This window comes from Micromonospora violae (assembly GCF_004217135.1).
Taxonomy (GTDB): domain Bacteria; phylum Actinomycetota; class Actinomycetes; order Mycobacteriales; family Micromonosporaceae; genus Micromonospora; species Micromonospora violae.
In genome coordinates this window covers 2,283,106-2,340,776 of record NZ_SHKK01000001.1, presented here as the reverse complement: position 1 = coordinate 2,340,776, position 57,671 = coordinate 2,283,106, and the positions used below count along the sequence as shown (strand labels likewise).

At 71.3% G+C, this 57,671-nt stretch carries 48 protein-coding genes (2 of these 48 only partly in view); 26 read left to right on the top strand and 22 right to left on the bottom strand.

Annotated elements, in window-relative coordinates:
* A protein-coding gene (locus tag EV382_RS10665; RefSeq protein WP_130401404.1) for a catalase crosses the window boundary here: on the bottom strand, positions 1–1,869 show its 5' portion. It extends 393 nt beyond the left edge of the window; the window shows 1,869 of its 2,262 coding nt (coding positions 1–1,869); the start codon lies at positions 1,867–1,869; the stop codon falls past the left edge of the window.
* 183 nt (positions 1,870–2,052) lie between these two features.
* Here EV382_RS10665 and EV382_RS10660 point away from each other — a divergent pair, with 183 nt between their 5' ends.
* The 11 genes from EV382_RS10660 (at position 2,053) to EV382_RS10615 (ending at position 13,546) form a co-directional block, all read left to right on the top strand.
* Entirely contained in the window at positions 2,053–2,952 is a 900-nt protein-coding gene (locus EV382_RS10660) for an alpha/beta hydrolase family protein (RefSeq protein WP_130401403.1), read from the top strand.
* A gap of 137 nt (positions 2,953–3,089) precedes the next feature.
* Complete coding sequence (locus EV382_RS10655) at positions 3,090–3,878, top strand: ABC transporter ATP-binding protein (RefSeq protein ID WP_130401402.1); 789 nt, start codon at positions 3,090–3,092, stop codon at positions 3,876–3,878.
* Positions 3,875–4,597 (top strand): ABC transporter ATP-binding protein, encoded by a 723-nt coding sequence (locus EV382_RS10650; protein WP_130401401.1) that lies wholly within the window; start codon positions 3,875–3,877, stop codon positions 4,595–4,597. Before EV382_RS10655 ends, EV382_RS10650 begins: the two co-directional genes overlap by 4 nt.
* 30 nt (positions 4,598–4,627) lie before the next feature.
* A complete protein-coding gene (locus EV382_RS10645; protein ID WP_130401400.1) occupies positions 4,628–5,506 on the top strand; it encodes a branched-chain amino acid ABC transporter permease in 879 nt (292 codons plus the stop codon).
* Positions 5,503–6,615 (top strand): branched-chain amino acid ABC transporter permease, encoded by a 1,113-nt coding sequence (locus EV382_RS10640; protein WP_130401399.1) that lies wholly within the window; start codon positions 5,503–5,505, stop codon positions 6,613–6,615. Before EV382_RS10645 ends, EV382_RS10640 begins: the two co-directional genes overlap by 4 nt.
* 83 nt (positions 6,616–6,698) lie before the next feature.
* Positions 6,699–7,985, top strand: coding sequence for an ABC transporter substrate-binding protein (locus EV382_RS10635; RefSeq protein WP_130401398.1), 1,287 nt, complete (start codon positions 6,699–6,701; stop codon positions 7,983–7,985).
* 145 nt (positions 7,986–8,130) lie between these two features.
* Positions 8,131–8,277 carry a hypothetical protein gene (locus EV382_RS32685; RefSeq protein ID WP_165435757.1) on the top strand — a complete coding sequence of 49 codons (147 nt, stop codon included), beginning with the start codon at positions 8,131–8,133 and terminating at the stop codon, positions 8,275–8,277.
* Positions 8,278–8,371: 94 nt separating this feature from the next.
* Positions 8,372–8,983, top strand: a complete 612-nt coding sequence (locus EV382_RS10630; protein WP_130401397.1) for a TetR/AcrR family transcriptional regulator — start codon at positions 8,372–8,374, stop codon at positions 8,981–8,983.
* A gap of 64 nt (positions 8,984–9,047) precedes the next feature.
* Positions 9,048–11,870: an AAA family ATPase gene (locus EV382_RS10625; RefSeq protein WP_130401396.1), complete on the top strand. Its 2,823-nt coding sequence runs from the start codon at positions 9,048–9,050 to the stop codon at positions 11,868–11,870.
* A 46-nt stretch (positions 11,871–11,916) separates the two neighbouring features.
* Positions 11,917–13,065, top strand: coding sequence for an acyl-CoA dehydrogenase family protein (locus EV382_RS10620; protein ID WP_130401395.1), 1,149 nt, complete (start codon positions 11,917–11,919; stop codon positions 13,063–13,065).
* Between the two features lie 16 nt (positions 13,066–13,081).
* Entirely contained in the window at positions 13,082–13,546 is a 465-nt protein-coding gene (locus EV382_RS10615; RefSeq protein ID WP_130401394.1) for a MaoC family dehydratase, read from the top strand.
* A 12-nt stretch (positions 13,547–13,558) separates the two neighbouring features.
* Here EV382_RS10615 and EV382_RS10610 read toward each other — a convergent pair whose 3' ends face one another.
* The 3 genes from EV382_RS10610 to EV382_RS10600 all read right to left on the bottom strand — a co-directional run bounded on the left by EV382_RS10610 (position 13,559) and on the right by EV382_RS10600 (position 17,054).
* Entirely contained in the window at positions 13,559–14,857 is a 1,299-nt protein-coding gene (locus EV382_RS10610) for a vanadium-dependent haloperoxidase (protein ID WP_208758364.1), read from the bottom strand.
* A gap of 131 nt (positions 14,858–14,988) precedes the next feature.
* The gene (locus EV382_RS10605) at positions 14,989–15,996 is read right to left on the bottom strand and encodes an acetylxylan esterase (RefSeq protein WP_130401393.1); all 1,008 of its coding nucleotides are present in this window, start codon (positions 15,994–15,996) and stop codon (positions 14,989–14,991) included.
* A gap of 20 nt (positions 15,997–16,016) precedes the next feature.
* Complete coding sequence (locus EV382_RS10600; RefSeq protein WP_130401392.1) at positions 16,017–17,054, bottom strand: LacI family DNA-binding transcriptional regulator; 1,038 nt, start codon at positions 17,052–17,054, stop codon at positions 16,017–16,019.
* A gap of 317 nt (positions 17,055–17,371) precedes the next feature.
* Between EV382_RS10600 and EV382_RS10595 the strand changes: the two genes are divergently transcribed.
* The 9 genes from EV382_RS10595 (at position 17,372) to EV382_RS10555 (ending at position 31,264) form a co-directional block, all read left to right on the top strand.
* Positions 17,372–19,747 (top strand): beta-xylosidase/alpha-l-arabinosidase, encoded by a 2,376-nt coding sequence (locus EV382_RS10595; protein ID WP_130401391.1) that lies wholly within the window; start codon positions 17,372–17,374, stop codon positions 19,745–19,747.
* A gap of 10 nt (positions 19,748–19,757) precedes the next feature.
* The gene (locus tag EV382_RS10590) at positions 19,758–20,747 is read left to right on the top strand and encodes an ABC transporter permease (protein ID WP_130401390.1); all 990 of its coding nucleotides are present in this window, start codon (positions 19,758–19,760) and stop codon (positions 20,745–20,747) included.
* Positions 20,744–21,655, top strand: a complete 912-nt coding sequence (locus EV382_RS10585) for a carbohydrate ABC transporter permease (protein ID WP_244236622.1) — start codon at positions 20,744–20,746, stop codon at positions 21,653–21,655. The genes EV382_RS10590 and EV382_RS10585 overlap by 4 nt, the downstream gene beginning before the upstream one ends.
* A 39-nt stretch (positions 21,656–21,694) precedes the next feature.
* A complete protein-coding gene (locus EV382_RS10580) occupies positions 21,695–23,332 on the top strand; it encodes an ABC transporter substrate-binding protein (RefSeq protein WP_130401388.1) in 1,638 nt (545 codons plus the stop codon).
* 67 nt (positions 23,333–23,399) lie between these two features.
* The gene (locus EV382_RS10575) at positions 23,400–24,089 is read left to right on the top strand and encodes a DUF624 domain-containing protein (RefSeq protein ID WP_130401387.1); all 690 of its coding nucleotides are present in this window, start codon (positions 23,400–23,402) and stop codon (positions 24,087–24,089) included.
* A complete protein-coding gene (locus tag EV382_RS10570) occupies positions 24,086–26,119 on the top strand; it encodes a beta-galactosidase (protein WP_130401386.1) in 2,034 nt (677 codons plus the stop codon). The genes EV382_RS10575 and EV382_RS10570 overlap by 4 nt, the downstream gene beginning before the upstream one ends.
* Positions 26,116–28,254, top strand: a complete 2,139-nt coding sequence (locus EV382_RS10565) for an alpha-glucuronidase (RefSeq protein ID WP_244236621.1) — start codon at positions 26,116–26,118, stop codon at positions 28,252–28,254. Before EV382_RS10570 ends, EV382_RS10565 begins: the two co-directional genes overlap by 4 nt.
* 249 nt (positions 28,255–28,503) lie before the next feature.
* Positions 28,504–29,844 (top strand): extracellular catalytic domain type 1 short-chain-length polyhydroxyalkanoate depolymerase, encoded by a 1,341-nt coding sequence (locus EV382_RS10560; RefSeq protein ID WP_130401385.1) that lies wholly within the window; start codon positions 28,504–28,506, stop codon positions 29,842–29,844.
* 40 nt (positions 29,845–29,884) lie between these two features.
* A complete protein-coding gene (locus tag EV382_RS10555) occupies positions 29,885–31,264 on the top strand; it encodes a glycoside hydrolase family 10 protein (protein ID WP_130401384.1) in 1,380 nt (459 codons plus the stop codon).
* 72 nt (positions 31,265–31,336) lie between these two features.
* On the opposite strand, the gene EV382_RS10550 is transcribed toward EV382_RS10555, so the two are convergent.
* The 5 genes from EV382_RS10550 to EV382_RS10530 are packed head-to-tail and all read right to left on the bottom strand — an operon-like array spanning position 31,337 to position 36,974.
* Entirely contained in the window at positions 31,337–32,707 is a 1,371-nt protein-coding gene (locus EV382_RS10550) for a hypothetical protein (RefSeq protein ID WP_130401383.1), read from the bottom strand.
* Positions 32,708–32,724: 17 nt separating this feature from the next.
* Positions 32,725–33,312: a DUF3558 family protein gene (locus EV382_RS10545; RefSeq protein WP_165435756.1), complete on the bottom strand. Its 588-nt coding sequence runs from the start codon at positions 33,310–33,312 to the stop codon at positions 32,725–32,727.
* Between the two features lie 47 nt (positions 33,313–33,359).
* The gene (locus EV382_RS10540) at positions 33,360–33,899 is read right to left on the bottom strand and encodes a P-loop NTPase family protein (protein WP_130401381.1); all 540 of its coding nucleotides are present in this window, start codon (positions 33,897–33,899) and stop codon (positions 33,360–33,362) included.
* Positions 33,896–34,180: a hypothetical protein gene (locus tag EV382_RS10535; RefSeq protein ID WP_130401380.1), complete on the bottom strand. Its 285-nt coding sequence runs from the start codon at positions 34,178–34,180 to the stop codon at positions 33,896–33,898. Before EV382_RS10535 ends, EV382_RS10540 begins: the two co-directional genes overlap by 4 nt.
* Before the next feature lie 46 nt (positions 34,181–34,226).
* On the bottom strand, positions 34,227–36,974 hold the full coding sequence (locus tag EV382_RS10530; protein ID WP_130401379.1) for an AAA family ATPase: 2,748 nt from the start codon (positions 36,972–36,974) through the stop codon (positions 34,227–34,229).
* A gap of 58 nt (positions 36,975–37,032) precedes the next feature.
* On the opposite strand from EV382_RS10530, the gene EV382_RS10525 reads away from it, so the two are divergent.
* The gene (locus tag EV382_RS10525; protein WP_130401378.1) at positions 37,033–37,332 is read left to right on the top strand and encodes a helix-turn-helix domain-containing protein; all 300 of its coding nucleotides are present in this window, start codon (positions 37,033–37,035) and stop codon (positions 37,330–37,332) included.
* Here EV382_RS10525 and sthA read toward each other — a convergent pair.
* The 3 genes from sthA to EV382_RS10510 form a co-directional block, all read right to left on the bottom strand.
* The gene (gene sthA / locus EV382_RS10520) at positions 37,329–38,732 is read right to left on the bottom strand and encodes a Si-specific NAD(P)(+) transhydrogenase (RefSeq protein ID WP_130401377.1); all 1,404 of its coding nucleotides are present in this window, start codon (positions 38,730–38,732) and stop codon (positions 37,329–37,331) included. The two genes, EV382_RS10525 and sthA, sit on opposite strands and share 4 nt — an antisense overlap.
* A 102-nt stretch (positions 38,733–38,834) precedes the next feature.
* The gene (locus EV382_RS10515) at positions 38,835–39,473 is read right to left on the bottom strand and encodes a response regulator (protein WP_130401376.1); all 639 of its coding nucleotides are present in this window, start codon (positions 39,471–39,473) and stop codon (positions 38,835–38,837) included.
* A complete protein-coding gene (locus EV382_RS10510; protein ID WP_130401375.1) occupies positions 39,470–40,660 on the bottom strand; it encodes a sensor histidine kinase in 1,191 nt (396 codons plus the stop codon). Before EV382_RS10510 ends, EV382_RS10515 begins: the two co-directional genes overlap by 4 nt.
* Before the next feature lie 145 nt (positions 40,661–40,805).
* Here EV382_RS10510 and EV382_RS10505 point away from each other — a divergent pair, with 145 nt between their 5' ends.
* Both EV382_RS10505 and EV382_RS10500 read left to right on the top strand, forming a co-directional pair.
* On the top strand, positions 40,806–41,564 hold the full coding sequence (locus EV382_RS10505; RefSeq protein ID WP_130401374.1) for an ABC transporter ATP-binding protein: 759 nt from the start codon (positions 40,806–40,808) through the stop codon (positions 41,562–41,564).
* Entirely contained in the window at positions 41,561–44,092 is a 2,532-nt protein-coding gene (locus EV382_RS10500; RefSeq protein WP_130401373.1) for an FtsX-like permease family protein, read from the top strand. The genes EV382_RS10505 and EV382_RS10500 overlap by 4 nt, the downstream gene beginning before the upstream one ends.
* A 51-nt stretch (positions 44,093–44,143) precedes the next feature.
* Here the strand turns inward: EV382_RS10500 and EV382_RS10495 are convergent, their stop codons facing one another.
* The 3 genes from EV382_RS10495 to EV382_RS10485 all read right to left on the bottom strand — a co-directional run bounded on the left by EV382_RS10495 (position 44,144) and on the right by EV382_RS10485 (position 48,602).
* Positions 44,144–45,631 (bottom strand): RICIN domain-containing protein, encoded by a 1,488-nt coding sequence (locus EV382_RS10495; RefSeq protein ID WP_130401372.1) that lies wholly within the window; start codon positions 45,629–45,631, stop codon positions 44,144–44,146.
* 153 nt (positions 45,632–45,784) lie between these two features.
* Entirely contained in the window at positions 45,785–48,043 is a 2,259-nt protein-coding gene (locus EV382_RS10490; RefSeq protein WP_130401371.1) for an esterase-like activity of phytase family protein, read from the bottom strand.
* Between the two features lie 136 nt (positions 48,044–48,179).
* Positions 48,180–48,602: a DUF2000 domain-containing protein gene (locus EV382_RS10485; RefSeq protein ID WP_130401370.1), complete on the bottom strand. Its 423-nt coding sequence runs from the start codon at positions 48,600–48,602 to the stop codon at positions 48,180–48,182.
* Between the two features lie 50 nt (positions 48,603–48,652).
* Here EV382_RS10485 and EV382_RS10480 point away from each other — a divergent pair, with 50 nt between their 5' ends.
* Positions 48,653–49,456 carry an AraC family transcriptional regulator gene (locus tag EV382_RS10480; RefSeq protein WP_208758363.1) on the top strand — a complete coding sequence of 268 codons (804 nt, stop codon included), beginning with the start codon at positions 48,653–48,655 and terminating at the stop codon, positions 49,454–49,456.
* A 6-nt stretch (positions 49,457–49,462) separates the two neighbouring features.
* Here the strand turns inward: EV382_RS10480 and EV382_RS10475 are convergent, their stop codons facing one another.
* From EV382_RS10475 to EV382_RS10445, 7 genes are all read right to left on the bottom strand, one after another.
* Positions 49,463–50,296, bottom strand: a complete 834-nt coding sequence (locus EV382_RS10475) for a helix-turn-helix transcriptional regulator (protein ID WP_130401368.1) — start codon at positions 50,294–50,296, stop codon at positions 49,463–49,465.
* A 114-nt stretch (positions 50,297–50,410) separates the two neighbouring features.
* Entirely contained in the window at positions 50,411–51,835 is a 1,425-nt protein-coding gene (locus EV382_RS10470; RefSeq protein ID WP_130401367.1) for an aldehyde dehydrogenase family protein, read from the bottom strand.
* A gap of 84 nt (positions 51,836–51,919) precedes the next feature.
* Entirely contained in the window at positions 51,920–52,885 is a 966-nt protein-coding gene (locus tag EV382_RS10465; RefSeq protein ID WP_130401366.1) for a quinone oxidoreductase family protein, read from the bottom strand.
* Positions 52,882–53,244 carry a hypothetical protein gene (locus EV382_RS10460; protein WP_130401365.1) on the bottom strand — a complete coding sequence of 121 codons (363 nt, stop codon included), beginning with the start codon at positions 53,242–53,244 and terminating at the stop codon, positions 52,882–52,884. The genes EV382_RS10465 and EV382_RS10460 overlap by 4 nt, the downstream gene beginning before the upstream one ends.
* The gene (locus tag EV382_RS10455; RefSeq protein WP_130401364.1) at positions 53,241–54,107 is read right to left on the bottom strand and encodes a DODA-type extradiol aromatic ring-opening family dioxygenase; all 867 of its coding nucleotides are present in this window, start codon (positions 54,105–54,107) and stop codon (positions 53,241–53,243) included. Before EV382_RS10455 ends, EV382_RS10460 begins: the two co-directional genes overlap by 4 nt.
* Before the next feature lie 33 nt (positions 54,108–54,140).
* Complete coding sequence (locus EV382_RS10450) at positions 54,141–54,911, bottom strand: citryl-CoA lyase (protein ID WP_130401363.1); 771 nt, start codon at positions 54,909–54,911, stop codon at positions 54,141–54,143.
* On the bottom strand, positions 54,896–56,032 hold the full coding sequence (locus tag EV382_RS10445; protein WP_130401362.1) for a CaiB/BaiF CoA transferase family protein: 1,137 nt from the start codon (positions 56,030–56,032) through the stop codon (positions 54,896–54,898). Before EV382_RS10445 ends, EV382_RS10450 begins: the two co-directional genes overlap by 16 nt.
* Positions 56,033–56,230: 198 nt before the next feature.
* Here EV382_RS10445 and EV382_RS10440 point away from each other — a divergent pair, with 198 nt between their 5' ends.
* Positions 56,231–57,667 carry an amidohydrolase family protein gene (locus tag EV382_RS10440; RefSeq protein WP_130401361.1) on the top strand — a complete coding sequence of 479 codons (1,437 nt, stop codon included), beginning with the start codon at positions 56,231–56,233 and terminating at the stop codon, positions 57,665–57,667.
* 3 nt (positions 57,668–57,670) lie between these two features.
* A protein-coding gene (locus tag EV382_RS10435) for an IclR family transcriptional regulator domain-containing protein (protein WP_130401360.1) crosses the window boundary here: on the top strand, position 57,671 shows a 1-nt sliver of it. The gene runs 803 nt beyond the window's last position; just 1 of its 804 coding nucleotides falls inside the window; the start codon is cut by the window's right edge — 1 of its three bases falls inside, at position 57,671; its stop codon lies off the right edge, out of view.

Below are 57,671 nucleotides of genomic sequence, written 5' to 3'. Positions count from 1 at the left end.
CATGCCGGCGCCGAACACGGCCCGGCGGACCTCGTCGACGCCGTCCAGGTCGCCGTCGGGGTCGACGACGATCCCGATGACGCGGCCGTCGCTCGGCCACTCCCGACCGACCTGCGACAGCGCCGGGCTGGGCGCGACGTCGGCGAGGGGAACCGTCGGCTGCGGCGCGGGCAGGCCCAGGCCGGTGGCGACCTGCTCGCACAGCACCGGGTCGATGTTGGCGAGGCTCCGCAGCTGACGCTCCTTGATCGCCTGGTGGTAGCACTTGCCCAGCTCGAAGGTGTACGCCCGGATGAGGTGCTCCTTCTCGACCGGCGACATGCTCAGCCAGAACAGGCGGACCTGGCTGTAGTGGTCGTCGAACGAGGCCGGGTTCGCGCGTACCTTCGGTGCCTGCGCGACCGTGACCGGCACGTCGACGACGGCGTGCTCGGCATCCCCGGCGGGGAACGGATTTCCGCCGTCGAGCGAGTTCGGTCGGTACGGCGCGACGCCCGCGTGCACGGCGTGCTGGTGGAAGCCGTCACGCAGCATGTCGTTCACGGCGGCGTGCGGGCGGTTGATGGGGATCTGCGGGAAGTTGGGCCCGCCCAGCCGGGTGAGCTGCGTGTCGAGGTACGAGAAGAGCCGGCCCTGCAACAGCGGGTCGTTCGTGACGTCGATGCCGGGCGGCAGGTGACCGAGGTGGAAGGCGACCTGTTCGGTCTCGGCGAAGAAGTTCGTCGGCGTCCGGTTGAGCACCAGCCGGCCGATCGGCTGCACCTCGGCCAGCTCCTCCGGCACGATCTTCGTCGGGTCCAGCAGGTCGATCCCGGCGAACGTCTCCTCGGGAGTGTCCGGGAAGACCTGGATGCCCAGCTCCCACTCCGGGTACGCGCCGGCCTCGATGGCGTCGTAGAGGTCGCGGCGATGGAAGTCCGGGTCCACGCCGCCGAGCAGCTGAGCCTCCTCCCAGGTCAGCGAGTGCACACCCAGCTTCGGCTTCCAGTGGAACTTGGCCAGCACCGTCTCCCCGGCCTCGTTGACGAGGCGGAAGGTGTGCACGCCGAAGCCCTCCATCGTCCGGTACGACCGCGGAATCCCACGGTCGGACATGTTCCAGATGGTGTGGTGCTGTGCCTCGGTGTGCAGGGACACGAAGTCCCAGAAGGTGTCGTGCGCGCTCTGCGCCTGCGGGATCTCCCGGTCCGGGTGCGGTTTGCCGGCGTGGATGATGTCCGGGAACTTGATCGCGTCCTGGATGAAGAAGACCGGCATGTTGTTGCCGACCAGGTCGAAGGTGCCCTCGTCGGTGTAGAACTTCGTGGCGAAGCCCCGGGTGTCGCGGACCGTGTCGGCCGAACCTCGCGAACCGAGCACGGTGGAGAACCGGACGAAGACCTCGGTCTCGCGCCCCTTCTTGAGGAAGCCGGCCCGGGTGACCGCCTCGGCGGTGCCGTACGCCGTGAACACACCGTGCGCGCCGGCACCCCGGGCGTGCACCACCCGCTCCGGGATGCGTTCGTGGTCGAAGTGTGTGATCTTCTCGCGTAGGTGGTGGTCCTGGAGCAGCACCGGGCCGCGCGGGCCCGCCTTGAGCGAGTGGTCGGTGTCGCGCAACCGCGCCCCGTTCGCGGTCGTGAGGTAGGCCCCCTGCTGACCGTTCGCGATCGTCGGTGCGCCGGTCTCCGCCCCGGTGGGCGTACGCGTCTGCGGCGCCCCCTGTTCCGGCTTCGGTGGCAGCGGGTCATGCGGCGTTGTCGGTTCCTCGACGGTCGGTGGCGCGCTTCCCGGCGCACCGGGGACGTCCGGGCTGAGGGCGTCGGCGATCTTTCCTGATGCGGTCTTCACGGCGTTCTTGACCGCCTCGGCGGGCTTGCTGGAATCCACTGATGAACCTCTCCATGGCGCGTGTACGGGCCGGCGCCTGCCCTGCTACCCCTGGTCAGAGGCGCGAAACACACCTGGTCCCGGCATCCTGCGTCGGGACTGGTGATTTCACCGATGCCGGGACGGGCCGGGCGGCCAAAACTGACACACGTCGATATCCCTCGACTCTAGGGAGTGCCCGACGTGTCCTCACCAACCACCACCCGTCCCCGTTCCATCGCGGCCCGAGCCACCCGGCTCGCGCTGGCCGCCGTCCTGGCCGCCGGCGGCGCCCTGGCCGGATCGTCCAGCGCCGCCCAGGCCGCCGGCCCGTACGAGCGGGGCCCCGCCCCGACCACCGCGATCCTGGAGGCGAGCCGCGGCCCGTTCGCCACGGCCTCGCAGAGCGTGTCCTCGCTGAGCGTCATCGGTTTCGGCGGTGGCGTCATCTACTACCCGACCAGCACCAGCGAGGGCACCTTCGGTGCCATCGCCATCTCGCCGGGCTTCACCGCCAGCTGGTCGAGCATCAGCTGGCTCGGGCCGCGCATCGCCTCGCACGGCTTCGTGGTGATCGGCATCGAAACCAACACCCGCCTGGATCAGCCGGACAGCCGGGGTCGGCAGTTGCTGGCCGCGCTGGACTACCTCACCGAGCGCAGCTCGGTGCGGAGCCGGATCGACAGCAGTCGACTCGCGGTGGCCGGCCACTCCATGGGTGGCGGGGGGAGCCTGGAGGCGGCCTCGTCGCGACCGTCGTTGCAGGCCGCGGTGCCGCTCGCGCCCTGGAACACGGACAAGAGCTGGTCCGAGCTGCGGGTGCCGACCCTGATCATCGGTGGCGAGAGCGACAGCGTCGCGCCGGTCGCGACGCACTCGGTGCCCTTCTACAACAGCATCCCGGCGTCCGCCGAGAAGGCGTACCTGGAGCTGAACGGGGCGAGCCACTTCTTCCCGCAGACCACGAACACGCCGACCGCGCGGCAGATGGTGGCCTGGTTGAAGCGGTTCGTCGACGACGACACCCGCTACGAGCAGTTCCTGTGCCCGGGCCCGAGCGGTTCGCAGATCCAGGAGTACCGCAACACCTGTCCCAGCGCCTGACGGCGGTCACCGGGGCGGTCGCCGTTGGCGACCGCCCCGTCCACCTGCGGAGCGGGGCATTGAAGGTCTTGACGCCAAACCCGAGAAACGTACACTGCGAGTGTAAATAAACACCCGCCACGACAGAGGGATGGGTGATGGAGCGCGGCCTCGAACTGCACCACATCGGCGTCCGTTTCGGCGGCCTCACCGCCCTCGACGATGTCTCCCTGCGGGTGCCACCCCACCAGGTGGTGGGCGTCATCGGGCCCAACGGCGCCGGCAAGACCACGCTGTTCAACGTGGTCTGCGGCTTCGTCGCGCCGCAGACGGGTTCACTCACCCTCGACGGCCGGCCGCTGCGACCGCGCCCGCACCGGCTGACCCGGCTCGGCATCGCCCGGACGTTGCAGGGCACCGGGCTCTTCGCCGGGCTCAGCGTCCTGGAGAACGTGATGACCGGCGCCTCGCACACCGCCCGGGCCGGCTTCGTCCCGGCGCTGCTCGGGCTGCCGGCCAGCGACCGCGACGAGCGCCGGCTGCGCGCGGACGCCCTGGCCATCCTCGACGACCTGGGCATCGCCGAGCACGCCGAGGCCGCGCCGACCACCCTGCCCTTCGCCGTACGCCAGCGGGTAGCCCTGGCCCGCGCGCTCGCCGCCCGGCCCCGGTTGCTGCTGCTCGACGAACCGGCCGGTGGCCTCGGCGCCGACGACATCGCCGAGCTGGGGGAGCTGATCCGCCAACTGCCCCGGCGGGACACCGACCCCTGTGCCGTGCTCCTGGTCGAGCACCACATGGACCTGGTGATGGCCGTCTGCGACGAGATCGTGGTGCTCGACTTCGGCCGGGTCATCGCCGCCGGCACCCCGGACGAGATCCGTGACGATCCCGCGGTCACCGACGCGTACCTCGGTGCCACCGTCGAGGAAGAGGTTTCCCCATGACCACGACCGACCTGCTCGTGGTGCGCGGGCTGGTCGCCGGTTACGGTGCCGCGCCGGTGCTGCGGGCCATCGACCTCACCGTCCCGACCGGCACGATCGCCGCCGTCGTCGGCGCCAACGGCGCCGGCAAGACCACCCTGCTGCGTACGCTCTCCGGCATGATCCGCCCGGCCGCCGGCCAGGTCCTGCTGGCCGGGGAGGATCTTCGCGGTACGCCGGTGGAGCAGCTCGTGCGACGCGGCATGGCGCACGTCCCGGAGGGTCGGGGCGTGATCAGCGAGCTGACCGTCGACGAGAACCTGCGACTGGGCGGCCTGTGGCGGCGCGACCGGGCCGACGCCGGCCGGGCTCTCGACGAGGTCTATCAGCTCTTCGAGCCGCTGGCCCGACGCCGTCGGCACCTCGGCCACCAGCTCTCCGGCGGTGAACGGCAGATGCTCGCGCTGGGCCGGGCCCTGGTCGGCCGACCCCGTCTGCTGCTGTTGGACGAGCCGTCGCTCGGCCTGGCGCCACGGGTGGTCGCCCGGACCATGGCCCTGCTCCGCCAACTGCGTGACCGCACCGGCCTGACCGTCCTGCTGGTCGAGCAGAACGTGCGCAGCGCGCTCGCCGTCGCCGACCAGGGCGTCGTGATGTCCCTCGGTCGGGTGGTGATCGCCGCCCCGGCGGCGACGCTGCGCGACGACGTCGACCTGCGCCACGCGTACCTCGGTTTCTGACCACCACCTCGTCCCCCGGAGGGAGGACTGTTGGACCGCTTCGTCTTCCTGACCGTCGACGGCCTGTCCCGAGGCGCGGTGTACGCCGCCTTCGCGTTGGCCCTGGTGCTCATCTGGCGGGCGGCGCGGGTCGTCAACTTCGCCCAGGGGGCGATGGCCGTGGCCGCCGCGTACGTCGCCTACACCGTCAGCACCGCGACCGGCTCCTACTGGCTGGGCTTCGTGGTCGCGATCGTCGCCGGCCTGCTGCTCGGTGCCGTGGTGGACCGCGTGGTGATGCGACACGTCGAGCACGCCTCACCGCTCAACCCGGTGATCGTCGCGCTCGGGTTGGTGCTGCTGATCCAGGCCGTGCTGGGCATGGTGTACGGCAGTGAGTTCCGCCCCGCCGAGGCCCCTTTCAGCCGGTCCGCCCTCACCGTGGGTGGGGTCGCCGTGCTGTCCCCGTACGACCTGTTCGTCTTCGCCACGATCGGGGTGGTGGTCAGCGGCCTGGCGTGGATGTTCGCGCGTACTCCGGTGGGGTTGCGGATGCGCGCGGCGGCCTTCGCTCCGGAGGTGTCCCGGCTGCTCGGGGTCAACGTCGGTGGCATGTTGACCCTCGGTTGGGCGCTCGCCTCCGGGGTGGGCGCGCTGGCCGCCATGCTGGTCCTGCCGACCGAGCTGGGTCTGCACCCGCACGCGATGGACCTGGTGTTCGTCTCGGCGTTCACCGCGGCGGTGGTCGGTGGGCTGGACAGTCCACCGGGGGCGGTGGTCGGCGGCCTGGTGGTGGGGTTGCTGCTCTCCTACGTGAGCGGCTACGCCGGCAGTGACCTCACCCCGCTCGCGGTGCTGGTCCTGCTGCTGGCGGTGCTGCTGGTCCGGCCCGGTGGGCTGTTCGCCCCGGTCGCGGCGAGGCGGGTGTGAGCGCCACGACGGCGGCGGTGCCGCCGAAGCAGCGGCCGGACGACGCCGCCGACCGGCCCGTCGACCGGCGACGCGGCTCGACACTGCTGCGCCATCTGGCGATCGTGCTCGTCGCCGGGGTGGTGCTGGTCGGGGTCAGCTACGCCGTCGAACCGTTCCGCAACTTCCAGCTCGCCACGGTGGCGGCCTACCTCTGCGCGACGGCCGGGCTGACCGTCCTCACCGGTCTCAACGGTCAACTGTCGCTCGGGCACGGGGCGTTGATGGCGACCGGGGCGTACACAGTGGCGCTGTGCCAGAACGCGTTCGCCGACCGCGGCATGACGGGCGGCTGGCTGTTGCCGCTCTCGCTGGTCGCGGCGATCGTCAGCACCGTAGCGGTCGGCGCGGTGGTCGGTGTGGCAGCGGCCCGGCTGCGTGGCCCCTACCTGGCCGGGGTGACGCTCGCGGTGGCCGTCGTCGTGCCGGCGCTGGCCGTCACCTTCGACGGCGTGTTCAACGGCGAGCAGGGGCTGTCGGTGCCGGTCGAGCCGCCACCGTTGGCGCTCGGGCCGTATTTCCCCTACGAGCGGTGGCAGCTCTGGGTCACCGGCGCGGCCACCCTGCTCGCCATGCTGCTGTTGGCGAACCTGATCCGCAGTCGATACGGGCGTACCTTCCGGGCGGTCCGTGACGACGAGGTGGCGGCCCGCCTGGCGGGCATCCACGTGGCCCGCACCCAGGTCCTCGCGTTTGTGGTCAGCGCCGCCACCGCCGGGCTCGGCGGTGCGCTGCTGGCGGTGCTCGCACAGAGCGTGTCCCCCGGGGCGTTCTCGCTGACCCTGTCGCTGTTCCTGCTGATGGCGGTGGTGATCGGTGGCCTGGGTCGACTGACCGGTGCGCTGTGGGGGGCGGTCCTGCTGGTCGCCCTGCCCGATCTCACCCACTCGGTCACCGAGATGCTCACGCTCTCACCCGCGGTGGCGCAGCGGCTGGAGGGCAACCTTCCGTTGGCGATCTTCGGACTCACCCTGATCGTCGTCATGATCGCCGCCCCCGGCGGTGTGCAGGGTCTGCTGTCGCGTCTCGGCCGGGCGTTGCTGGCCAGGCGGCCGACCAGGCGTTCCTGAGCTGTCCTCGGTCCGGCCTCGGCCGGGCGCCCCACCACCACACCGTTCCCCGATAACCGGACCGAGAAAGGTCGGTGTCTCCCATGCACCGTAAAGCGCATCGCGGCCTCGCGATCGCCAGCACCATCGCTCTGCTCATCACCGCGGCCGGCTGTAGCGGCGGCGACGGCCCCGGCTCCGGCGGGGCGTCGGTGCCGGGCGTCACCGACACCGAGATCACCGTCGGTACCCACATGCCGCTGACCGGGCCGGCCTCGGCCGGCTATTCCAAGATCGCTCCGGCGACGAAGGCGTACTTCGACTACGTCAACGCCAACGGCGGGGTGCACGGCCGCAAGATCACCTACAAGATCATGGACGACGGCTACAATCCGGCGAACACGCAGCAGGTGGTCCGTCAGCTCGTCCTGCAGGACAAGGTGTTCGCCATCCTCAACGGCCTCGGCACGCCGACGCACACCGGCGTGCTCGACTTCCTCAAGAGCAACCGCGTTCCAGACCTCTTCGTCGCCTCCGGCAGCCGCAGCTGGGATCAGCCGGACAAGTATCCCGGCACGTTCGGCTTCAACCCGGACTACACGGTCGAGGGCAAGATTCTCGCTACCTACGCGAAGACGAACCTGGCCGGGCAGAAGGTCTGCTTCCTGGGCCAGGACGACGACTTCGGCCGGGACAGTCTGGCCGGCGTGGAGAAGGTGCTCGGTGCCGGCGCGGTGGCGGTCAAGCAGACGTACGTCACCAGCAACACCAACGTCGCGCCGCAGATCGGCGCGTTCAAGGCGGCCGAATGCAAGGTCGTCGTGCTCGCTACCGTGCCCGGCTTCACCGCGCTGTCGATCGGCACCGCCTCGCGGCTGGGCTACAAGGCGCAGTGGCTGGTCTCCAACGTCGGCGCCGACTACCCGACCCTGGCCAAGCAGCTCGGCGCCGCCGCTCCGATGCTGGAGGGCATGGTCGGCACCAACTACCTGCCGATGCAGAACGACACGGCCAACCCGTGGATCCAGCTCTTCACGAAGGTCAACAAGGAGCACAACGGGGACGCCCCGTTCGACGGCAACACCGTCTACGGCATGTCGGTCGGCTACCTCTTCGTGCAGGCGTTGCTCGCCGCCGGCAAGGACCTCACCCGGGAGAAGATCATCGACGCCGTGCAGAAGGGCGGTTTCCAGGGCCCCGGGCTGGTGCCGCTGCGCTTCTCCGACAAGGACCACTCCGGGTACGGCGGCCAGCGGTTGAGCCGGGTGACCGGGGGAGTGCAGAGCTACTTCGGACCGGCGTACGAGACGGATGAGGCGGACGGGCCGGTCAACGAGTACACCGCCGCGCCGGCCGCGCCGCCGGCGAACGGGGTGCCGACCGTCTCCTGAGGCTCCGTACCTCCGGCCGTTCGACCGGGCGTGGTCCCACCACCACGCTCGGTCGGACGGCTGCGCCTGTGCTGCCCACGCGGCCCTGCCGGCGGATTGTTCGCGGCGTTGACCGATACCGATCCCCGCTCCTACTATCTGCACTGTGAATGCATATTGGGGTCGGCTCGTGGGTCGGGCCGCCATCGTCACCGGTGCCCGCCGGAGCATCACCGGGCTGGTCACGCTGGGCCCGGCCGCAGCCCGCAGGATCCCGGCCGCGAACGTGGTCGCTCCCGGTCGGGCCCGATGACGCCGTCGGTGGAGCGTCCGGGGCCGCTGATCACCTTCTGTCTAGACTCGGCGGTGCGTCGGGGGATGCCATGGCGGTGAGAGGGCGGGGGCGGATGGACGGGGTCGATGTGGCCGGCCGGGTCGACGGGCGTACGGCCCGCGCGGAGCGGACGCGCGCGGCCATCGTCGAGGCGCACCTCGCGCTGATCTCCGAGGGGGACCTGCGGCCGACCGGGGAACGCATCGCCGAGCGGGCCGGCATCTCGCTGCGCACCCTCTGGACCAACTTCAAGGACATGGAGACGCTCTTCGAGGCCAGCGGCGCGGAGGTGCTCCGCCAGCAGGACGCCGCCTACCGGCCGATCTCACCCGGGCTGCCGTTGGCGAAGCGGGTCGACGCGTACTGCCGGCAGCGGGCTCGGCTGCTCCAGCTCATCGCACCGTCGGCGAAGGCCGCCCAGATGCGTGAGCCGGTCTCCGAGCAGCTGCACCGCAACCGGCTCAAGCACATCGAACGGGTCCGCGACGAGGTCGAGGAGCTCTTCGCCGTCGAGCTGGCCGACGCTGGGCAGGGGCGGGAGCAGCTGCTCAACGCCCTGGTGGTGGCCAGCACGTGGCAGGCCTGGTCGATGCTGCGCTACGGGCTCGGTCTGGGCGTGGACCAGTCCCGCGCGGTGATGGCCCGGACCGTGGGCGCGCTGCTGGCCGAGGTCGCGCCCGACTGATTCCGGCCCGGCCCGATATCGCCCCCTCTTTCCATTCGGTTTCCGATGGGTAACACTGGCAGGCATGGTTACTGCATCAAGAGTGCAACTAACCGTGCTGCGTGGCCGGGACGACGAGTGCCGGGCTGTCCGGAGCCTGCTCGACGCAATGACCAACGCCGGCGGTGCCCTGCTGCTGCGCGGAGAGCCCGGATCGGGCCGGACCGCGCTGGTCGGCCACGCCCATCGGTACGCCGAGGGGCGCACCGTGCTCGCCGGCAGCGGGCTCGCGGAGGAGGCCGACCTGCCGTACGCCGGCCTGCAACGACTGGTCGACCCCGTGCTGGATCGGGCCGCCGACCTGCCCACCGAACAGCGCCAGCTGCTGCGGCGCGCGCTGGCCGGCGAGAGTTGCCCGGCTGAGCGGCAACTGACCCTGTCGATGGCGGTGCTCGGGCTGCTCGTCGCCGCCGCCCGGGAGCGGCCGTTGCTCGCCACCATGGACGACGTCGACCGAGGTGACCCGCAGACCGCGCAGGTGCTGGCGTTCGTGGCCCGCCGCCTGCGGCACCTGCCGCTCGCCGTCCTGCTCACCGCGGACGTCACCGCCAACCTCGACGGGATACCGGCACACCGACTGCGCGCGTTGACCGAGCACGACAGCACCGCCGTCCTCACCGACCGGCTTCGCTTGCTGATCGAGCGCGAGGGCACCGACCGACTCCCCGAGCGGCCCGCCGCGTCGGCCCTGACCGCCCTGGCCACGATCGGTGGTGGCAACCCACAGGCCCTGGTGGACCTCGCCGAGGTGCTCACCGCCGGCCAGTGGCGGGGAGAGGAGCCGTTGCCCGCCGCGCCACCGGCCGACGGCGCGCTGGGTCGCGCCTACCGCGCCCGGTTGGACCGGCTGCCGCCGGAGACCCGACGGGTGCTGCTGCTCGCCGCGCTCGACGAGGACGGTGAGCCGGGCACCCTGATCCGGGCCGCGGCGGCCGCCGGCGCCGAGGTGGAGGCGCTCGCCCCGGCGGAGGTCGCCGGTCTGGTCCGTGTCGAGCAACGAGGTGTCACCTTTCCGCAGCCGCTGGTGCGTACGATGATCGCCGCCAGCGCGCCGCTCGCGGAGCGCCGCGCGGCGCACCGACTACTCGCCGAGGTGCTGGTCGCGCAGGGGCAGCGGCTGCGCCGGGCGATGCACCGCGCGGCCGCGACCGCGGGTGCCGATCCGGCCCTCGCCGCCGAGCTGGAAGCGGCTGCGGTGGGCGGATCCGACGGCTGGGCCACCGCGTCGGCGGCCCTGCGGTGGGCCGCCGAATTGAGCGATCATCCGAAGCTGGCCGCCGCCCGTCTGCTGACCGCCGCCCGGTACGCCTGGGTCGGCGGGCAACCCGACGCGGCCCGGCTGCTGCTCGACCGCCTCCGCGCGGTCTGCGACGACCCGGTCGTGCGCGCACGCGCCGACCTGCTCCGGGGTGAGCTGGAGCTGCGCTGCGGCACCGCGTCGAGCGCGTCGGTCACACTGCTGGCCTCCGCCACGGCGCTGGACGGTGCCGACCGCGCCCTGGCGTTGACCGGGCTGGTGCGGGCCGGGGAAGCGGTCTGCTTCGCCGGCGACCAGTACCGGTACGCCGAGGTCGGCCGCCGGGCGCTGGCGTTGCGGCACCCGAACGACCCGCCGGCCCTGGAGGTCATGGGCTGTCTGATCACCGGGGTGGCGGCGACGCTGCGGGGCGACCACGAGCGGGCCGGACCGGCGCTGCGCCGCGCCGTGGTGCTGGGCGGTCGGCTGACCGGATCGGCCTTGACCCCCACCGCGCTCAGCTGTGCCGCGGCCGCCGGACTGCTGGTCGCCGTGGACGGCGCGGCGCACCGGCTCGCCGAGCGCGCCGTCGAGCTGGCCCGGGAACGAGGCGAGCTCTCCATGCTGTCGCGGGCGTTGGAGCTGCGGGCGGTCGCCGAGTACTGGCTGGGTCGACACGAGGCGGCGGCGGAGACCTCCCGTGCCGGGCTGCGCGTCGCCCGGGCCACCGGCCAGGTCAACTGCGCCCATGTTCATCTGGGCATGCTCGCCGTCCTCGCCGCGATCCGAGCGGATCGGGACACCAGCCGGCGACGGATCCGCGAGATCGGCGAGTCGCCGACGCCGGGCAGCCGCCCGCACGCGCTCGCCGCGTGGGCGCTGGCGGTGCTCGACCTGGTCGATGGCCGGCACGCCGAGGCTGCGGACCGGTTGGCGTCGCTGGCCCGGCTCGGCACCGGTCGAGGTCAGGTTCTGGTTCAGGTGATGGCCACCCCGTACCTGGTGGAGGCGGCGGCGCACCTGGCGCACCGGCCGGCGGCGACGGCCGCGCTCGCCGCGTTCGACAGGTGGGCCAGCAGCACCGCGAGCCCGCTGCGTCGGGCCCTGTCCGCGCGGTGCCACGCGCTGCTCGCGCCCCGGGGCGGCACCGAGGCGGAACGGGATTTCCAGGCGGCGCTGCGCCTGCACCCGACGGAGGCCGGTACGTTCGAGCGGGCCCGCACCGAACTGCTCTTCGGCCAGGAGTTGCGCCGCAGCCGACGCCCCCGCGACGCGCGAACCCATCTGCACCAGGCCCGCGAGATGTTCAACCTGCTCGGGGTGGAGTGCTGGGCCGAGCAGGCCACCACGGAGCTGCGGGCGGCGGGGGAGTCGATCGGTCCCCCGGACCTGCCCGCGGCGCGGTTGCTGACCGGCCAGCAACTGCGGATCGCCGAGCTGGTCGCCGAGGGTGCCACCAACCGGGAGATCGCCGCCCGGATGTTCCTCTCCACCCGTACGGTCGACCATCACCTGCGCAACGTGTTCCACCGGCTGGGCATCCGCTCGCGGACCGAGCTGGCTCGCGCGTTCACCGCCGAACGGCACGTCGGTCTGGCCTCCGACCGGTGACCGTCCGGTCTGGACGCCTTTAACTATCACCGCTAGTTTAGCCGTCATGGACCTCACCCTCACCGCCGAGCAGGCGGCGGTCCGCCAGTTGGCCGCCGAGTTCGCCAACCGCGAGCTGCTGCCGCACGCGGCCACCTGGGACCGCCGCGAGTCGGTCGACCCCGCCATCGTCGGCATGCTCGGTGACCTGGGCTTCCTGGGGCTGACCATCGCCGAGGCCGACGGCGGTTCCGGCGGCGACCACCTCGCGTACTGCCTGGTCCTGGAAGAGCTCGGCCGGGGCGACTCCGCCGTGCGCGGCATCGTCTCGGTCTCCCTCGGCCTGGTCGCGAAGTCGATCGCCGCCCACGGGAGCGCGGACCAGCGCGCCGAGTGGCTGCCGAAGCTCTGCGCCGGCAGCGCCCTCGGCTGTTTCGCGTTGACCGAGCCGGACAGCGGCTCGGACGCGGCCGCCCTGCGCACCCGTGCCGTCCGCGACGGCACCGACTGGCTGCTCACCGGCACGAAGACGTTCATCACCAACGGCACCACCGCCGACGTCGCGCTGGTCTTCGCCCGCACCGGCGGCCCCGGGCACCGGGGAATCAGCGCGTTCCTGGTGCCCACCGACAGCCCGGGGCTGACCCGACGGGAGATCCACGGCAAGCTCGGCCTGCGCGGCCAGGCCACCGGCGAGCTGGGCTTCGACGCGGTACGCGTACCCGACACGGCCCGCCTCGGCGCCGAGGGCGCCGGGTTCCGGCTGGCCCTGGCCACCCTCGCCAAGGGCCGGATGTCGGTGGCCGCCGGGTGCGTCGGCATCGCCCAGGGCTGCCTCGACGCGGCGGTCGGCTACGCGGGGGAGCGGACCCAGTTCGGCAAGCCGATCGCCGGGCATCAGCTCGTCCAACAGCTGCTCGCCGCCATCGCGGTGGACACCGCCGCCGCCCGGCTGCTGGTGTGGCAGGTGGCCGACCTGATCGACCGGGACCAGCCGTTCGCCACCGAGGCGTCGATGGCCAAGCTCTTCGCCAGCGAGGCCGCCGTCCGCGCGGCCAACAACGCGGTCCAGGTGTTCGGTGGGTACGGCTACATCGACGAGTACCCGGTCGGCAAGTACCTGCGCGACGCCCGGGTCGCCACCCTCTACGAGGGCACCAGCCAGATCCAGCAACTCCTCATCGGACGCGCGCTCACCGGCGTCAACGCCTTCTAGCAGCAGGGAGACCGGCATGAGAGTGTTCACCTCGTTCGAGGAGTTGGCCGCCGCGACCGGTGAGAGCTTCGGGCCCGGCCCGTGGCAGCGCATCGAGCAGAGCCGCGTCGACCTCTTCGCCGACGCCACCGACGACCACCAGTGGATCCACCTCGACCCGGTCCGGGCCGCGGCGGGGCCGTTCGGCGCGACGATCGCGCACGGATACCTCACCCTGTCGCTGCTACCCGCGTTGGCGGGCGGGCTCTACCGGGTCGAGGGGGTGGCGATGGGGGTCAACTACGGGCTGAACCGGGTGCGGTTCCCCGCGCCGCTGCGGGTCGGCGCCGCCGTACGCGCGACCGCCACCATCGTCGACGTGTCGCCGGTGAGCGGCGGTGTGCAACTGGTCGTGACGGTCACCGTGGAGAGCGACAGCGGCGGCAAGCCGGTCTGCGTGGCCGAGACCGTGAGCCGGCTCTACCGCGCCGTGCAGCAGTGACCGCCCGCGACGTCATCTCAGTGGGCGGAAGTGGTGCCGGACCGCGTAGCGGTAGACCTCCGCACCGAGTTTCGCCCCCTCGACGTCAGCAGTGCGGAAGTGGACGCCGCCCCAGACGCGCGCGGCGATGAGCTCGTCGAGCGCTTGCGAAAAGCTGGTGAACTGCCTGGTCGTGCCCGAGTCGACGCTGGATCCGCTGAACGCGATGTCGTCCCGGCCGAAGAAGTACCGGTACAGCGACATCCGCGCACCGGTGCCGCAGGCGTGGCCGGAGGGGTACTCGGGGAAGGGGGGCGTGACGAGCAATGACTGCCAGCCCGGGTCGGCGGCCGTCCTCGGGTTACCGTCCGTGTCGGCCTGGTGGATCGCCGTGACCGGACGCCAGTAGCTCCAGAAGTCCTTCTGGTTGAAGCACGCCACTCCTGAGTCGGCCACGATGAGGTCGGTCATCGCGAAGAAACGCGCGGTCTGCAGGGTGTCCAGCCGTTGGGTGGTGGCGAGCTGGCGCTTGATTTCCCAGGAGCCGGAACGCCGGTCGTGCCACCAGAGCGCGGCCTCCGTCTGGTCCCGGGTGCGCACGGTGCTCGTCGCCGACCCGACCGCCTTCACCTCGTTGAGGTCGCGGGCGTACGCGCTGCTGGTCAATCGGGGCGGCTCGGGTGTGCGGAACGTCGACACACCGGGGATGAGGAACGGCCGCATGTGTCCGGTCCATGCGCCCTGGGACAGGAACAGCGGCGGTGTGGGTTGCCACTGGCCGGGTCTCGTCCCGATCCTCCACTGCTGGTCCCCGTACGCGCCGTCGTCCTGCCGTGCGGTGACCATTGCGGCCGCGGCTCGTGCCCCGACCCTGATGCCGCCCTGCTTCGACCGACCGTCGCGAATCATGGACAGAGCCGCGTCGTACTGTGCCTGAAGGCGCTCCCGCTGACCGGGGAAGAGGGCGGCGAGTACGTCGTGGGCGGCGGCGGCGACGGCAGCGTCCACCGACTCGGTCCCGTTCGACGGCGGTGCGACGAGGTACGGCTGGTACGGGGTACCGGCGATCGCGTTCAGTGCGTCATAGACGGCTCCGTTCACCATCGCGAAGCTGCGCACCTGCTCGTTTGGTTGCTGGGCCGCGACGTCCCAGATCGCCGTCTGGGCGTTGAGGTCCCAGGTGATCACCGGATTGGCGCCGGTGCCGGGAATCGCGGCTGCGGCGGAGGGTGCCGGCCCGGTCATCGTGGACGCGCCCAACGAGCCGAGTGCGATGGTTGCGGAAATGATGCGTGACCAGATCGTTCGACGTCTCTGGGTGCGGCTCGTCATGATCTCCCCCGTCGTAGGTTTCGATGCTGCCCCGTCGAAGGCACGGGGGCGCATTGAGCGGAACCGATGAAGCCCGAAGGTAGCATCGCAGAGCTTCGATGGTTGGCCGTCTGGTCGCTGCCCGACGGCGATCACATGACGGACGCGCGAACCGTTTGGAGCACCGAATCGAGCCAGCACAGCTGACGCCGGACGTGGACGGCCTCACCGCCCTCATGGCCGTTGAACGGGTAGACGTGCATCTGCCGTTCGGGCGGGACGGGCCGCCCGTTCGCGGCGCCGTAGTGGTTGTAGGCGGCGAAGGCGGTTCGCGGTGGGCAGACGGTGTCGCGCTGGCCAACCCCGAATTGCGCCGGCGCGGTCGCTCGGCGGGCGAAGCTCACCGCGTCGACATAGGACAGCGTGCGCCACACCGCCTCCTCGGCCTCCCGGTGCACGGCCAGGTACCGGGCGATCTCGCCGTACGGCGCGAGGTCGGTGAGCGCGACGGCCCGGCGCATGTCGCAGAGGAACGGGGCGGTGGTCAGCACCGCGCTGAGATCGTCGACGAGACCGGCGACAGCCAGGGCGAGGCCGCCGCCCTGGCTGTTGCCGACCACGCTGACCCGGTCGCCCTCGACCCCCGGCAGCGCGCGGACCGCCTCGACCGCGCGGACGGCGTCGGTGATGAGGCGACGGTAGTGGTAGGTCCGCGGATCGAGAATCCCCCAGGTGGCCGGTGAGGGCCCGCCGGGCGCGCCGTGTGGATCGGGGGTGTCCCCGGCGCCGTGCTGCCCCGCCTGACCCCGGTTGTCCATCAGCAGGTGCGCGTACCCGGCCACCGGCCAGGTCAGCCGTTCGTGGGGCAGACCTCGGCCGCGACCGTAGCCGGCGTACTCGACCAGTGCCGGCAGCGGCTCTCGGACACCGGCCGGACGGGTGTACCAGGCGCGTACGGGGTCACCGCCGAAGCCGGCGAACGTGACGTCCCAGGAGTCGAGCAGCCGCAGGTCGGTGGGCTCCGGACGGACGTCGACGAGCACCGGCACGGCCGCCGCCTCGGTGAGGGTGGCCCGCCAGAACTCGTCGAAGTCGTCTGGCTCGGCGACCGAGGGTGCGTACCGCTGGAGGTCGTCGAAGGTGAAGGCGGAGTGGGGCACGGGTCCTCGCAGGGGCCGGATCAGTGTGCGGTGGCGGGCGGCGCGGTGCTCTCCCGGACGACCAGCTCGGTCACCAGGTCGATCCGGCTGGTCGCCGGCTCGTTCCCCCTGGTCAGGTCGAGCAACATCTGCGTGGCGATGCCGGCCATGTCGCGTAGCGGCTGGTTGATCGTGGTGAGGGCCGGGTCGGTCCAGGCGGAGACCGGCAGGTTGTCGTACCCGATCACCGACAGGTCCTCGGGCACTCGCAGGCCGCACTGACGGGCGGCCCGGAGCACCCCCATCGCCTGGATGTCCGACCCGGCGAAGATCGCGGTGGGTCGATCCGGCCGCTGGAGCAGTTGCAGCCCGTGGGCATGTCCGGCCCCGGCGGAGAAGCTGCCGTAGCGGATCAACTCACGGTCGACAGTCATCCCGGCTTCGTCGTGGGCCGACTGGAAGCCGGCCGCGCGGGCGCGGCTGCACAGCACATCGGGTGGCCCGGAGATGATGGCGATCCGCCGGTGCCCCAGGTCCAGGAGGTGTCGAGCGGCGAGCAGGCCGCCGTTCCAGTTGTTCGACCCGACGGTGGGCACGGAGGCCGACGTCGCGCTGTCGGTGTCGACGACGACGAACGGTATGCCCTGGCGCCGCAGGTGCTGCTGTTGCGCCTCGGCCAGGTGGGAGAGGACGAACACCACGCCCAGTGGGCGGTCGGCGAGCAACGCCTCCAGCCATCGAGCTGGCGGGCGGTGCGCGCCGTCGAGCTGGGCGATCGACAACCCGATGCCGGCCGCGGAGGTCACCGCCTCGACGCCCCGCAGGATCTCCATCGCCCAGCCCGTGTCGAACTCGTGGAACACGAGGTCCACCCGGCCGCCGCTGGTCGCGTGTCGCCGGGCACGGCGCTGGTACTGGTGGCGGTCGAGGCTCGCCTCCACCCGGGCTCTGGTGCCCGGTGCGACATCGCCGCGTCCGTTGAGGACCTTGGACACGGTCGCGACCGAGACGCCGACGTCGTTGGCGATGGTCGCGATGGTGGTGGAGGCGGGTGGGTCGAGCGGGCGGTGCTCTGTCATCGCAGCCTCATACAACATCGAAAGTTTCGGGCGACCTTAACATGATGAAACATTCACGCCAGTCGGTGCCGAGGTCGGACGGCCCATTCGTCAGTCCGAATGCGGTCCCTCGGCGACCGAGTGCGGATAGCGGAGTCACCGTGTGCAGGGAACACCCCCTGGTAGTCCGATTGAGACTCTTGACAGGCATCGATGGGGACCTTAGGTTGCCGAAAAGGTTACGCGGGTTTCCGGAAAGTTTCGGATCGTGAGAAACGTCCGGCACGGAGCTGGTTCCGCGAGGGCACAGGATGTGGCCGGAGCTAAGGGGTCATGGCATGGGAAGTCAGTCGCTCGGGGACAGCGGCGTCGCGCCGTGGCGTGATCAACGGCTGTCGCCGACCGAGCGGGCCGAGGCGCTCCTGCCACAGATGTCCCTGGAAGAGAAGATCGCCCAGCTCGTCGGGGTCTGGGTCGGCGCCGAGGCCAGCGGCGAGGGCGTCGCACCGCACCAATCGGACATGATCAGCGAGTTGCCGCCCTGGAGCACGGTCATCCAGCACGGGTTGGGTCAGCTCACCCGCCCGTTCGGCACCGCCCCGGTCGACCCGGTGCTCGGTGCCCGGTCGCTGGCGGCCTCGCAGGCGCAGATCGTGGCCGCCAGTCGGTTCGGCATCCCGGCTCAGGTGCACGAGGAGTGCCTCACCGGGTTCGCGGCGTGGCGGGCCACCGTCTACCCGACCCCGCTCAGCTGGGGTGCGTCCTTCGACCCCGACCTGGTGGAGGCGATGGCCGACCGGATCGGGCGGTCGATGCGCGCCGCCGGTGTGCACCAGGGCCTCGCCCCGGTCCTGGATGTCACCCGTGACTACCGCTGGGGCCGTACCGAAGAGACGATCGGCGAGGACCCCTACCTGGTCGGGACGACCGGCGCCGCGTACGTGCGGGGCCTGGAACGGGCCGGCGTGGTGGCCACACTGAAGCACTTCGCCGGCTACTCCGCCTCCCGTGGCGGACGTAACCTCGCGCCGGCGCCGATGGGCCGCCGCGAACTCGCCGATGTCATCCTTCCGCCGTTCGAGATGGCGCTGCGTCTCGGCGGCGCCCGCTCGGTGATGAACTCCTACGCCGAGATCGACGGCCTGCCCGTCGCGGCCGACCGTGGACTGCTGACCGGGCTGTTGCGCGACGAGTGGGGCTTCACCGGCACCGTGGTGGCCGACTACTTCGCCGTACGGTTCCTGCAGACCCTGCACGGAGTCGCCGGGGACGCCGCCGAAGCGGCGCGGCTCGCCCTGCGGGCCGGGATCGACGTCGAACTGCCCACGGTGGACGCCTTCGGCGAACCGCTGGTGCAGGCGGCGCGCCGAGGCGGGGTCGACGAGGCGCTGATCGACTGCGCCCTGCGCCGGGTGCTGATCCAGAAGATCGAGCTCGGCCTGCTCGACGAGGGTTGGCAGGAACTGCCCGACGACGTGGCGTCCCTGCGCTTCGACGACGAGGCCAGCCAGGACATCGCCGTGCGCCTGGCCCGCGAGTCCGTCGTGCTGCTGCGCAACACCGGCCTCCTCCCGCTGCCCACGGGCAGCCGGGTCGCCCTGCTCGGGCCGGTCGCCGACGACCCGATGGCCATGCTCGGCTGTTACACGTTCCCCAACCACGTGGGCATCCACCACGTCGACGTCGGGTTCGGCGTGGACATCCCCACCCTGCGCGACGAGTTGGCCCGACGCGTTCCGCTGCTCACCCACGAGCCGGGGTGCGCCATCACCGGCGAGGACACCTCGGGCATCCCGGCCGCGGTCGCCGCGGCTGCCGCCGCCGACGTCTGCGTGCTGGCCGTCGGCGACCGCGCGGGAATGTTCGGCCGAGGCACCTCCGGTGAGGGCTGCGACGCCGTCGACCTGCGACTACCCGGCGTGCAGGCCGACCTCGTCCGCGCTGTCCTCGCCACCGGCACCCCGGTCGTGCTGGTGCTGATGACCGGCCGCCCCTACGCGCTCGGCCCGGAGTTCGACGGCGTGGCGGCCGTGGTGCAGGCGTTCTTCCTCGGCCAGCGCGGTGGGCAGGCCCTCGCCGAGGTGCTCACCGGCGCGGTGAACCCCTCCGGGCGGTTGCCGGTCAGCGTGCCCCGCGACGCCGGCGGACTGCCCAGCACCTACCTCGCACCACCGCTCGGCCACCGCAACAAGGTCTCCTCGATCGACCCGACCCCGGCGTACCCGTTCGGCCACGGGCTGAGCTACACCACCTTCGAGTGGTCCGACGCGGCGGTGGTCGAGCCGGCCACCGACACGCGCGACGAACCGGCGAGCTGGCCGGTCGACGGCGAGGTGCGGGTGCGGGTCACCGTCACCAACACCGGTGCGCGGGCCGGCACCGACGTCGTGCAGCTCTACCTGCACGACCCGGTCGCGCAGACCACCCGCCCGGTGGTCCGGCTGATCGGCTACACCCGACTGCCGTTGGCACCCGGCGAGGCGGCGCACGTGACGTTCGCCGTCCCGGCCGACGTCGCCTCGTTCACCGGGCTGGCCGGCCGGCGGATCGTCGAGCCGGGCGACGTCGAGCTGCGGATCGCCCGATCGAGCGGCGACGTGGCGGCGGCGCTGCCGCTGCGACTGGTCGGCGCCGAACGCCAGGTCGGCTACGAGCGCGAACTGCTCACCTCGGTGCGAGTGGAGCCCCTCGTGGCCGTACCGCAGTCGGCATAGGAGGCCGAGGATGACATCCACCCTGCGGCCACCCCCGCCAGCACCGCCGCGTTCGCCGCAGGCGGCGCACAGCCCCGCCCCGCGCTCGCCACGACACCATCGCAGTTGGCGCCAAGCCCTGCGCCGGGACTGGCAGCTCTACTCCCTCGCCATCCTGCCGCTGCTGTTCTTCCTGGTCTTCCGGTACCTGCCGATGGTCGGCAACATCATCGCCTTCCGCCGGTTCAAGCCGGGCGGCAGCATCTTCGGTGAGTACTGGGTCGGGCTGCGCTACTTCCGGATGTTCCTCACCGACCCGACGTTCTGGGAGGTCTTCACCAACACCCTGGTGCTCGGGACGCTGACCCTGCTGTTCTGTTTCCCGCTGCCGATCGTGCTGGCGTTGCTGCTCAACGAGGTCCGGGCCCGCCGCTTCAAGCGGTTCGTCCAGTCCGTGTCCTACCTGCCGCACTTCCTGTCGATCGTGATCGTGGCGGCGATGGTCATGCAGTTGACCTCGATCGAGGGCACGGCCAACCAACTCGTCAGCCTGTTCGGCGGCGACCCGGTGGCATTCCTGCAACAACCGGAGTGGTTCCGCACCATCTACGTCTCGTCCGAGGTCTGGCAGACCGTCGGCTGGGGCACCATCCTCTACCTCGCCGCGCTCACCACCATCGACGAGGACCTGTACGAGGCGGCCCGGATCGACGGCGCCGGCCGGCTGCGGCAGACCTGGCACGTCACCCTGCCCGGCATCCGACCCACGATGGTGACGTTGCTGATCCTCAACATCGGCAGCTTCCTGGCCGTCGGGTTCGAGAAGATCCTGCTGCTCTACAACCCGTTGACGTACCCGACCGCCGACGTGGTCTCCACCTACCTGTTCCGGATGGGCTTCCAGTCGAGCAACTTCAGCTACGCGGCCGCCATCGGCCTCTTCGAGGCGGTGATCGGGCTGATCCTCGTCCTGTCGGCGAACGTCATCTCCCGTCGCACGGTGGGGACGAGCCTGTGGTGACCCTCGGTACGAAGATCGACGCCCCGAAGACCCGTGGGCCGGACGACAGCCGGGGTTACCGGATCTTCCGGATCGTCAACACGGTCGTCCTGCTCGGCGTCGTGGTGGTGACGCTGTACCCGTTCCTCACCATCGTGGCCCGCTCGCTGAGCAACGAGGCGTACATCATCGCCGGGAAGGTCACCATCGTCCCGCGCGGGTTCAACCTGACCGCGTACAAGCTGGTGATGTCCGACGCGATGTTCTGGACGAACTACCGCAACACCGTGGTGTACACGGTGGTCGCCACGCTCATCTCGATCGTGCTGACCACCTGTTACGCGTACGTGTTGTCGAAACCGCAGCTCAAGGGGAGACCCTTTCTCATCGGTGTCGCGCTGTTCACCATGTTCTTCTCCGGTGGCCTGATCCCCAACTACGTGCTGGTCACCAGCCTGGGGATGAAGAACACCATCTGGGCCGTGGTGATCCCCAACGCCATCAGCGTGTTCAACCTGCTGGTCATGAAGGCGTTCTTCGAGAGCCTGCCGAACGAGTTGGAAGAGGCCGCGGCGGTCGACGGGCTGAACACGTACGGCATCCTGCTGCGGATCGTGCTGCCCCTGTCGAAGGCGATCATCGCCACGATGGTGCTCTTCTACGCGGTCGCCTTCTGGAACTCGTGGTTCACCGCGTTCCTCTACATCGACAAGCAGGACCTGCTGCCGGTCACCGTGTACCTGCGCAACCTCATCGCGGGCGCCACCAGCGCCGAGTCGTCCGGTGCCGCCGACGCCGACAAGGTCCAGGCGGCGGCCACCCTCCAGGCCGTGACGATCGTGCTCACCACCCTGCCCATCCTGGCGGTCTACCCCTTCGTCCAGCGGTACTTCGTCCGCGGCGTGATGCTCGGCGCCGTCAAGGGCTGAGCCACCGCACCTCCCACCCCACCACCGAAAGGACCAGCCATGCTCCACCAGACGTGGCGCCGCGTGGCATTGGCCACCGCGGGTCTGCTCGCGCTCAGCCTGACCACCGCCTGCTCCGAGGACCCCGCCGAGTCGACGGACCTCTCCGAGAACCGGGTCGGCGCGATGGCGGACTACGGTGTCGGCGACCAGTTCAAGGCCACCGAGGCACTGTCGTTCCCCACCCTCTACAACAACCACACGTTCTACCCGCTCAAGGAAGACTGGCTGTTCTGGTCGGAGCTCACCAAGCGGACGAACGTGAAGATCGAGCCGGTCGCGGTGCCGCTGAGCGACTACGAGCAGAAGCGCAGCCTGCTGATCGGCGCCGGGGACGCCCCACTGATCATCCCGAAGACGTACCACCCGCAGGAGGACGCCTTCGTGTCCTCCGGGGCGATCCTGCCGGTAAGCGACTACCTGGATCTGATGCCCAACCTCAAGGACAAGATTGCCAAGTGGAACCTCCAGCCGGAGATCGACACCCTGCGGCAGGCCGACGGCAAGTTCTACCTGCTGCCCGGCGTGCACGAGAAGCCCACCCAGGAATACACGGTGCTGGTGCGTACCGACATCCTGGAGGAGCTGAACCTGTCGGTGCCGACGACCTGGGACGATCTGTACACGGTGCTCAAGGCCATGAAGGCGAAGTACCCGAGCGTCTACCCGTACTCCGACCTGTTCAGTAAGCCCAACCCGACCGGCGCCCTGCTCAGCATCCTCGGCGCGTCCTACGGCACGCGGGCCGGCTGGGACTACCAGCACGCCACGTGGGATCCGACGGCGAAGAAGTTCACCTACACCGGCGCGTCCGAGCAGTACAAGCAGATGCTCACGTACCTGCACAAGCTCGTCGCCGAGGGTCTGCTCGACCCGGAGAGCTTCACCCAGACCGACGACCAGGCGCGCCAGAAGCTCGCCAACGGCAAGTCCTTCGTGGTCACCGGCAACGCCCAGACGCTTGTCAACAACCACCGGCCCGACCTGGCCAAGACGCTGCCGAAGGCGAAAATGGCGAAGATTCCACTGCCGGTCGGCCCGGCCGGTGAGATCAACACCTTCTTCCGCCTGGAGAACGGCATCATGATCTCCTCGAAGGCGCGGGAGAGCAAGAACTTCGTGGCCATGATGCAGTTCATCGACTGGCTCTGGTATTCCGACGCCGGCCAGGAGTTCGCCCGCTGGGGCGTCGAGGGCACCACCTTCACCAAGGACACCTCCGGCAAGCGCACGCTCGACCCCGCCGTCGACTTCCTCGGCCTCAACCCGACGGCGCCCAAACACCTGCAGAAGGACTTCGGTTTCCAGAACGGCGTCTTCGCCTACGGTGGTGGCCCCGACCTGGTCCGTGGTTTCTTCTCGCCGGAGGAGCTGGAGTTCCAGAAGGTGATGGACGCCCGCAAGCCAAGGGAGGTGAACCCGCCCGCTCCGCTGACCGACGAGGAGCGCGAGCAGGTGTCGCTCTGGGAGACCCCGCTGAAGGACTTCGTCACCCAGAACACGCTGAAGTTCGCCCTGGGCCAGCGCCCGCTCAGTGAGTGGGACGCGTACGTGGCCGAGCTCAAGGCCAAGAACTCCGACCAGTACATCGACCTGGTCAACAAGGCGTACGAGCGGTTCCAGAAGAACAACGGCTGACCAGCGGGGTCCGGTCGGGCGGTCTGCCGCCGCCCGACCGGGCCCCGGGCGACCAGAGGGAGCGATCGTGAGTGGCGCGGCCCAGGCCTGGCGACAGTTCGGCGACGGCCCACTGTCGCGGATCACCTCGCGCGTCTACATCCTGCTCGTGGTCGAACTGCTCCTGCTGCTCACCACCCTGCCCGGCCTGCTCCCACTGCTGCTGTTGGGCCGCGACCCCAGCAACCTGCCGCTGGTCGCGCTCTTCCTGGTGCCGGTCGGCCCGGCCATCGCCGCAGCCCTGTACACCCTGCGCCACCAACGAACCGACCTGACCGACCTGCGCCCGGCCGCCCTGTTCTGGCGCGGCTACCGGGCGAACGCGCTCGGCGTGCTGCGCATCTGGGTGCCGGCGCTGCTGTGGCTGACCGTGCTCGCACTGAACCTCGTCTACTCCGGCGCGGTCGGCCTCGCGGGTTGGTGGGCGGTGCCGTTGGTGCTGATCGCGGGGGCGGTGACCCTCGGCGCGGCCAACGCCCTGGTGATCATCGCGCTGTTCGACTTCCGCACCCGGGACGTGCTCCGGCTGGCCGTGCACTTCCTCGTGCGTACCCCCGGTGTCCCGGTCGGTAACGCCCTGCTGCTGGCCGCGGCGGCGGGGATCACCGCGGTCTTCTCCGAGGCGGTGCTGATGCTGCTCGCGTCGGTCGCGGTGCTGGCGTTCCTGCGCGTCAGCGACCCGATGATCCACCTGATCCGGAAGGAGTTCACGGCATGAGCCTGCCCCTCAGCGCCAAGGTGCCCTTCGGGGGCGACTACAACCCGGAACAGTGGCCCGAGGACGTGTGGAAGCAGGACTACCGTCTCTTCGACACCGCACGGATCGACCTGGTCACCCTCGGCGTGTTCGACTGGGCGCTCACCCAGCCCGCCGAGGACACCTACGACTTCGCGTTGCTGGACACGATCGTCGAGCGGGCCGGCGCCGAGGGGCGCGGGATCTGCCTGGCCACCGGCACCGGCGCCCACCCGCCGTGGTTGGCGAAGGCGTACCCCGAGGTGACCCGGACCGACTTCGAAGGCCGCAAGCACCGGTTCGGTCAGCGGCACAACTCCTGCCCCAGCTCACCGGTCTTCCGCCGGCTCGCGACGGAGCTGGCCCGCCGGGTCGCCCGCCGCTACGCCGACACCCCGGCGGTGCTCGCCTGGCACGTCGGCAACGAGTACGGCGGCGCCTGCTACTGCGCGCTGTGCGCGGCCGGCTTCCGGGGTTGGCTGCGCGACCGCTACGGCACCCTCGACGCGCTGAACGAGGCCTGGTACACGACCTTCTGGTCGCACACCTTCACCGACTGGGACGAGATCGAGCCACCGTCGGCGTTGACCGAGCACTGGCGCGGCCCGGACCACAGCGCGTTCGCGGGCATCACTCTGGACTATCGGCGGTTCACCTCCGACGCGATGCTGACCAACTTCCGCGACGAGAAGGCCGCCATCCGGGAATCCAGCCCGACACTGCCGGTGACCACGAACTTCATGGGCATGTACCGGCCGATCGACTACCACCGCTGGGCCCCCCACCTGGACTTCGTCTCCTGGGACAACTACCCGCCGGACGACGAGTCGGCGGCCCGGATGGCGCTGACCCACGACCTGATGCGCGGCCTGAAGGACGGCCAGCCGTTCTGGCTGATGGAACAGACCCCGAGCGTCACCGCGTGCCGCGACGTCAACCCGTTGAAGCGCCCCGGTCTGCTGCGGCTGTGGAGTTGGCAGGCCGTGGCACACGGCGCCGACGCGGTGCTCTTCTTCCAGCTGCGCGCCTCGCGCGGGGCCAGCGAGAAGTACCACGGGGCGGTCATCGGCCACGCCGGTCGCGCCGACACCCGGGTGTTCCAGGAGGTCGCCGAGCTGGGCGCCGAACTGGAGCGCCTCGGCCCGGTGTCGCTGGGCGCGCGAACCCCGGCCCGGGTGGCGCTGCTGTTCGACTGGGACAGCTGGTGGGCGTTGGAGCTGTCCGACGGGCCGTCCCGGCTGGTCGGCTACCAGCAGGTCGTGCTCGCGTACCACCGGGCGCTCTGGGACGCCGGTGTGGACCTGGACGTCGTCGCGGTGACCGCCGATCTGTCCCGCTACGACGTGGTCGTCGCCCCGGCCCTGTACCTGCTCAAGGGTGACCTGCCGCAGCGACTGGAGGCGGTGGCGACGCGCGGGGGATCAGTGCTGACCACCTACCTGTCCGGCCGGGTGGACGAGAACGATCAGGCGTTCCTGATGGACGTGCCGGGCCCGCTCGGGCAGTTGATGGGTGTCCGGGTCGACGAGTGGGACGCGCGCGGCCCGGACGTGGTCAACCCGGTCCGCCTCGGCGACGGCGCGGACCAGGTCGACGTCGATGCGCGGCTGCTGTTCGAACTGGTGATTCCGCAGGGCGCGGAGGTGGTCGGCACCTACCAGGCCGACTTCTACGCGGGCACCCCGGCGGTGACCCGCAATTCCTTCGGTGCGGGTGACGGCTGGTACGTGGCCGCCGGGCTGGACCAGGTCGGGGTGTCCTGGGTGGTGCGGCAGGTGCTCGACCGGCACGACCTGCTCGGGCCCCACCCGGACGTGCCCGACCTGGAATCCGCCGTCCGCGTCGCCGCGGACGGGTCGCGGCTGCGGTTTCTGCTCAACCACCGCGCCGAGCCGGTCGAGGTGACCACCCGGGTCGGCGGCGTCGACCTGCTCACCGGCGACCGCACGGCACCCGGCGCCGCCCTGCGGCTGCCGGTGTTCGGGGTTGTCGTGCTGGAGGAGGACCGGTGAACGCCGAAGAGTCCCTGGAGTTGGAGCAGTTGATGTTCGTCGAGGAGCCGATGGATGGTGACGGGCCGCGCGTCCACCCGGCCTGGCTGCCCCCGGAGGCGTTCCGGTCGCTCGGTGCGCGTCGGATCCTCCTGCACGGCGAGGGGCGGCTCGTCGGCACCGTCCTCAACGAGGTGTCGCGGGCCTGCGCGCGCTACGGAGGGCGGATGTGGCATTCCCCCTCCTGGGACGTCGACGTCGACGTGGTGTTCGCCCTACGCGATGCCGACGAGCTGCCCAACCCGTCGGTGGAGGCGGCGCGTGCCGCCGCAGAGGCAGCGCTGGTCGAGTGGGGTGACGGTGGGGCGCTCGGCGACGAGGGTTTCGTGTTGGCGCGGGCCGGTGACGTGACCGCGGTGCTGGCCGACGCGCCCGCCGGCCTGCTGTACGGGCTCTTCCACGTGGTGCGGCTCTGCGCGGCGGCCTTCGACCCGACCCGCCCGCCGGAGCGGCACCGGCCGGCGCTGCGCCGACGAATGCTGAACCACTGGGACAACGTGGCCGTGCACCCGGTGATGGGCCAGGTCGAACGGGGGTACGCGGGCGGCTCGATCTTCTGGCGGGACGGCCGTCCGCGCGGCGACCTGGCCCGGGTGCGGGAGTACGGGCGGTTGCTGGCCGCGTGCGGGGTCAACGCGATCTCGGTGAACAACGTCAACGTGTCGCGGACGGAGGCGTTGCTGCTCACCGACCGGCTCGGCGACGTTGCCGAGATCGCGGACGCGCTGCGCCCGTACGGCATTCGGGTGCACCTGTCGGTCAGCTTCGCCGCCCCCGTGCTCCTGGGTGGCCTGCCGACCGCCGACCCGCTGGACGAGAGCGTGCGGGTCTGGTGGGCCGCGGTCACCTGGCGGGTGTACGACCGCATCCCGGATTTCGGCGGTTTTGTGGTGAAGGCCGACTCGGAGGGGCAACCCGGCCCGTTCGCCTACGGCCACGACCACGCCGACGGGGCGAACGTCCTGGCCGCGGCGCTCGCCCCGTACGGGGGAGTGGTGCACTGGCGGGCGTTCGTCTACAACCACCACCAGGACTGGCGGGACCGGTCCACCGACCGGGCGCGGGCCGCGTACGACCACTTCGCCCCGCTGGACGGGCGGTTCCGCACCAACGTGGTCGTCCAGGTGAAGTTCGGCCCGGTGGACTTCCAGCCGCGCGAGCCGGTCTCACCGGTGCTCGCCGCAATGCCGGCGACCCGGCTGGCGGTGGAGTTGCAGGTCACGCAGGAGTACACGGGTCAACAGCGGCATGTCTGCCACCTCGGCCCGTGCTGGAGTGAGGTGCTGCGCTTCGCCCCCTGGGGGCCGGGCGGGCGGACGATCGCCGACGTGGTCACGGGAGAGGCGGCGGCGGGCGGCGGGATGGTCGCCGTCGCCAACGTCGGCGACGACCTCTTCTGGACCGGGCATCCGTTGGCGCAGGCCAACCTGTACACGTTCGGCCGGCTGGCCTGGGACCCTCGGCAGGACCCGACGGCGATCCTCGACGAGTGGATCACGCTGACCTTTCCGCCGTCGGCGACCGCCGACGCGGAGCTGGTGCGGCGGACCCTGCACGAGATCATGGACGATTCGTGGCGTACCTACGAGCGCTACACCGCCCCGCTGGGCGTCGGTTTCATGGTCAACCCCGGCAACCACTATGGCCCCGGCGTCGACGGGTACGAGTACACGCGCTGGGGCACCTACCACTTCGCCGACCGCGACGGCGTCGGCGTGGACCGCAGCCGCGCCTCGGGGACCGGCTTTGCCGGCCAGTACCCGCCGTACTGGGCGCAGGTGTACGAGTCACCCGAGACCTGCCCCGACGAGTTGCTGCTCTTCTTCCACCACGTGCCGTACGGGCATGTGCTGCACAGCGGCTCGACAGTCATCCAGCACATCTACGACACCCACTTCGCTGGGGTCGAGGAGGTGACGGCGATGCGACGGCGGTGGCAGACGTTGAACGGCATGATCGACCCGAGCGTGTACGAACGGGTCGCCGAACGCCTGGAGGAGCAGGTGCGCTGCGCCACCGAGTGGCGCGACCAGATCAACACGTACTTCTTCCGCAAGTCCGGGGTGCCGGACGAGCGCGGGCGGACCATCTACTGAGCGGTCCGCTGGTTCCGAAAACGTCCCGATAATTTCTCGCCGGCTATCGCCGCTGACGATGCCGGTCGATACCCATTGCCGCGCAGGTGACGCCGGATCCGTTGCGGCGAAAGGTTTCCGGAAGTCTTGACAATCGAGCAGACTCGATCGAAGCTGACATGGTCACGCGAGCCGCGGTCAAGGTCGGGCGAAGGGCAGTCCTCGACTTAAGTCCCCTTCCACGCGCCTTTTTCGCTAGGGATCGCGACGATGACACTGAAGACACGGACGCTTGGCGTCCTCCTGGCGGCCGTGACGGTGGCCGCCGCCGCGTTGACGTTCGCCGCACCCGCGTCGGCGGCGACGCTCACGCAGGTGACCAACTTCGGCACCAACCCCACCAACCTGCAGATGCACCTGTACGTCCCGGACCGGGTGGCGACCCGACCGGCGGTCCTGCTGGCGATGCACTACTGCACCGGGACCGGCCCCGCGTTCTACTCGGGCACCCAGTACGCGTCCCTCGCCGACCGGTACGGGTTCATCGTGATCTACCCGTCGGCGACCCGCAGCAGCAAGTGCTGGGACGTCTACTCGCCCCAGGCGTTACGCCGTGGCGGCGGCAGCGACCCGGTCGGGCTCATGTCCATGGTCGACTACGTGAAGCAGCGGTACTCCGCCGACCCGGCGCGGATCTTCGCCACCGGCACCTCGTCCGGGGCCATGATGACGAACGTCATGCTGGGTGACTACCCGGACGTCTTCGCGGCGGGCGCGTCGTTCGCCGGGGTGCCGTTCGCCTGTTTCGCCACCGGTGGCACCTCCGAGTGGAACAGTCAGTGTGCGAACGGGCAACTCATCCGGACCGCGCAGCAGTGGGGCGACCTGGTCCGGGAGGCGTACCCCGGCTACAGCGGCCAACGGCCCCGGATGCAGATCTGGCACGGCACCAACGACGAGACGCTGCGCTACCCGAACTTCGGTGAGCAGGTCAAGCAGTGGACCAACGTGCACGGGTTGAGCCAGACCCCGACGTACACCGACTCCCCGCAGTCCGGCTACACCCGCACCCGCTACGGCAGCAGCGGTCCGATGGCGCCGGTCGAGGCGATCAGCATGCAGGGCGTCACGCACAACGTGCCGGTCGACGCCGCGCAGGTGATCCGCTTCTTCGGGCTGGACGGCACCACGCCCCCGACGACCCCGCCGCCGACCACCCCGCCGCCGACCACCCCGCCCCCGACCACGCCGCCCCCGACGGATCCACCGCCGACGACTCCGCCGCCGGGCGGGGGCGCCTGTCGGGTCGGCTACACCGTCAACGCCTGGAACAACGGTCTCACCGCCAGCGTGACCATCACCAACACCTCGGCCACCGCCGTGAACGGCTGGGCGCTGACCTTCACGCTGCCCACCGGGCAACGCATCACCAACGGCTGGAACGCCCAGTACGCCCCGACGAGCGGCGCGGTGACCGCCAGCAACGTCTCCTACAACGGCACCATCGCCCCGAACGCGTCGGTCGCGATCGGCTTCCAGGCCACGCATGAGGGCGGCACCGGCACACCGCCGTCGTTCGCCCTCAACGGCGCCGCCTGTTCGGTGTCCTGATGTCCCTTCCCACCCCACCACCTCAAAGGAGAGTCGCACGATGAGAAACACGAGATGGAAGGCGGCATCGAGAGCCGCGATCGCGGTGACCGGCGCGGGCGCCCTCGTCGCCGGTATGGCGTTGTTCCTGACGGCGCCGGCCGCCGCCGGGACGACGCTCGGCGCGTCGGCCGCCGAGAAGGGTCGGTACTTCGGTACGGCGGTGGCCGGATTCAAGCTCTCCGACAACACGTACACCACGATCTTGAACCGTGAGTTCAACATGGTGACGGCCGAGAACGAAATGAAGATGAACGCCACCGAGCCGCAGCAGGGCCGGTTCAGCTTCTCGGCGGCGGACCAGATCGTCAACCACGCGCGCAGCCGTGGGATGAGCGTGCGGGGTCACACGCTGGCGTGGCACTCGCAGCAGCCCGGCTGGATGGAGAGCATGAGCGGCAGCGCGCTGCGGCAGGCGATGCTCAACCACGTGACCCAGGTGGCCACCTACTACCGGGGCAAGATCCACTCGTGGGATGTGGTGAACGAGGCGTTCGCGGACGGTAGTTCGGGTGCCCGTCGGGACTCGAACCTCCAGCGCACCGGCAACGACTGGATCGAAGCGGCGTTCCGGGCCGCCGACGCGGCGGACCCGAACGCGAAGCTCTGCTACAACGACTACAACACCGACAACTGGACGCACGCGAAGACCCAGGCCGTCTACAACATGGTGCGGGACTTCAAGTCCCGTGGCGTGCCGATCGACTGCGTGGGCTTCCAGTCGCACTTCAACAACGACTCGCCGTACGTGAGCAACTACCGCACCACGCTGTCGAGCTTCGCCGCACTCGGTGTGGACGTCCAGATCACCGAGTTGGACATCGAGGGCGCGTCGGCGAACACCTACCGCAGCGTCGTCGAGGACTGCCTGGCCGTGGCGCGGTGCAACGGCATCACCGTCTGGGGCATTCGGGACAGCGACTCCTGGCGGTCCTACCAGAACCCGCTGCTGTTCGACGGCAACGGTCAGAAGAAGGCGGCGTACAACGCGGTCCTCACCGCGTTGAACAACGGCACCACGCCGACCGACCCGCCCACCGACCCGCCGACGGACCCGCCGACCGACCCGCCCACGAACCCGCCGGGCACGGGTGGCTGCACGGCGACGGTGTCGGTGAACCAGTGGACGGGTGGCTTCGTGGCGAACGTCCGGGTGACGGCCGGCTCGTCGGCCCTCAACGGCTGGACGGTGACGATCGCGCTGCCGTCCGGCGCGACGGTCACCAACGCGTGGAGTGCCGACCGCAGCGGTAACACCGGCACGACGAACTGGCGCAACGTGTCCTACAACGGCCAGGTCGGCGCCGGACAGTCCACCGAGTTCGGTTTCCAGGCCAACGGCACCGCCGGCAGCCTGAGCCCCACCTGCGCGGCAGGCTGACAGCCACGCCGGTGCGGAGGGAGCGCACAGCCCTCCGCACCGGCCCCGGCCCGGATCGCGCCGGTACGGAGGTCAGCTCCGGCAGATCCTCGTGTTCGGCTGGAGGTCCAGCTTGCTGAACAGGACGTCGGATCCGCCGATGCCGGCCTTGGCCCCGATCGGCGCGACGTTGACCAGATCCAGGAACGCGTTGATCACCTTCACCAGGCCGGCGGGGATGGAGTAGCCGACGCCGTAGTCCAGGTACAGACCGAGCTGGGTGCTGCGGCACACCGTGATCGGTGACCCCAGGGCCGAGCCGACGGTCAGCCCGACCGACGTGGTGACCGTGGCGTACAGGCCGGCGGTGAATCCGAGCGCACCCAGCCCGGCCCGGAAAGCCGCCTGATAGTGCACGATGATTCCATTCACGCCGACCGACGGCCCGGTGATCGAGTCGGTGATGCTGTTGCGGAGGGTGAGGCTCCAGGGCTCCGTGGCACCGAACGCGCCGTTGGCGTAGCCGAACCCGAGGGAGCCACCCAGGGACCACTCGCCGGCCGCCTTGATGTTGCCGTCCTTGGCGCTGAACGCCGTCTGCACCCCGATGAGCTGGCTGGCGGTGACGGCGAACGGCACCCCGAGGATCTGATCCACGGGCACGCTGAAGTCCAGCGGGATCGGGATGCGCTTGTTGATGTTGTGGCCCCGGTCGGTGGCTCCGGCGATCTCGATTCGCAGCCCGGCCACTCCGCTGATCTCCAGCTCCGCCCGCTGGACCGTGGCACCGCGGATTTCCAGGTGGAACCGGGCCGTCGGCTTCTTCATCAGCAACGTCGCCGTGCCGGAGATGCGGATCCCGCCGCCGTCGTAGGTGAAGTGCGCGCCCACTCCGCGTGCGCAGCAGATCGGGGTGACCGCGAACCCGGCGCCCCCGGCACCCCCGCCACCTCCGGCACCCCCGGCCTCGGCGTCGTACTCGGCCCAGAAGGGGGTGCCCCCGTCGTACCGGGTCGGGCTCTCCAGGGAGACCGGGCCGTCACTGGCGAAGGTTCCGTCCCGGATCACCTGGGTGATGTCCACCGGCCCGAGGGTCACCGCCAGGTCGTCGCCGTCGGAGCGGACGTCGAGGACCCGCCCGACCGCCCGCCCGGTCAGGAACATGACCTTTCCCCGGGCGAGTTTGTCGGCGCCACTGGCACCGGGATCGATTCGCCAGGTCAGCGCGTCCTCGGAGAGCCCGCGCACCGACCCGCCCCCGCCGCCCACGAACACCACGTCCGGTTGGTAGGTCACCTCCGGGTCGGACGCGGGCGCCACCCCGTACCGCTGGTCCCCGCCGTCGGCCGGCGGGCGGGGCGGCTTCGGGTCGGCGGCACCCGACGAGCAGCCGGTGAGGAGCAACAGGGTCACGGTGAGCAGCGCGGCCACCGCCGGGTGACGCCTCCGGCCGCGTGCCGCCACGTCGCCTCCCTCGCCGTTCAGAGACGGCCGGCGGCGGTGCGGGCCGCGGTTTCCAGAGCCTTGCGGTACGTCGCCGGGTCGTCGGTGCGGACCAACCGGACGCAGGCCCACACGCCACCCTTGCTGACGAAGACCGTGCCGTCCTCGGCGTACGCCTCATCACCCGCCCCGCTGATCGGGGTCAGCTTGTGCCCGAGTTCCCGGTCGATGTCGAGAAACTTCTTCGCGCCGTCGCCGACGTACACCTCGACCTGCGCGGTCGGCCCGGTCACCGGCCCGGTGTAGGTGCAGCTGTCCCGATTCTCCGGCTTCTCCAGCGGGTCCTGCAGCGGGGTGCCGGCCAGCTTCTCGGCTTCGTCCTTGGTCACCAGGGTGCAGGCGTCGACCTTCACCGCGGCCGGGGGAGCCTCCGTCGACGGCGTCGGCTCCGGCTCGCCGGCGGGTGTCGCCGCCACGCTCGGCCCCGCGCCGGCCGCCGGGGCGCCGCCGTCATCATCCTTACCGCCGATCAGGCCGCAGCCGCCGAGCGCGGTGAGCGTCGACACGGCGGCCACGGTGGCCAGGAACTGGACACGTCGCCGTTGGACGGTTCCGAGGTGCGTCATCGTGGCTCCATTTCGTCCGTGGGGTCGACCGGTCGAGGGGTTTCGCATCACAGGGGAAGGGCGTCGAGCACCTTGCGCAGCGTCGGCTCGTACCCCCCGGCGCTGGCACCGATCGCCTCGAAGCTGCTGAGCGTCACGGTGTAGCTGCCCTTGTCGCCGATGACGACGGCCTCGCCCGCGATGTCCTTGACCGCCAGGTACGCCTTGCGACCCTTGTCGACGTCCTTCACCTCGCGGTAGGTCTGCGTGGCCTGCTCGCGCTGGTAGTCGTAAGTGCTCTCACCGGCGAGCGGGGAGGCGGTGGTGATGGTGAGCGAGGCGACGCCGTTGCCGTCGCCGAACAGGCAGTTGCCCTGGTCCTGCATCGGTTGACCGACGAGGTCGGAGACCTTGTCGGCGGTGAACGGGCACGCGGGCCGGGAGACATTCGGCAGGTCACCGCCAGCGTCAGTGTCCGCGTCGGCGTCCGCGTCGACCCCGACCCCGGCGGCGGGGGCACTGCCGCCGGTGTCGTCCGGGCCGCAGGCGACGAGCGGGAACAGCAGCAGCGAGCACCACAGGGGTGCGATCAGTCGGCGCACAGTCATGCTTCCTTCACCTGTCGTGGAACATCCGAAATGGTGGGGCTGGCCTGCGGCGGATGGATCCACCGGGCCGGGATCAGCCGGTCGACCCGCCATGCGCTGATGGCGGCGGCCTCGGCCACCACCTCCGCGTTGGGACCTTCGACCAGCGCGATCACGACATCGTCGGTGGGCAACCGGATGGTGGCGACCAGCCGGCAGCCCAGGGTGGTGATCAGCGGTGCCGCCGTGCCCGCGTCGGCGGAGCAGTAGTACTGCTCCAGGACGAACAGGTGGTTGGCCATGACCTGACGCTAGGACGCTTCGGGCGGCGAGGAATCGGGCGTTTCCCTATGTTTGCGCGTCTGCCCTGGTCATCGCCGCACCCAGCTCCGCGCGGGTGGAGATGCCGAGCTTGCGGTAAACCCGAGCGAGGTTGGCCTCGACGGTCTTCGGGCTGACGAACAGCTCGTCGGCGATGGCCCGGTTGGTCCGGCCGCGCGCCGCCAGCCGCGCCACTCGATCCTCGGTGGGGGTGAGATGCCCCTGTGTCGGTGCCCGGCCGCCGACGCGAGCCAGCTCGGCCCGGGCGCGCTCGGCGAACACCGCCGCGCCGATCGCGGTGAACTCCGCCACCGCCGCCTCCAGCGCCTGCCGGGCCGGCAACTTGCGGCGGGACCGCCGGTGCACCATCCCCGCCACGAACAGGCAGCGCGCGCGGTCCAGCGGCAGCACATCCGGCGGTACGGCGTCCCGCGCCGTCGTCAACGCGTCGAGCGCCGGCCCGGGGTCCCGGCCGGTGGCGCTGTCCAGCAGCACCCGAGCCCGAGCGGTGCCCAGGATCGTCCAGGGTCGGGGCAGCCGGCGGTGTCGGTCGTACAGGCGCTCCAGCACGGCCCCCGCCCGGTCGAGGTCGCCGGCCCCGATGCACGCCTCGATCCAGTCCGGTTCGAAGCGCATCGACAGGGGCTCCACCAGACCCCTCGCGTCGATCGTCGCGGCCAGCGCCGTGTACGCGGCGGCGGCCTCCGCCATCCGACCGGCCGACAGGGCCACGAACCCGGCCAACTGCTGGTGGATGCGTCGGCACCAGTCGTCGTCCAGATCCTCGGCGAGCCGCAGGCCGGACTCGGCCACCCGGGTCGCCTCGGACAGCCGGCCCCGATGGGCATCGAGCAGGGCGGCCAGCCAGGTCTCGGCGACCAGGCCACTGCCGAGTTGGTCACCGAGATCCCGGGCGGCGGCGATGTGCTGTGCGGCGTCGTCCCACCGCCCGGCCAGCAACTCGGCCTCGCCCAGGTGCGTGAGCAACTCGTGTTGCAGGGGCTCGTCTCCGCGGGCCTCCGCCCGAGCGAGCATCTGGTGCAGCCGAATACGGGCCCGCTCCGCGTCGTCCATCGACTTCCACCAGATCGCGGGCACCGTGCTCGCCAGCCACGACGGTTTGTCGCTCTCCAGGGTGAGAGCCCGCTCCAACAGGTCGGTACGCGGTGCCCGGCCGAGGCGTACCTCCTGAAAGAAGAGCAAAACCAGCGCGGCCGCGAGCAGGTCGTGTTCGTCGTCGCGGCCGTCCAACAGCGCGGCGGCGGCCTCGGCGTGCGCCCGCGCCGACTCGGTGTGATCGTCGAAGACGGCCAGGTGGGCGTGGACGCGGCCGGCCAGGGCCGAGCCGGGCCGGACCGCCGCCAGCGCGCGGGTGCCGAAATCCACAGCCGCCTGGCCGGCCTCGCCGCTGGACCACGCGACGATGGCGCGCAGCAGCAACGACTCGGCCCGTAGGTCGCCGGTGAAATCGGCCGCGACCGCCTCGGCCGCCTGCCGGGCCGCCGGGAGGTCACCGCTGTCGAGTCGGCAGCGCGCCGCCGCCAGCCGCCGCCGGCCCAGCCGTACCTGGTCCTCGACCGGGGTGAGCTGGCTGGCGCGCTCGTGTAGATCTGCGGCGAGGTCGGGCGCGCCCCGGCTGTGCCACCGGTCGGCCGCGGCGGCGAGGGTCTCCGCGACCAGCGGGTCGGGTGCGGTCGTGCAGAGCGCCAGGTGCCGGGCTTGTTCGTCCGGGTCGGCCACCAGATCGGCCAGTCGGCGGTGCAGGCGGCGGCGGACCCCCGGCGGGATGCCGGCCCGTACGGCGGCGGCGTGCACCGGGTGGGTGAACCGCACGCCCGTCGGTGTCACGACGATCAGCCCGGCCTCCTCGGGCGCGTCCAGCGCGGCGGCGGGCACCCCGGCCGCGGACAGGTCGACCAGCGTGGGCACGGTCAGCAGCGCGGCCAGTCGTACCGCGTCGCGGCTGGCCGGCGGCAGCCCGGCGACAACGTCCGCGAGCAGGTGGTGCATGGACGCGGCCACCGGCAGGTCGTCGCCGGGCGAGGGGTGGCGCGGCAGACGCTGCATGGCGCGAACCACTTCGATGGTGAGCAGCGGATTGCCCCCGGCCTCCCGGACCACCCGCACCAGCATCGGTCGGGTGAGCGTGACGCCGAGCTGATCGCGTAGGACGTGGTGCAGTGCGCCGACGTCGAGTGGCGGCAGCTCCACCCGGTCGAGTCGGCTGCCGTGGCGGGCCTCGTCGAGCCCGAGTGGCACGTCCTCGGGGTCGCCCTGACCGCGTCGGCGACTCACCAGCACGCTCAGGCCCGCCACCCGGCGCAGCGCGTACCGCAACGCGCGCTCGCTCGGCCGGTCCAACCACGGAGCGTCGTCCACGGCAACCAGCGTCCTCGGGTGCGGGCCCGTCGCGGCGGCTTCCAGCAGTGAACGGGTCGCCGCCCCGACCACCCGAACGTCGACGGCCTCCCGGACGTCACCGGAGAGGAGCACGACCTCGGCCGCGGCCCGCTGCGGCTCGGGCAGCGCGGCGACCCGGTCGGCGAGCGGGCGCAGCAGGTCGGCCAGGGCGGCGTAGGGAAGCTCCGCCTCGGCCTCGGTGGGCGCGCAGCTGAGCACCAGCCAACCCGCCTGTGTGGCGTGCGCGACCAGCGCCCGCCAGAGTTCGGATTTGCCGATGCCGGCCGGCCCCTCCACCAGCACCGGCGCGGATCGGCCCAGTTGCTGCCAGGCCCGGTCGAACACCTCGTCCCGCCCGACGATGGCGCGTCGCATGGGGGAATTCTGGCATTGGAGACGGTCGCCGGGGCATCCCGCCAATGGGTGATCGGGGATGGCCCGCCGGCCTGGCTACACCCGCGACGACCTGTTCCGGGTGGCGTCGATCCTGCGCGCGAAACAGGCCGGCCTGTCGCTGCCGGACATCCGGGCGTTCCTCGCCGCGGGCGACCCAGCCGTCCGCAAGGACGTGCTGCGCCGCAACCACGGCGCGTTGCGGGCCAGGATGGCCGCGCTGCAGTCGGCGCTCGACCTGCTGGAGGCCGGGCTGAACTGCTCACACGAAGACGTCTCGACCTGCCCGAACTACCGCACCCGGTTGGCGGAGCTGGTGGAGGTCGGGGGCAGTGGCTAGCCGTCGAGGCGGGTGATGTTGCGGATCTTGTTGGACGCGTCCAGGGCGGCCACCTTGTACGCCTCCGCCAGCGTCGGATAGTTGAACACCGCGTCGACCAGATAGTCGATCGTGCCGCCGCAGCCGATCACGGCCTGCCCGATGTGGACGATCTCGGTGGCGGCGGTGCCGAACACGTGCACCCCGAGCAGCCGGCCGTCGTCGGGGGAGACGAGCAGCTTCAACATGCCGTACGAGTCGCCCACGATCTGGCCCCGGGCCAGCTCGCGGTAGCGGGCGATGCCCACCTCGAACGGCGTTGAGCTCTCGGTGAGCTGCGCCTCGGTCTGCCCGACGAAGCTGATCTCCGGAATCGTGTAGATGCCGATCGGTTGCAGGCCGTGCATCTCCCGGATCGGTTCGCCGCAGGCGTGTTGCGCGGCCAACCGGCCCTGCTCCATCGAGGTGGACGCGAGCGCGGGAAAGCCGATCACGTCGCCGACGGCGTAGATGTTCTCCACCGAGGTGCGGTAGTTGGCGTCCACCGCGATCCGGCCCCGTCGGTCCGCCTCCAGCCCGGCCGCCTCCAGCGCCAGGTCGTCGGTCTGGCCCTGCCGTCCGGCCGAGTACATCACCGTGTCCGCGACGATCTTCTTGCCACTCTTGAGGATGCACAGCGCCGCCGTCCGGTGCTTCTCCACGGCGGCGACCTCCTCACCGAAGCGGAACGCCACGGACAGGTCGCGCAGGTGGTACTTGAGTGACTCGACGACCTCGTCGTCGCAGAACTCCAGCATCCGGTCGCGGCGTTCCACCACCGTCACCTTCGTGCCGAGCGCGGCGAACATCGAGGCGTACTCCATGCCGATCACGCCGGCGCCGACCACCACCATGCTGCGGGGTACGGCCTGGAGGTTGATGACGCCGTCGGAGTCCACGATCGTCCGGTCGTCGAAGTCGACGCTGTCCGGGCGCGCGGGACGGGTGCCCGCGGCGATGACGATCTTGTCGAAGGTCACCTTGGACTCGCGGCCGGAGCCACCGTCGACCCAGATCGAGTGCGGGTCGGCGAAGCGGCCGGTGCCGGTGATCATCGAGACCCGGTTGCGGGCAAGTTGGTTGCGGATGACGTCGGTCTGTCGGGTGATGACGTGCTGGGTCCGGGCGGCCAGGTCGCTGACCGTGATCTCCTCCTTGACCCGGTAGCTGCTGCCGTACAGGTCCCGCTGGCTCAGGCCGGTGAGGTAGAGCACGGCCTCCCGCAGGGTCTTGGAGGGAACGGTGCCGGTGTTGATGCACACCCCACCGATCATGTCGCGACGGTCCACGATGCCCACCCGCCGGCCAAGCTTGGCGGCGGCGATCGCGGCCTTCTGACCACTGGGTCCGGAGCCCAGCACCACCAGGTCGTAGTCATACACGATCGTTAGCGTCGCAAGATGTCGCGGCGCGCGCCAGCCTTCGTAGGTGAGTGTTACTCGTCTGCCACCACGCAGCTGGGCGGTGGCCGCAGCATGGTCCCGTCAGCCGACGAGGCGGCGCTCCCAGGCCCAGGCGGCGATCTCGACCCGGTTGCGGGCCTTGAGCTTCATCTGCACGCTCGCCAGGTGGGTCTTGACCGTGCCCACGGCGATGAAGAGTTGGGTGGCGATCTCGGCGTTGGTCAGCCCTCGGGCGACGAGCTTCACGACGTCGAGTTCGCGTGGAGACAGGCCGCTGTCATCGCGCGCCGGTGCGGGTGAGCTGAGGTGCTCCAACAGCCGTACCGTGATCGACGGGCTGATCAGCGCGTCACCGGACACGGCCGCGCGGACCGCCTCCACCAGCAGGGCCGGTCCGGAGTCCTTCAGCAGAAAGCCGCACGCGCCGTTGGCGAGCGCGGTGTGCACGTACTCGTCGAGGTCGAAGGTGGTCACGACGACCACCCGGATCGGGTCGGCGACGCCCGGCCCGGCGAGCAGCCGCAGGGCCTCAAGGCCGTCGAGGCGGGGCATCCGGATGTCCAGCAGCACCACGTCCGGGCGCAGCCGTCGGGCCAACTCGACGGCCTGCACCCCGTCGGCGGCCTCGCCGACCACCGCCATGTCCGACTGGGCCCCGATGATCATGCCGAAGCCGGTCCGGACCATGGCCTGGTCGTCGGCGATCAGCACCCGGATCATCGGGCCACCCGCAGCGGGAACGCCGCGTCGAGTACCCAGCCACCGGCGACGCCGGGCCCGGCGGTGATCGTGCCGCCGAGGGCGCGTACCCGCTCGGTGAGGCCGATCAGGCCGAAGCCGTGCCCCCGGGCCGGCGCGGTGCGCGGCGACGCGCCGTCGTCGGCGACCCGGATCAGCAACCAGTCCGGGGTACGCCGCACGGCCACGTCGACGGTGCGCGCGTCCGGCGCGTGCTGCCGCGTGTTGGTCAGCCCCTCCATCACCACCCGGTACGCCGACGTCGAGACCTCCACCGGTAGCCCGAACAGGTCACCGTCGACGTGCAGTCGGGCCGGCGCGTTCGCCGTGCCGTTGAACCCGCTCAGCAGCGGCGCCAGTTCGGTCACCCCGGCCAGCGGTGCCAGCGGCGCGTCCGGTGGGGCATCCGGGTTGCGGAGGATCCCGACCATCCGTCGCATCGAGGCCATCGTCTCCGCGCCGGCCCGCTCGATCTGCTCCAGGGCGGTGATCACCCGCTGCGGGTCCTGCTCGGCGACGAACCGGGCACCCTGTGCCTGCACCACGATGCCGGTGACGTGGTGGGCGATGAAGTCGTGCAGGTCCCGGGCGAACTCCGCGCGCTGCTCGGCGCGCACCAGGGCGATGGCCCGGTCCCGGCCGGCGGCCATGACCCGCAGGTAGAGGCCCACCGCGGCGGCTCCCGCCGCGGCGAGCACCTGGAGCAGACCGAAGATCACCAGGAGGCTCTCGGCACCGGAACGCAGCGGCAACGTGGCGACGGCGAGCCCGGCGGCCACCGCCGCCGCCGGGGCGAGCCGGGGCGCACCCCAGCGCGCCACCACGAAGACCACCCCGATCAACCCGGCCGACTCGGCGAGCCCCCAACTGCCGCCGCCGAGCACGTAGCGGCCGCCAGGGAGGACCAGGATCGCCGCGGTCACGGCCAGTGACGTCGAGGCGAGCGCCAACGCGGCCAGCGGCAGCCGACGGGAGCCCAGCCGGTGCACCGGCAGCCAGAGCGGCACCGTCGCCACCGCGAGCCCCACCCGTACCAGCAGGATCACGAGATCGGCCATGCTCTGGGGCCGGCTGAACCGCAGGTCGAAGAGGGCGAGCAGGCCGATGGCCACCAGCCCGGCGGCCTGGGCCAGGCGGACCCACCACTGTCGAAGATCCGGCGTGCTCATGGTGACCCAGCGTAGCCAGTCGGACGGAGGTGGCGGATCGGCCAAAAGGCAGACCCGGCACCGGGGATACCCCACTGGGGGTCGATGCGCCATCCGCCGGCGTGGGCGAGGCTTTCCCCGTCACCACGCAGCCACTGGAGGAACGATGACAACCCACGCCCCACCGGAGACCAGCCACGCCGCGGTCGCCGCGGTCGACCTGGTGAAGGTGTACGGCAGCGGTGACACCGCCGTCCGTGCCCTGGACGGGGTCTCGGTCGCCTTCGGCCGGGCCGAGTTCACCGCGATCATGGGCTCGTCCGGGTCCGGCAAGTCGACCCTGATGCACTGCCTCGCCGGCCTCGACACCGCCACCTCCGGCCGCGTCCTGCTCGGTGGCACGGAGCTGACCGGCCAGTCGGACCGGACGCTGACCCGGGTACGCCGGGAGCGGATCGGGTTCGTCTTCCAGTCCTTCAACCTGCTGCCGCAGCTCACCGCCGCGCAGAACATCACCCTGCCGCTGGACCTCGCCGGTCGACAGCCCGACCCGCAACTCCTCGCTCACCTGGTCCGGGTGCTGGGCCTGCACGACCGCCTGAACCACCGGCCCAGCGAACTGTCCGGCGGCCAGCAGCAGCGAGTCGCGCTCGCCCGGGCACTGGTGGCACGGCCCGAGGTGGTCTTCGCCGACGAGCCGACCGGCAACCTCGACTCCCGCTCCGGCGCGGAGGTGCTCACCATCCTGCGCGACTCGGTACGCGACCTCGGCCAGACCGTCGTCATGGTCACCCACGACCCGATCGCCGCCGCGTACGCCGACCGGGTGGTGCTGCTCGCCGACGGGCGACTGGCCGGCGAGATCGACAAGCCGAACCAGGTGTCGGTCACCGACGCGCTGCGTGAGCTGGCGGTCCACGGATGAGGGCGACCGTGCTGCGTACCCAGACCAGCGCCGTGGCCCGGCGGCCCGGCCGGCTGATCCTGACCGGCCTGGCGATCCTGGTCGCGTCGTTCGTCGTCTTCGGCACCGTGCTGGTGCAGCAGATCACCGAACGGACCGTGCGGGACAACCTCAGCGGCACCCCGGCCGTCACCGACCTGGTGATCGGCAACGTGGACGTCCCGCCACCCACCGTGGCGGACGTGCGGCAGATCCGTGCGGTGCCCGGTGTGGCCGAGGCGGTGGCCCGGGTCGCGACCGGGGTCTCCCTCGGTGAGGGGTACCTCAACCTCCAGTCCGATCCGGGCACCGGCCCGCTGAGCACGGTCCGAGTGATCGAGGGCAGTTACCCGGAGCAGCCCGGCGAGATCGCGATCACGCCGCGCACCGCCGAACGGCTCGGGCTCTCGGTGGGCACCACCACCAGCGGTACGGCCGGCGAACTCACCGCGCCCGCCCCACTCACGGTCACCGCAGTGGTGGCCACCGCCGCCGACGCCGGCTACGACGCGTACGCCCCGGAGAGCGCCGTGATCGACTGGGCGCGCCTGACGGCCGTGGAGCGCGTGGACGTGCGGGTGGCCCCGGGCACCACGGCGGACGTCGTCCGGCAACGGGTGAGCGCGGCGGTCGCCGGTCAACCGATCCGCACCGGCGCCGAGGTGCGTGAGGCCGAGGCCAACGCCGCGGCCGAGCAGGTCGGGAGGCTCTTCGTCCTGGTCGCCATGTTCGTCTCCATCGCGGTCGCCGCGGCGGCGCTGGTGGTCACCTCGACCTTCCGGATCGTCTTCGCCCAACGGATGCGGCAGCTCGCGCTGCTGCGGGCGGTCGGCGCGAGCCGGGGCACCCTGGTGGGTGCCCTGACCGCCGAGGGGGCCCTGACCGGCCTGGTCGCCGGGGTCGTCGGTGTCGCCAGCGCCCTGACCCTCGGGTACGCGTTGCCGGCGATCCTGCGCGCCACCGGCCGCGCGGTCTCCTCGCCGGGTCTGCCACTGACGGCGGCGGTCCTGGTGGTGATCGGCGCGGTCGTGATCACCGTGTTGGCCGTGCTGGCACCGGCGCTCTCCGCCGCCCGGGTCTCCCCGTTGGAGGCGCTGCGCACGTCGAGCACCACCTCCGGCCGGCGCGGCATCGGCGTGCCGCGTCTGGTCTTCGGGCTGCTGCTGGCCGTCGGCGCGACCCTGGCGGCGGCCGCGACGATCAGCCAGCTGCCGAAGCCGGACCAGCAGAGCTACGACCCGACGCTGCCGCTGCTCCTGCTGATCGGGTCCGGCACGTTGGCGTTCTTCGCGCTGGTGGCGCTCGGCCCGCTGCTGGTGCGCCCGGTGCTGGCCGTGGTGGGTTGGCCGCTGCGCCAGCTCGGCCCGCTCGGGAAGATGTCGGTCGGTGGGATCGGCGGGGCGCCGCGTCGGGCCGCCGCGGTTTCCGTCGTGGTCGCACTGGGGGTGACCCTGATCTCCGGGGTGGTCATCGGCGGCGCGTCGTTGCAGATCCTCGCCGACCGTGAGATGGCGCTCTCGGCCCCGAGCGACTTCGAGGTCACCAGCAACGGCGGGACACTGCCGCCGGCGGTGGTGGCCCGGGCCGAGGCGGCCCAGGGCGCGCTGGCCCGGGTGGTGCCGTACCGGAAGATCAACGAGGCCACGCTGCTGCGCGGCGCCGACAAGCTCGGCGACGTCGGATCCGGTTATCCGACCAGCGACCTGGACCTGGCGGCGTTGCCGACCACAGATGACCTGGACGTGGCCCAGGGCACGCTGGCCGATCGTGGACCCGGCCGGATCGTGCTCAACAGCTGGGTCGCGCGGGACACGGGGCTGCGGGTCGGCGACACCGTGGCGCTCGCTGTCGCCACGAGCACCGTCGAGGTGCGGGTGGTCGCGGTCCTGCCCGGTGACGGCCCGCTGCACGCGGGCATCCTCGCCGATCCGGCCGACCTGGACCGGCTCGACGTGTCGGCCGCGTACACCGGTCTGCTCGCCGACGCGGCCGGGGCCGGCGAGGACGGCCGTACCGCTGGCGTGCGGGCGTTGCGGCAGGCGATCGCGGGCAGCGACGGGGTGGGCCTCGCGGTGCTCGCCGACGAGCGGGACCGCAACGACGCGCTGGTCGGCACGCTGGTCTGGATCGCGGTCGGTCTGGTCAGCCTGACCGTGCTGATCGCGGTGGTCGGCGTGGGCTCCACGACCGCGCTCTCGGTGGTGGAGCGGGTCCGCGAGTCCGGGTTGCTCCGGGCGATCGGGCTGTCCCGGGCCGGCCTGCGCACCATGCTGACCGTCGAATCCGGCCTGTACGGGGTGATCGGCGCGACCATCGGCCTGGTGCTCGGCGTTCCGTACGCCTGGTTGGCGGTCCAGACCCTCGGGATCGAGGCGCCGCTGACCGCGCCGCTGCTGCCGCTGGCCGGGCTCTTCGTGGCGCTGGTCGTGCTGACCGCGCTGGCCGGGGTGCTGCCGGCCCGTCGGGCCTCGAAGGTCAGCCCGGTGGTGGCCCTGGGGGTCGATAGCTGAGCCCGGCCGTGGGTGGCGCCACGCAGGTCGGCGCCACCCACGGTGGCCGGGTCAGGTGGGGTTGTTGGCGTGGGTCAGCGTCTCCCAGGCGACGAAGAGGTTGTTGGTGCCGGCCGGACGTTGTTGCAGCGTGAGGGTCTGCGTGTTGGTCATGACGTGGCCCAACCGGTTGCTCATCGCGTTGAAGCCGACCTCGGTGATCGGGCCGAGGCCCCGGGTGAGGCTGCCGCCGCAGAGCCAGGAGGGCGGCGCCTCGCCGAGCTGGTAGCGCGAGTGCAGGCCGAGCGCGTGTCGCAGCCGCTCGCCGACCTGGGGGTAGAGGTCCCGCCCCTGGATCCGGGAGGTCTCCGCGATGTGCGAGATGGCGGAGATCCCGTACCCGGTGTGGACGAAGTCGCGGCAGGTCTCCTGGGCGAGGCCGGCGACGAAGGTGGACTGGCCGTGCCAGTAGCCGATGATCTCCGCGCTGGCGTCCAGGCCACTGCCGGGCATCGTGTACGGCAGCGCGCCATCGCTGGGCAGGTAGACGAAGGCCCGGGCACGGTTGAGGAAGCGGGTGACCGCCGCGTCGTACGCCGCCCGGTCCTCCAGGAAGACCGCGATGCCGACGGCCGCCTCCATCATGGTGAGTTCCCAGTTGCCGTTGCTGTTCGAGCCGTTGCGCACCACCGGCAGGTAGACGTTGCGCAGCATGGTGGCGAAGCGGTTGGCGTTGGGCCAGCTGGTGTACGTGTACTTGATGATCTCGGCAGCGCGGGGCCAGACCGAGGCCGCCCAGCCGGTCTGCAGCGGAGCGTTGCTGCCGGTGTGCGCGGTGATCGTGGCCGACCAGGCGTCCATGATCTGGATCGACTTCTGCGCGTAGCGGGCATCACCGGTGAGGTACCAGGCGAGCGCGTCGGTGTACGCGGCGATCGCGTCCTCACGCTCGTCGGTGCATCCGTTGTTGGGGTTGGAGTAGGAGCCGCACTCGACCACCGAACGGGGAGCCGGGGTACGCGACAGGGACGCGTACCGGCTGCTCATCATCTGGTTGTGGGCCGCCGCCCACGGCTGCGCGCCGGCCTGCACCCGGCCCCGGATGAAGTCGAGCTGACCTCGGCTGACCAGCACGCCGGGGTGGGTGAAGCCACCCGAGGGCGGCGGTGTGGTGCCGCCGGTGGGCAGCGCCCAGGTCTGGTTGGCGGTGCCGGTGCAGCTCCAGATCTGCAACGGGGTGCCGTCGGCCGAGCTGGGGCCGGTCGCGTCGAGGCACTTTCCCGAGGTCGGATTGACGAGTTGCCCGGCACTGGGCGACCACTGTTGCGCCCCGGTGCCGTTGCAGTCGTAGATCTGCACCCGGGTGCCGTTGGTGGTGCCGGCGGCGGCCACGTCGACGCACTTGCCGCCGTACCCGGTGATGGCGCCTGTCGCGGCGGCGATCGCGGGCGTCGCGCCGACGACCAGGCCGGTCGGTACGGCGAGCAGGGCCACGGCGAGCGCGGAGGTCAGTCTGCTGCGGGGGTGGCGGGGAGTGAGCCCGGCCGATCGTCGCGCCATGTGGGGGTCCTTCCGGGCGGGGAAGATAACTGTAAAGTCTATTAATCGTTACAGGGGAACCCATCGATATCAATGTCTGCGGCCCGCCGAGACCTGCATGGACGCGAACCGCCCCCGACGCCGCGCGCGTCGGGGGCCGCTCGTTCAGACGGGTTACCGCAGGCCGGGCACGTCGATCACGATCAGCTCCGTGTCGTCCGCGCGCCCCGGGATCCGACCGTCGTTGCCCGGGAAGTTGTTGTCGTTGGCAACGAGCACCCGGTCGCCACCGAGCGGCAGCACCGACTCGACCGACTGCAGCGGGAACGAGAGGAGCGGGCCGACGCCGTACTCGCCCGGACGGGCCGGGGTGGAGACGCCCTTCGGGTCGGCGATGTACATCAGGTCGACCGCGGTACGGCGGACCAAGTAGCCGTCCGAACCCACCTCGTCCAGGTCGGTGACGACCAGGCGCTTGACCAGCGACTGCTGGCCCATGCCGTTGTCCCGCTCGATCAGCACCAGCCGGTGGCCGTCGATCACCGCCGCGTCTCCGACCAACAGGGACGGGTCGTCCACCCGGAAGGACCAGGTGCGGTTGGTGTACCGGTTGTGCCGTACGTCGAACTCGTAGACGACCCGGCGGCGCTGGTCCGGATCGTTGACCTGGGCGCCCTCAAGGATCGGGTACAGCGTCCAGCCGTCCTCGCTGACCGCCATCGCCTCGAAGCCGTTGCTGGCGCGCAGGGTCGGGGTCTCACCCGGGGCGAGATCCGGAGATTGCGGGGACTTGGTCCCGTCCGGCAGCGGAATCGGTGCCTGGAGCACCTTGCCGGTCTTGTCGGTGCGAACCAGGTACGGCCCGAACTCGTCGCCGATCCACAGGTTGCCGCGCGCGTCGCGGGCCAACGACTCGACGTCGAAGTCCGCGCCGGTCAGCAGTCGCTCACGCGTGTCGCCGTTGACGATCGGGAACGGCACCTTGTGGTCGGGGTCGCGGAAGCTGATGTGCCCCCGAATGGTGACGTCGTGGCTGCGGTAGCGCGGCTCGATCTCGTACGCGCGCAGCAGGAAGTCGGCCGAGTTGGTCTTCGCGCCGAAGCCGTTGTCCGGCATGGCGAGCAGCCGCTTGCCGGTGCGGTCACCCGGCTGGGCCGGGATCACCGCCGAGAAGCCGGGAATGGGCTGGCCCGGGAAGGGCGCGGTGATCCCGTTGACTGGGTTCGTGGCGAGCTGGGTGCCGGAGATCGGGCCCGGCTGGTACGCGGTCGCCGAGATCAGCGCCCGGTCCTTGAGGGTCACCTCGGGCCGCAGCTTCACCGACAGCGAGTACACCCGGGTGGTCTGCGTGGCGCTGCCGTTGTCGTCGGAGATGAGGTACAGCTCGCGGCGACCGCCCGGCAGGTTGCCGCCGAGCGCGGCGCCCTCGATGTTGTCCAGCAACGGGTTGGGCTGCGGACCCTTGGCGATGGCGCCCGACGGCGGGCAGTTGACGATGTCGACCAGCAACTCCTTGCCGAGCCACGCACGCGGGTCGGCCACCGTCGACAGGGACGGCACGGCGGAGACATCCGGTGCACCCGTGGCGGAGACGCGGTAGACCCGCACGATGTGGCCGCCAGTGGGGGCGTTGCCACGCTCCACGGCGAGCAACTGGTCGTCGCCGAGCGCGATCAGCTCGACCAGGTTGAGGGTTGGGTCGGTGCGGTAGGCGTACTGGGCGGTCGGGGTGTAGGCGCCGCCTTCCCGACCCTCGTACCGGAGGATCCGCTGCCGACCGCCGCCTGCGGCGTCGCGGCCGTCCACGGCGAGCGGTGCTTCCATGCCCGCGTAGAGCACCCGGTGGTCCGGGGTGGTGGCCAGCGCCTCGAAGGTCTGGTTGACCGCGGCCTCGCCGGCCGGGGCGACCCGGAACCGGTCCGGGACCGGCAGCGACGCGATCTCGCGGCCGTCGGAGAGGCGGAACCGGCGGATCGACGGCTCTCGCTCCGAGCTGGCCAGGACGGTGGCCCCGCCGCGCTCGGCGACGAGCCCCTCACCGTCGAAGTCCGCGCCCGTGTACGGCGTGCCATCGGGGCGGGTGAGCACGGTGACGTCGCGGACACCGACGTCGACGCCGCGCCGATCGGTCTTCAGGCCCAGCTCGTAGACTCGCGCGGGGGTCGTGCCGATGTTGTCCACCAGCGCCAGTGCGCGCCCCGGACGGGTGAACGCCAACGCGGACAGGCCGGATACCGGGGTGCCGGCGAAGGTGGTCTTGTCGAGGGCGTCGGAGAAGCCGAGCAGCGACGCGTCCGGCGCGCAGCTCGCCTCCGTACCCGGGTGCCCCGGGGTCGGGTGCGCAGGCGCGCCGAGCGCCGGCGCCGCCGCGAGCAGCGAGATCGCCGCCGCGGCGGACGCGACGGCCCGGGCCCTCGTGAAAGTGGTACGCACATTGCCTCCAGCATCAAGTCGGCGGCCGTTACCGCCGGGCAGATGCAATCGGCCGCCGCTCACCACAGTGGAACCCCCACCGGAACGTCGCCTGAACAACCGGTGCACGATCCTGTGGCCCCGTCGACCGGCGTGGTCAGGGATGCATGGTCATGCCCTTGAGTACCTTGTCCACCACGTTGCGCGGGGCGTGCAGCGCCAACCCCACCAGGTCGAGCTTGTCGCGGTCGACCGCCTGCACCGCGGCGCGGTTGTCCCGGTCGTTGCCGGTGGCGAACAGCTCGGACGTGAAGATCGCCAGCCGCAGGCCGCGGGTGAGGGCGCGCGAGTGCGCGCCGACCAACGCCGCCCGATCCCCGGCGAAGACCAGCACCGGCTGGCCGAACATCGGCAGGTAGCGGGTGCCGTCCGCGTCGCGGTACTCCTCGCCGATCAGCTCCGGCAGCGCGTTCGCGATGCCGCTGACCAGGAAGGCGGTGACGTTCAGCCGTTGCCAGCTCGCCAGGTCGTTGCGGAGCAGTACGGCGATCTTGGTGGGAAAACGGATCGGTTCGGTCATGGCGTCGAGCCTGCCCGCCCCGACGCCACCCGGTCTTGTACGTTCTTAGCGTGGCCACCCGCCCGGCCGGCTCGCACGTCAGCGCGTGGCGACCCGCGGTTGCCGGGGTCGCCGAGGTCTTCCACGCCCATTTCGTGGACCACGCCTACCCCCGGCACATCCACGACGTGTGGACGCTGTTGATCGTCGACGACGGCGCGGTCCGCTTCGACCTGGACCGGCACCGACACGGCGCGCTGCGGACGTCGGTCACCCTGCTGCCGCCGTACGTGCCGCACGACGGCAGCTCCGCCACACCGGACGGCTTCCGCAAGCGGGTCCTGTACCTCGACACCTCGGCCCTCGACGCCGAGCTGGTCGGCCGGGCCGTCGACGAACCGGACCTGGCCGATCCGCAGCTGCGCGACCGGATCCACCACCTGCACCAGGCGCTCTCCGCGCCGGGAGACGAGTTCGAGGCCGAGAGCCGCCTCGTGCTCATCCTGGACCGGCTGCGCTGCCAACTCCGCCAGCGCTCACCGGTTGATGGCTGGCCGGCCGGCCGTGGCCTCGCGGTCCGACTCCGGGAACTGCTGGACGCCCGGACCGTCGAGGGCGTCACGCTGCGGGAGGCCGCCGAGCTGCTGCACGCCCACCCGACCCACCTGGTCCGGACGTTCACCCACGTGCACGGGGTGCCACCGCACTCCTACCTGACCGGCCGCCGGGTCGAGCTGGCGCGCCGCCTCCTCCTCGCCGGGCAGCGACCCGTCGACGCCGCCATCGGGGCCGGCTTCTTCGACCAGGCGCACCTGACCCGCCACTTCCGGCGGTACCTGGGCGTCAGCCCGGCGCGCTACCCGGCCCGCACCTGATCACGGTCAGACGAGCTGGCCGCCGATGACCGACAGCAGGCGCAGCTTCTCGTCGCTCGGCGAGCCGGGCACGGCGGTGAACACCAACAGTGTCTGGGACTGGTCCGGGTCGACCAGCGTCTGGCAGTGCAGCTCCAACGCCCCGACCTCCGGGTGCACGAAGTGCTTGGGCGGGCAGTAGCCGGCCGGCACCGGGTGCTCCCGCCACAGCTGGGCGAACTCCGGGCTCCGGGCCAGCAGGTCGTCGACGATCGCGGCGGCCCGCGAGCCGCGCCCGTCGCGGGTGTACGACGCGTGCAGGTGCGCCACGAGCAGGCGACTCTGCGTCCGGTGGTCCTCCGCGGGGTGCAGCTGCCGTGCCGTCGGGTCGGTGAACCAGCGGTGGTGGGCGCTACGCGCCAACCCGGTGTGCCGGGTCTCGTCACCGAGCAGGGCGATGGCCGGTGCGGTCTGCGCCAGGGTCTCGCCGAGGTGGTTCACCACCTGGGCCGGGGTGTCCTGCATCCGGTCGAGGATCCGCATCATGCCCGGGTTCACGTGGTCGGCCCGCATTGCGCGGTGCGGAACGGCGTGCCCGGCGAGCTGGAACAGGTGGTCCCGTTCGGCGATGCTGAGCCGCAGGCCACGGGCCAGCGCGGCGAGCATCTGCTCGGAGGGGTGCGGCCCGCGCTGCTGCTCCAACCGGCTGTAGTAGTCGGTGGACATTCCACTCAACGTGGCGACTTCCTCGCGCCGTAGCCCTCCGATGCGCCGGCGCGGCCCCCGGGGCAACCCGACATCCTCGGGCTGGAGGGCCTCGCGGCGGGTGCGCAGGAAGCTGGCGAGTTGGGCGCGGTCCACGGTGACTCCGATCGGTGGGTGCCGGCGGCTGGCCGGCGCATCGAGTGCAACAGTCGAGCGGTGCGGTGGTGTTCCACCCACCGCACCGCTCGTCGTCGCCGCGGTTGGCGGCCGTCAGCGCTGGATGGACTTGGTCTCCAGGAACTCCTCCAGGCCCATCCGGCCGAACTCGCGGCCGTTGCCGGAGTGCTTGTAGCCGCCGAACGGGGCGAGCGGGTTCCAGTGGCCGGCGTTCACGTCGACCTGGCCCACGCGCAGCCGCCGGGCGACGGCGAGGGCGTGCTCCGGCTCACCGAAGACGCCGCTGGTCAGGCCGTACAGCGTGCCGTTGGCGATGGCCACGGCCTCGTCCTCGTCGGCGTAGGGGATGATCGTCAGCACCGGGCCGAAGATCTCCTCCTGGGCGATCGCGGAGGCCGGGTCGACGTCGGCGAAGATCGTCGGCCGGACGTAGGCCCCGACGGTCAGCCCGGCGGGCCGCTCCGGGCCGCCGACGACGAGCCGGGCACCGTCGGCGATACCGCGCTCGATGTAGCCGAGGACCTTCTGCCGGTGGGTCTCGGACGCCAGCGGGCCGATCCGGGTGGCCTCGTCGCCCGGGTCGCCGACGGTGTACTGCTTCGCCGCCTCGACGGCCAACGCCACGACCTCGTCCTGACGGGCGGCGGGCACCAACATCCGCGGCCACGCGCCGCAGACCTGACCGCCGTTGCTGAACGCCATCATGAGGCCCCGCTCGACCGCGGCGGGCAGGTCGGCGTCGTCGAGGATGATGTTCGCGCCCTTGCCACCCAGCTCCAACGCGACCCGCTTGACGGTCGCCGCGGCCACCGAGGCGATGCGCTGCCCGGCGCGGGTGGAGCCGGTGAACGAGATCATGTCGATGTCCGGGTGGGCGGAGATCGCCTCGCCGACCGTCGCGCCGGTGCCGTACACGACGTTGAAGACACCGGCCGGTACGCCCGCCTCGGCGGCGGTCTCGGCGAGGATGCGCGCGGTCAGCGGGGCGTTCTCGGACGGCTTGAAGACCATCGTGTTACCGGCGAGCAGGGCCGGCGCCAGCTTCGACACGATCTGCTGGAGCGGGAAGTTCCACGGCGTGATCGCGCCGACCACGCCGATCGGCTCGCGGACGATCAGCGAGTTGCCGATCTCCTCGGTCCAGGCGAAGTCGTCGGCCAGGCCGGCGATGGACTCGACCACCGCGGCCGGGAACGCGACCTGCGCGGTCCGGGACATGCTGATCGGCGAGCCCATCTCGGCGGTGATCGCCTGGGCGATCTCCTCGGTGCGGGCGGCGAGGCCGGCGCCGAGGCGGCGCAGCACGTCAGCCCGGTGCTGCGGGGTGGTCGCCGACCAGGCCGCGAAGGCCGCTCGGGCGGCGGCCACCGCGCGGTCGACGTCGGCGGCGGTGCCGGCCGGGGTCTCGGCGACGACCTCGCCGGTGGCCGGGTTCACGACGGGAAGGGTGCCGGCGGAGCCGGTCACGGTCTCGCCACCGATCCAGTGGCCGGTGACGGTGTGAGTGGAAGGTGTCATGGACCGACCGTCGCACCGTGCCGGCACCCCAACCAGGTGCGGTTGATCCAGGGATTCACGATCCCTGGCTGGGGCCCGGGCCGGTCAGAGCGCGAGGACGATCCGGCCGGCGGCGGTGCCGGCGTCCTGCCGGGCCCACGCGTCCGCGACGGCGTCGAACGGCACGATCTCGTGGTCGACGGTGAGCCGGCCGGCCGCCGCGTGCCCGGCCACCACGGCCAGCGCCGCGGCCCGCTCGTCGATCGACAACCCGTTGTTGGTGTAGCCGATCATCCGCAGGGCGCCGCTGCGCAGCACGGCGGACTCGACGGGCGCGGTCGCGCCGGCCGCGCTGCCCAGGTTGACCAGCCGCCCACCCGGGCGCAGTACCCGCAGCGCCGCCGCGGCCGGGACACCGAAGACCGGGTCGAGGACGAGGTCGACCGGCCCGTCGGCGGCGTGCCGCAGCCGGTCGGCCAACGACGCGACATCGTCGTCGGGGAGCAGCGGGATGGCGATGCTGGCACCGAACTGCTCGGCACGGGCCCGCGCCGAGGCCGACCGGGCCACGGCGATGACGCGGCGGGCACCGCCGAGCAGGGCGAGCTGAACGGCGGCCTGGCCGACCACACCCCCGGCCCCGAGCACGACGACCTGTTCGCCGGCCGCCAGGCCGCCGGCGTGGGTCAGCGCCGCGTGTGCGGCGACCGCGGAGAGACCCAGGGCCGCGAGCACTGTCAGCGGTACGTCGGTCGGCAGCGCCACCACGTCGACGGCGGGCACCGCGACCGTGCTCGCCATGCTGCCCTCGACACCGGCCCGCATCCCGGCCGACGTACCGAACCAGACCGCCGAGCCGTCGGTGAGCCGACCGACGCCCTGCACACCCGGCACGTACGGGGTCCTGGGTGGGCCGAAGTAGCTGGTGCCGCTGGCGCAGAGCACGTCCAGCGGGGTGATCGGCACGGCCTCGACGGTGATCGTCACCTCACCGTCGGCCGGCACGGGTGCCGGCCGCTCGGCGATCGTCGGTGCGGCGCCGTAGGTGTGGAGCAGGGCCGCGCGGATCACGTCGCGATGTCCGGGTAGGGCATCGAGAAGTGGGCCAGCCGGGCACCGTAGGACTTCTGGTATTGCAGCGGTTCGGTGTTGTCCCGTTCGAACAGGGCGATGAAGAGGGTCAGGGTGAGGAACGGGTGCGCGCCCAGCTCGAAGAGCTTCACGTGGTCGTGGGTGGCCAACGCCTCGCGCTCCACGTCGTCGAAACGCAGCCAGGTGCTCGCCTCACCGGTGTGGCAGTTCAGCACCGCGTTGGCGCACTCGGCCTCCCACCAGGCGACCAGCTCGCGTGGCTCGGTGCGGTAGCGCTCGACCAGTTCCGGGTCCCGGTCGACCATGAAGAGGAACTTGTTCAGCAGGTATTTGCTCATGCCGTCGGCGCTCCGTCCGGGTACCAGGTGAAGTACGCCTCCATGGTGTGGAACAGGTCGAGGGTGTCGACGTAGTCGGCCTTCGCGCCGGCACCGGCCACACCCATCATCAGCATGAAGTCCATGAAGCCGTGGGTGGCGTTGCCCGGTGAGTGCAGGCTGTCCAGGGTGACCTCGCGCAGGCACTCGTCCAGGTCGCCGTTGGCGATCCACCCGACGGCCCGCTGATCGAACTCGGGGTCCGGGCCGTGAGGGCCGAACTGCCGGGGCCCACCCAGCTCCAGCGAGAGATGGCCGGTGCCGATGACCGCCACCCGCAAATGCGACGGCCACGACTCGACGATCTCTCGGATGCTCTGGCCGAGCTGGACGAAGCGCTTCGGCTGCGGCAGCGGCGGCGCGAAGATGTTCGTGTAGATCGGCACGATCGGCAGGTCGGCCTCGGGCCGCAGCGTGATGATCGGGCAGGTGATGCTGTGGTCGATGCGGAGCTCGTTGCTGAACGCGAGGTCGAACCCGGCGTCGAGCCCGGCCCGCAGGATGTGCCCGGACAGGTCCTCCTGGCCCTTGAGCAGCATCCGGGGCAGCCCGAACTCGCGCTCCTCGTTGTACCAGTTGGCGTCGTAGAAGGGTGCCTTGCCGACCAGGAACTGCGGCATGTTGTCCAGCCAGAGCTGGTGGAAGTGGTCGGATCCGACCATCACCAGCACGTCGGGTCGGGCCCTGGTCAACGTCTCCCGGAAGGCCAGGATCTTGCGGGTCCACTCGTCGGCGAACGGTGGTCGGTCCTCGCCGGTGGCTGTGCTGGCCCGGTAGTAGAAGGGGTGGTGGGTGGAGGCGATGACCGCGACGATGGAGGCCATTCCCACTCCTTTCGGGGGACGGGAAGCGGGGGATCAGGGTTCGTAGACGGCGTTGCGGTCGACGGTGCGGTAGATGTCCATCCCGAGCGGCCGACGGCGCTCCTCGGCGAGGTGCCCGAGCAGCCCCGCCGCGCGGGCCAGCAGCGCGAAACCGCGCAGCATCTCGACGGGGAGCCCGAGGTCGGCCAGGGCCGCGCCGCAGACACCGGCGCCGTTGAGCGGCAGGGTGCGGCCCAGCACCCGCGGGTGGACGCGTCCGATCGCCTTGAACAGCCGCAGGTGCGGGCCGTGCAGGCCCTCCTCGGTCGCGATCCGGATCAGCACGGGCGTGCGCGGGTCCTGCTCCTTGTGCACGGGGTGCCCGAGCCCGGGGACCAGCCGGCGCTCCCGCTTGGCCCGGGTGACCGCGTCGAGCGCCACCGCGTCGTAGTCGGTCACCTCGCCGGCCTGGGCGAGCGTGTCGGCGAGGAACCGTCCACAGTCCTCGGTGACACCGAGGAAGCGCGAGCCGCCACCGAGCAGGCCGGCGGCGAGCGCGCCCTGCAACGACTCGGGCGCGGACAGGTACGTCAGCCGGGCGGCGATGGCCGTCGGGGTGAAGCCGTGGTCGGCGAGTGCCACCAGCACCGCCTCGAAGACCCGTACCTCACCGGAGGTGGGGCGGCGGCCGGCGACCAACCAGTACGCCAGCTCGCCGAAGCCCACCGTGCCCATCAGGTCGGCGGCCAGGTCCTGCCCGAGCAGGGAGATGGTGGTCGGGTCGGACGTGCCGATCCCGGTGGGGAAGCTCAGCTCTTCAGCCACGCGCGGATCTCCTCGCCGTGTTCGTCGAGCCCGGGCGGCGGCAGCTCGTACCGGGCCGGGGTGTCGGAGAAGGTGATGGGGTTGCGGACGCCGGGCACGTCGTCGACGGTGACGACCGGGTCGAGCCCCAGCTCCTGGGCGAGCGCCACACCTCCGTCGATGGTGTTGATCGGCGCGCAGGGGACACCCGCGGCGAGCAGGTCCCGGAACCACTCGTCCTTGGTCCGCTTGGCGAGTCGTTCGACCAGCAGCGGTCGCAGCTGCTCGCGGTTGGCGGTGCGGTCCTGGTTACGGCCGAACCGCGGGTCGTCCGGCAGGCCGGGCAGGTCGAGCACCTGACAGAGCTTGCGGAACTGCCCGTCGTTGCCGGCGATGACGATCAGCTCGCCGTCGGCGGTGGGCAGTGGCTCGTACGGGAAGAGGCTGGGGTGCGCGTTGCCCATCCGGAAGGGGACGGTGCCACCGGCGACGTAGCCGCTGGAGTGGTTGACCAACCCGGACAGCGCCGAGCTGAGCAGGTTGACCTCCACGTGCTGACCTCGTCCGGTCTCCCCGCGATGGTGCAGCGCGGCGAGGATGCCGATGCTCGCGTGCAGCCCGGCCATCACGTCGAAGACGGAGATCCCGGCCCGGTACGGCGACCCGTCCGGGTCGCCGGTGAGGCTCATCAGGCCGGAGATGGCCTGCACCATGAGGTCGTAGCCGGGGAAGTCCTTACCGGCGCCGGTGCCGAAGCCGCTGATGCTCGCGTACACGATCTTTTCGTTGTGGGTGGTGACGGTGCCGTAGTCGAGGCCGAAGCGGGCGAGGCCGCCGGGCCGGAAGTTCTCGATCAGCACGTCGGCGCGGCGGGCCAGCTCCTGCGCGGCGGCCAGGTCGTCGGGTTTCTTGAGGTCCAGGGCCACCGACCGCTTGTTGCGGTTGATGCCGAGATAGTACGTCGAGACCCCGTCGCGGGTGGGTGGCATCCAGGTGCGGGTGTCGTCACCACCGGGACTCTCCACTTTGATCACCTGGGCGCCGAGGTCGGCCAGGAGCATCGTCGCGTACGGCCCGGCGAGGATCCGGGAGAAGTCCGCGACGAGGAGGCCGGCCAGTGGGCCGGTCGACTGTTGCACCATTATTCCGCCCGTCCTGCGGACACCTGTCCGCCGAGACAGCTTGCGATACCGCTCCGGACCTGTCAACGGCGTGTTTCGTCAACGGGACGACGCTCTTGACACGAATCGTGACCGGGACCACACTTGCGCCACTCGGGCTGACCGCACAGCGGACAGGAGTCCGGATTCCCCTCGTACCCCGGAAAGGAATGGGTGGCGATGAGCGCAACCGACCGGCCGGTGGTCTTCCGTAACGGCCTGGTTCTCACCATGGACGACGCGCACACGGTGCTTCCCGGCGCCGACGTGCTGGTCATCGGCGACCGGATCGCGGAGGTCGGCGTCGGCCTCACCGCACCCGACGACGCGTTGGAGATCGACGCCACCGGCGGCATCCTGATGCCCGGCATGGTCGACACCCACCGACACCTGTGGCAGACCGCGATGCGGGGGTACGGCGCCGACTGGACCCTCACGCAGTACTTCGTCTGGTACTACCTCGAGTCGGGCAAGCTGTTCCGGCCCGAGGACGTCTACGCCGGTAACCTGCTCGGCGCGATCGAGGCGATCGACGCGGGCGTCACCACCACCGTCGACTGGTCGCACGGGTTGCAGACGCCCGAGCACGCCGACGCCGCCGTGGACGCCCTGGAGGCGGTCGACGGACGGTTCGTGCTCGCCTACGGCAACATCCAGCAGGGCCCCTGGGAGTGGGCCACCTCGCCGGAGTTCCGGGACTTCCACCGCCGCCGCATCGACGGCGGCAAGCTGGCCGGTTTCCAGTTGGCGTTCGACGTCACCGGCGACCCCACCTTCCCCGAGCGGGCCGCGTTCGAGGTGGCCCGGGAACTGGGCGCGGCGGTGACCACCCACGCCGGGGTGTGGGGCGCGACCAACGACGACGGCATCCGACTGATGCACGAGAACGGGTTCATGACCCCGTCCACCGTCTACGTGCACGCGGCGACGCTCACCCACGACTCGTACAACCGGATCGCCGCGACCGGCGGCTCGGTCTCCGTCTCGACCGAGAGTGAGCAGAGCGCCGGCCAGGGCTACCCGCCCACCTGGCAGCTGCGCCACCACGACATCCCGGTGTCGCTGTCGATGGACACCAGCGTGTGGTGGAGCGGTGACCTCTTCTCCGCCATGCGGACCACGCTCGGCGCGGACCGCTCCCGGGAGCACCTGGAGGCGCACGCCAAGCAGGACACCATCACCCACTGCCACCTGCGCGCCGAGCAGGTCGTCGAGTGGGCCACCCGAGGCGGTGCCCGCGCGCTCGGCATGGACGCCACGATCGGGGCGCTCACCCCCGGCCGGCAGGCCGACGTCGTCCTGATCAAGAACGACGCCTCGCCGGCGATGTTCCCGATCCTGAACCCGCACGGTCACGTCGTCTTCCAGGCCCAGCGTGCCGACGTGCACACCGTGCTGGTGGGAGGCCGGGTCGTGAAGAGCGACGGCCGCCTCGTCGGCGTCGACCTCGCCGCCGCGCGGGCCACGGTGGCTGCGACCATCGACCACCTGCGCGAGGCGATGGGGGAGGAGGAATGGCAGCGGGGCATGAACCCGGACATCCCCGAGACCGCGATCCTGGAGAACCCCTACCAGTACACCGAGTGGGACGCCGGTTCGGCGCAGTGGAAGCATTAAGACA

Bases quoted from the DNA above. Each gene is read 5' to 3' on its own strand.
- EV382_RS10580 (WP_130401388.1), top strand. From the start codon at position 21,695: ATGCTCCACCAGACGTGGCGCCGCGTGGCATTGGCCACCGCGGGTCTG.
- EV382_RS10635 (WP_130401398.1), top strand. From the start codon at position 6,699: ATGCACCGTAAAGCGCATCGCGGCCTCGCGATCGCCAGCACCATCGCT.
- EV382_RS10530 (WP_130401379.1), bottom strand. From the start codon at position 36,974: ATGCGACGCGCCATCGTCGGGCGGGACGAGGTGTTCGACCGGGCCTGG.
- EV382_RS10595 (WP_130401391.1), top strand. From the start codon at position 17,372: ATGGGAAGTCAGTCGCTCGGGGACAGCGGCGTCGCGCCGTGGCGTGAT.
- EV382_RS10570 (WP_130401386.1), top strand. From the start codon at position 24,086: ATGAGCCTGCCCCTCAGCGCCAAGGTGCCCTTCGGGGGCGACTACAAC.
- EV382_RS10555 (WP_130401384.1), top strand. From the start codon at position 29,885: ATGAGAAACACGAGATGGAAGGCGGCATCGAGAGCCGCGATCGCGGTG.
- EV382_RS10460 (WP_130401365.1), bottom strand. From the start codon at position 53,244: ATGAGCAAATACCTGCTGAACAAGTTCCTCTTCATGGTCGACCGGGAC.
- EV382_RS10440 (WP_130401361.1), top strand. From the start codon at position 56,231: ATGAGCGCAACCGACCGGCCGGTGGTCTTCCGTAACGGCCTGGTTCTC.
- EV382_RS10535 (WP_130401380.1), bottom strand. From the start codon at position 34,180: ATGGCCAACCACCTGTTCGTCCTGGAGCAGTACTACTGCTCCGCCGAC.
- EV382_RS10615 (WP_130401394.1), top strand. From the start codon at position 13,082: ATGAGAGTGTTCACCTCGTTCGAGGAGTTGGCCGCCGCGACCGGTGAG.
- EV382_RS10495 (WP_130401372.1), bottom strand. From the start codon at position 45,631: ATGGCGCGACGATCGGCCGGGCTCACTCCCCGCCACCCCCGCAGCAGA.
- EV382_RS10630 (WP_130401397.1), top strand. From the start codon at position 8,372: ATGGACGGGGTCGATGTGGCCGGCCGGGTCGACGGGCGTACGGCCCGC.
- EV382_RS10505 (WP_130401374.1), top strand. From the start codon at position 40,806: ATGACAACCCACGCCCCACCGGAGACCAGCCACGCCGCGGTCGCCGCG.
- EV382_RS10590 (WP_130401390.1), top strand. From the start codon at position 19,758: ATGACATCCACCCTGCGGCCACCCCCGCCAGCACCGCCGCGTTCGCCG.
- EV382_RS10525 (WP_130401378.1), top strand. From the start codon at position 37,033: ATGGCCCGCCGGCCTGGCTACACCCGCGACGACCTGTTCCGGGTGGCG.
- EV382_RS10650 (WP_130401401.1), top strand. From the start codon at position 3,875: ATGACCACGACCGACCTGCTCGTGGTGCGCGGGCTGGTCGCCGGTTAC.
- EV382_RS10620 (WP_130401395.1), top strand. From the start codon at position 11,917: ATGGACCTCACCCTCACCGCCGAGCAGGCGGCGGTCCGCCAGTTGGCC.
- EV382_RS10455 (WP_130401364.1), bottom strand. From the start codon at position 54,107: ATGGCCTCCATCGTCGCGGTCATCGCCTCCACCCACCACCCCTTCTAC.
- EV382_RS10485 (WP_130401370.1), bottom strand. From the start codon at position 48,602: ATGACCGAACCGATCCGTTTTCCCACCAAGATCGCCGTACTGCTCCGC.
- EV382_RS10445 (WP_130401362.1), bottom strand. From the start codon at position 56,032: ATGGTGCAACAGTCGACCGGCCCACTGGCCGGCCTCCTCGTCGCGGAC.
- EV382_RS10600 (WP_130401392.1), bottom strand. From the start codon at position 17,054: ATGACAGAGCACCGCCCGCTCGACCCACCCGCCTCCACCACCATCGCG.
- EV382_RS10500 (WP_130401373.1), top strand. From the start codon at position 41,561: ATGAGGGCGACCGTGCTGCGTACCCAGACCAGCGCCGTGGCCCGGCGG.
- EV382_RS10510 (WP_130401375.1), bottom strand. From the start codon at position 40,660: ATGAGCACGCCGGATCTTCGACAGTGGTGGGTCCGCCTGGCCCAGGCC.
- EV382_RS10625 (WP_130401396.1), top strand. From the start codon at position 9,048: ATGGTTACTGCATCAAGAGTGCAACTAACCGTGCTGCGTGGCCGGGAC.
- EV382_RS10560 (WP_130401385.1), top strand. From the start codon at position 28,504: ATGACACTGAAGACACGGACGCTTGGCGTCCTCCTGGCGGCCGTGACG.
- EV382_RS10515 (WP_130401376.1), bottom strand. From the start codon at position 39,473: ATGATCCGGGTGCTGATCGCCGACGACCAGGCCATGGTCCGGACCGGC.
- EV382_RS10540 (WP_130401381.1), bottom strand. From the start codon at position 33,899: ATGACTGTGCGCCGACTGATCGCACCCCTGTGGTGCTCGCTGCTGCTG.
- EV382_RS10610 (WP_208758364.1), bottom strand. From the start codon at position 14,857: ATGACGAGCCGCACCCAGAGACGTCGAACGATCTGGTCACGCATCATT.
- EV382_RS10545 (WP_165435756.1), bottom strand. From the start codon at position 33,312: ATGACGCACCTCGGAACCGTCCAACGGCGACGTGTCCAGTTCCTGGCC.
- EV382_RS10655 (WP_130401402.1), top strand. From the start codon at position 3,090: ATGGAGCGCGGCCTCGAACTGCACCACATCGGCGTCCGTTTCGGCGGC.
- EV382_RS10470 (WP_130401367.1), bottom strand. From the start codon at position 51,835: ATGACACCTTCCACTCACACCGTCACCGGCCACTGGATCGGTGGCGAG.